This window comes from Pseudomonas sp. CFBP 13727, assembly GCF_014841915.1.
In the GTDB taxonomy this organism is placed as follows: Bacteria; Pseudomonadota; Gammaproteobacteria; order Pseudomonadales; family Pseudomonadaceae; genus Aquipseudomonas; species Aquipseudomonas baltica.
Map to the genome: position 1 here is coordinate 112050 of NZ_JACYUT010000003.1, position 54851 is coordinate 166900.

57 protein-coding genes (2 of these 57 cut by a window edge) are annotated in these 54851 nt (G+C 64.7%); 31 read left to right on the forward strand and 26 right to left on the reverse strand.

Annotated elements, in window-relative coordinates; all coding sequences use genetic code 11:
* The 3 genes in view from IFT76_RS11125 to IFT76_RS11135 are tightly spaced (at most 3 nt apart) and all read right to left on the reverse strand, a layout consistent with a single transcriptional unit that may run on beyond the window.
* Nucleotides 1-754: the 5' portion of an ABC transporter permease gene (locus IFT76_RS11125; RefSeq protein ID WP_122475617.1), read on the reverse strand. 512 nt of this gene lie to the left of the window's left edge; only the first 754 of its 1266 coding nucleotides appear in the window; it begins with the start codon at nucleotides 752-754; its stop codon lies off the left edge, out of view.
* Entirely contained in the window at nucleotides 754-1473 is a 720-nt protein-coding gene (locus IFT76_RS11130; RefSeq protein ID WP_192058405.1) for an ABC transporter ATP-binding protein, read from the reverse strand. Before IFT76_RS11130 ends, IFT76_RS11125 begins: the two co-directional genes overlap by 1 nt.
* Nucleotides 1474-1476: 3 nt before the next feature.
* On the reverse strand, nucleotides 1477-2064 hold the full coding sequence (locus tag IFT76_RS11135; RefSeq protein ID WP_192058407.1) for a DUF2796 domain-containing protein: 588 nt from the start codon (nucleotides 2062-2064) through the stop codon (nucleotides 1477-1479).
* 183 nt (nucleotides 2065-2247) lie between these two features.
* Here IFT76_RS11135 and IFT76_RS11140 point away from each other — a divergent pair, with 183 nt between their 5' ends.
* A complete protein-coding gene (locus IFT76_RS11140; protein ID WP_185795435.1) occupies nucleotides 2248-2604 on the forward strand; it encodes a hypothetical protein in 357 nt (118 codons plus the stop codon).
* Between the two features lie 28 nt (nucleotides 2605-2632).
* Here the strand turns inward: IFT76_RS11140 and trxA are convergent, their stop codons facing one another.
* Together trxA and IFT76_RS11150 are read right to left on the reverse strand one after the other, a co-directional pair.
* Nucleotides 2633-3505 carry a thioredoxin gene (gene trxA / locus IFT76_RS11145; RefSeq protein ID WP_192058409.1) on the reverse strand — a complete coding sequence of 291 codons (873 nt, stop codon included), beginning with the start codon at nucleotides 3503-3505 and terminating at the stop codon, nucleotides 2633-2635.
* A 100-nt stretch (nucleotides 3506-3605) separates the two neighbouring features.
* Nucleotides 3606-4064, reverse strand: a complete 459-nt coding sequence (locus IFT76_RS11150; RefSeq protein WP_192054895.1) for a YbaY family lipoprotein — start codon at nucleotides 4062-4064, stop codon at nucleotides 3606-3608.
* Between the two features lie 107 nt (nucleotides 4065-4171).
* On the opposite strand from IFT76_RS11150, the gene nrdR reads away from it, so the two are divergent.
* The 10 genes from nrdR to ribA all read left to right on the forward strand — a co-directional run bounded on the left by nrdR (nucleotide 4172) and on the right by ribA (nucleotide 11753).
* Nucleotides 4172-4636 (forward strand): transcriptional regulator NrdR, encoded by a 465-nt coding sequence (nrdR, locus tag IFT76_RS11155; protein ID WP_161804299.1) that lies wholly within the window; start codon nucleotides 4172-4174, stop codon nucleotides 4634-4636.
* A 5-nt stretch (nucleotides 4637-4641) separates the two neighbouring features.
* Nucleotides 4642-5799 carry a bifunctional diaminohydroxyphosphoribosylaminopyrimidine deaminase/5-amino-6-(5-phosphoribosylamino)uracil reductase RibD gene (gene ribD, locus IFT76_RS11160; protein WP_192058411.1) on the forward strand — a complete coding sequence of 386 codons (1158 nt, stop codon included), beginning with the start codon at nucleotides 4642-4644 and terminating at the stop codon, nucleotides 5797-5799.
* Nucleotides 5800-5844: 45 nt separating this feature from the next.
* Entirely contained in the window at nucleotides 5845-6507 is a 663-nt protein-coding gene (locus IFT76_RS11165) for a riboflavin synthase (RefSeq protein ID WP_122475606.1), read from the forward strand.
* Nucleotides 6508-6541: 34 nt separating this feature from the next.
* Nucleotides 6542-7633, forward strand: coding sequence for a bifunctional 3,4-dihydroxy-2-butanone-4-phosphate synthase/GTP cyclohydrolase II (ribBA, locus tag IFT76_RS11170; protein WP_185795431.1), 1092 nt, complete (start codon nucleotides 6542-6544; stop codon nucleotides 7631-7633).
* A gap of 132 nt (nucleotides 7634-7765) precedes the next feature.
* The gene (gene ribH, locus IFT76_RS11175; protein WP_122475602.1) at nucleotides 7766-8242 is read left to right on the forward strand and encodes a 6,7-dimethyl-8-ribityllumazine synthase; all 477 of its coding nucleotides are present in this window, start codon (nucleotides 7766-7768) and stop codon (nucleotides 8240-8242) included.
* The gene (gene nusB, locus IFT76_RS11180; protein ID WP_122475600.1) at nucleotides 8239-8739 is read left to right on the forward strand and encodes a transcription antitermination factor NusB; all 501 of its coding nucleotides are present in this window, start codon (nucleotides 8239-8241) and stop codon (nucleotides 8737-8739) included. Before ribH ends, nusB begins: the two co-directional genes overlap by 4 nt.
* A gap of 17 nt (nucleotides 8740-8756) precedes the next feature.
* Nucleotides 8757-9722, forward strand: a complete 966-nt coding sequence (gene thiL, locus IFT76_RS11185) for a thiamine-phosphate kinase (protein ID WP_122475731.1) — start codon at nucleotides 8757-8759, stop codon at nucleotides 9720-9722.
* Nucleotides 9719-10228 carry a phosphatidylglycerophosphatase A family protein gene (locus IFT76_RS11190; RefSeq protein WP_049860803.1) on the forward strand — a complete coding sequence of 170 codons (510 nt, stop codon included), beginning with the start codon at nucleotides 9719-9721 and terminating at the stop codon, nucleotides 10226-10228. Before thiL ends, IFT76_RS11190 begins: the two co-directional genes overlap by 4 nt.
* Nucleotides 10229-10262: 34 nt before the next feature.
* Nucleotides 10263-11009: a substrate-binding periplasmic protein gene (locus IFT76_RS11195; RefSeq protein ID WP_122475598.1), complete on the forward strand. Its 747-nt coding sequence runs from the start codon at nucleotides 10263-10265 to the stop codon at nucleotides 11007-11009.
* Nucleotides 11010-11111: 102 nt separating this feature from the next.
* Complete coding sequence (gene ribA / locus IFT76_RS11200; RefSeq protein ID WP_122475596.1) at nucleotides 11112-11753, forward strand: GTP cyclohydrolase II; 642 nt, start codon at nucleotides 11112-11114, stop codon at nucleotides 11751-11753.
* 43 nt (nucleotides 11754-11796) lie between these two features.
* Here ribA and dxs read toward each other — a convergent pair whose 3' ends face one another.
* The 6 genes from dxs to IFT76_RS11230 all read right to left on the reverse strand — a co-directional run bounded on the left by dxs (nucleotide 11797) and on the right by IFT76_RS11230 (nucleotide 21031).
* Nucleotides 11797-13695, reverse strand: a complete 1899-nt coding sequence (dxs, locus tag IFT76_RS11205; RefSeq protein ID WP_192058413.1) for a 1-deoxy-D-xylulose-5-phosphate synthase — start codon at nucleotides 13693-13695, stop codon at nucleotides 11797-11799.
* A 70-nt stretch (nucleotides 13696-13765) separates the two neighbouring features.
* Nucleotides 13766-14653: a (2E,6E)-farnesyl diphosphate synthase gene (gene ispA / locus IFT76_RS11210; RefSeq protein ID WP_192058415.1), complete on the reverse strand. Its 888-nt coding sequence runs from the start codon at nucleotides 14651-14653 to the stop codon at nucleotides 13766-13768.
* Nucleotides 14650-14892, reverse strand: coding sequence for an exodeoxyribonuclease VII small subunit (locus IFT76_RS11215; protein WP_090360636.1), 243 nt, complete (start codon nucleotides 14890-14892; stop codon nucleotides 14650-14652). Before IFT76_RS11215 ends, ispA begins: the two co-directional genes overlap by 4 nt.
* Before the next feature lie 90 nt (nucleotides 14893-14982).
* A complete protein-coding gene (locus tag IFT76_RS11220) occupies nucleotides 14983-16008 on the reverse strand; it encodes an NAD(P)-dependent alcohol dehydrogenase (protein WP_192058417.1) in 1026 nt (341 codons plus the stop codon).
* A gap of 8 nt (nucleotides 16009-16016) precedes the next feature.
* On the reverse strand, nucleotides 16017-20102 hold the full coding sequence (locus IFT76_RS11225; RefSeq protein ID WP_192058419.1) for an SDR family oxidoreductase: 4086 nt from the start codon (nucleotides 20100-20102) through the stop codon (nucleotides 16017-16019).
* Between the two features lie 14 nt (nucleotides 20103-20116).
* Nucleotides 20117-21031, reverse strand: coding sequence for a DMT family transporter (locus IFT76_RS11230; protein ID WP_192058421.1), 915 nt, complete (start codon nucleotides 21029-21031; stop codon nucleotides 20117-20119).
* Between the two features lie 93 nt (nucleotides 21032-21124).
* Between IFT76_RS11230 and IFT76_RS11235 the strand changes: the two genes are divergently transcribed.
* A complete protein-coding gene (locus tag IFT76_RS11235) occupies nucleotides 21125-22051 on the forward strand; it encodes a LysR substrate-binding domain-containing protein (RefSeq protein ID WP_163007393.1) in 927 nt (308 codons plus the stop codon).
* Between the two features lie 3 nt (nucleotides 22052-22054).
* Here the strand turns inward: IFT76_RS11235 and cysC are convergent, their stop codons facing one another.
* From cysC to IFT76_RS11265, 6 genes are read right to left on the reverse strand one after another with little or no spacing between them, the layout of a single operon-like run.
* Nucleotides 22055-22639 carry an adenylyl-sulfate kinase gene (gene cysC / locus IFT76_RS11240; protein ID WP_244647941.1) on the reverse strand — a complete coding sequence of 195 codons (585 nt, stop codon included), beginning with the start codon at nucleotides 22637-22639 and terminating at the stop codon, nucleotides 22055-22057.
* Nucleotides 22632-23786, reverse strand: a complete 1155-nt coding sequence (locus IFT76_RS11245) for an aromatic ring-hydroxylating oxygenase subunit alpha (protein WP_192058425.1) — start codon at nucleotides 23784-23786, stop codon at nucleotides 22632-22634. Before IFT76_RS11245 ends, cysC begins: the two co-directional genes overlap by 8 nt.
* On the reverse strand, nucleotides 23779-24882 hold the full coding sequence (locus IFT76_RS11250; protein WP_192054861.1) for a mandelate racemase/muconate lactonizing enzyme family protein: 1104 nt from the start codon (nucleotides 24880-24882) through the stop codon (nucleotides 23779-23781). Before IFT76_RS11250 ends, IFT76_RS11245 begins: the two co-directional genes overlap by 8 nt.
* Nucleotides 24879-26192 (reverse strand): NAD(P)-dependent oxidoreductase, encoded by a 1314-nt coding sequence (locus tag IFT76_RS11255; protein WP_192058427.1) that lies wholly within the window; start codon nucleotides 26190-26192, stop codon nucleotides 24879-24881. The genes IFT76_RS11250 and IFT76_RS11255 overlap by 4 nt, the downstream gene beginning before the upstream one ends.
* A 19-nt stretch (nucleotides 26193-26211) precedes the next feature.
* Nucleotides 26212-27135, reverse strand: coding sequence for an isopenicillin N synthase family dioxygenase (locus tag IFT76_RS11260; protein ID WP_192058429.1), 924 nt, complete (start codon nucleotides 27133-27135; stop codon nucleotides 26212-26214).
* Nucleotides 27136-27149: 14 nt separating this feature from the next.
* Nucleotides 27150-27827 carry a class I SAM-dependent DNA methyltransferase gene (locus tag IFT76_RS11265; protein ID WP_192058430.1) on the reverse strand — a complete coding sequence of 226 codons (678 nt, stop codon included), beginning with the start codon at nucleotides 27825-27827 and terminating at the stop codon, nucleotides 27150-27152.
* 502 nt (nucleotides 27828-28329) lie between these two features.
* Here IFT76_RS11265 and IFT76_RS11270 point away from each other — a divergent pair.
* Nucleotides 28330-28857 carry a glyoxalase superfamily protein gene (locus IFT76_RS11270; RefSeq protein ID WP_192058432.1) on the forward strand — a complete coding sequence of 176 codons (528 nt, stop codon included), beginning with the start codon at nucleotides 28330-28332 and terminating at the stop codon, nucleotides 28855-28857.
* A 346-nt stretch (nucleotides 28858-29203) separates the two neighbouring features.
* Here IFT76_RS11270 and ppa read toward each other — a convergent pair whose 3' ends face one another.
* The 4 genes from ppa to exaC all read right to left on the reverse strand — a co-directional run bounded on the left by ppa (nucleotide 29204) and on the right by exaC (nucleotide 33147).
* A complete protein-coding gene (ppa, locus tag IFT76_RS11275; protein ID WP_122475569.1) occupies nucleotides 29204-29731 on the reverse strand; it encodes an inorganic diphosphatase in 528 nt (175 codons plus the stop codon).
* Nucleotides 29732-29999: 268 nt separating this feature from the next.
* Nucleotides 30000-30791, reverse strand: a complete 792-nt coding sequence (locus IFT76_RS11280) for a M90 family metallopeptidase (protein ID WP_192058434.1) — start codon at nucleotides 30789-30791, stop codon at nucleotides 30000-30002.
* A gap of 4 nt (nucleotides 30792-30795) precedes the next feature.
* The gene (locus tag IFT76_RS11285) at nucleotides 30796-31443 is read right to left on the reverse strand and encodes a DedA family protein (RefSeq protein WP_122475565.1); all 648 of its coding nucleotides are present in this window, start codon (nucleotides 31441-31443) and stop codon (nucleotides 30796-30798) included.
* 183 nt (nucleotides 31444-31626) lie between these two features.
* A complete protein-coding gene (exaC, locus tag IFT76_RS11290) occupies nucleotides 31627-33147 on the reverse strand; it encodes an acetaldehyde dehydrogenase ExaC (RefSeq protein WP_122475563.1) in 1521 nt (506 codons plus the stop codon).
* A gap of 186 nt (nucleotides 33148-33333) precedes the next feature.
* Between exaC and mpl the strand changes: the two genes are divergently transcribed.
* Both mpl and ubiX read left to right on the forward strand, forming a co-directional pair.
* Nucleotides 33334-34683, forward strand: a complete 1350-nt coding sequence (gene mpl / locus IFT76_RS11295; RefSeq protein ID WP_192054848.1) for a UDP-N-acetylmuramate:L-alanyl-gamma-D-glutamyl-meso-diaminopimelate ligase — start codon at nucleotides 33334-33336, stop codon at nucleotides 34681-34683.
* Complete coding sequence (ubiX, locus tag IFT76_RS11300; RefSeq protein ID WP_122795472.1) at nucleotides 34680-35309, forward strand: flavin prenyltransferase UbiX; 630 nt, start codon at nucleotides 34680-34682, stop codon at nucleotides 35307-35309. Before mpl ends, ubiX begins: the two co-directional genes overlap by 4 nt.
* 15 nt (nucleotides 35310-35324) lie before the next feature.
* On the opposite strand, the gene IFT76_RS11305 is transcribed toward ubiX, so the two are convergent.
* Together IFT76_RS11305 and IFT76_RS11310 are read right to left on the reverse strand one after the other, a co-directional pair.
* On the reverse strand, nucleotides 35325-35966 hold the full coding sequence (locus tag IFT76_RS11305) for an oxidoreductase (RefSeq protein ID WP_122475557.1): 642 nt from the start codon (nucleotides 35964-35966) through the stop codon (nucleotides 35325-35327).
* 40 nt (nucleotides 35967-36006) lie between these two features.
* Nucleotides 36007-37716 carry a C13 family peptidase gene (locus tag IFT76_RS11310; protein ID WP_192058436.1) on the reverse strand — a complete coding sequence of 570 codons (1710 nt, stop codon included), beginning with the start codon at nucleotides 37714-37716 and terminating at the stop codon, nucleotides 36007-36009.
* A 203-nt stretch (nucleotides 37717-37919) separates the two neighbouring features.
* Here IFT76_RS11310 and IFT76_RS11315 point away from each other — a divergent pair, with 203 nt between their 5' ends.
* From IFT76_RS11315 to IFT76_RS11325, 3 genes are read left to right on the forward strand one after another with little or no spacing between them, the layout of a single operon-like run.
* Nucleotides 37920-38285, forward strand: coding sequence for a CidA/LrgA family protein (locus IFT76_RS11315; RefSeq protein WP_122475553.1), 366 nt, complete (start codon nucleotides 37920-37922; stop codon nucleotides 38283-38285).
* Nucleotides 38282-38998 (forward strand): LrgB family protein, encoded by a 717-nt coding sequence (locus IFT76_RS11320; protein ID WP_122475551.1) that lies wholly within the window; start codon nucleotides 38282-38284, stop codon nucleotides 38996-38998. The genes IFT76_RS11315 and IFT76_RS11320 overlap by 4 nt, the downstream gene beginning before the upstream one ends.
* Nucleotides 38999-39009: 11 nt before the next feature.
* A complete protein-coding gene (locus IFT76_RS11325; RefSeq protein ID WP_192058438.1) occupies nucleotides 39010-39600 on the forward strand; it encodes an LON peptidase substrate-binding domain-containing protein in 591 nt (196 codons plus the stop codon).
* A gap of 48 nt (nucleotides 39601-39648) precedes the next feature.
* On the opposite strand, the gene IFT76_RS11330 is transcribed toward IFT76_RS11325, so the two are convergent.
* Nucleotides 39649-40968: a bifunctional DedA family/phosphatase PAP2 family protein gene (locus tag IFT76_RS11330; RefSeq protein ID WP_185795132.1), complete on the reverse strand. Its 1320-nt coding sequence runs from the start codon at nucleotides 40966-40968 to the stop codon at nucleotides 39649-39651.
* Nucleotides 40969-40971: 3 nt separating this feature from the next.
* Complete coding sequence (locus IFT76_RS11335; RefSeq protein WP_122475545.1) at nucleotides 40972-41643, reverse strand: DNA-3-methyladenine glycosylase; 672 nt, start codon at nucleotides 41641-41643, stop codon at nucleotides 40972-40974.
* A gap of 168 nt (nucleotides 41644-41811) precedes the next feature.
* On the opposite strand from IFT76_RS11335, the gene IFT76_RS11340 reads away from it, so the two are divergent.
* The 13 genes from IFT76_RS11340 to IFT76_RS11400 all read left to right on the forward strand — a co-directional run bounded on the left by IFT76_RS11340 (nucleotide 41812) and on the right by IFT76_RS11400 (nucleotide 54101).
* Nucleotides 41812-43083, forward strand: coding sequence for a glutamate-5-semialdehyde dehydrogenase (locus IFT76_RS11340; RefSeq protein WP_185795134.1), 1272 nt, complete (start codon nucleotides 41812-41814; stop codon nucleotides 43081-43083).
* Nucleotides 43052-43774 (forward strand): nicotinate-nucleotide adenylyltransferase, encoded by a 723-nt coding sequence (gene nadD, locus IFT76_RS11345; protein ID WP_122475541.1) that lies wholly within the window; start codon nucleotides 43052-43054, stop codon nucleotides 43772-43774. Before IFT76_RS11340 ends, nadD begins: the two co-directional genes overlap by 32 nt.
* 17 nt (nucleotides 43775-43791) lie before the next feature.
* Nucleotides 43792-44181, forward strand: a complete 390-nt coding sequence (rsfS, locus tag IFT76_RS11350; protein WP_122475539.1) for a ribosome silencing factor — start codon at nucleotides 43792-43794, stop codon at nucleotides 44179-44181.
* Nucleotides 44182-44190: 9 nt separating this feature from the next.
* Nucleotides 44191-44658, forward strand: coding sequence for a 23S rRNA (pseudouridine(1915)-N(3))-methyltransferase RlmH (gene rlmH, locus IFT76_RS11355; protein WP_043192648.1), 468 nt, complete (start codon nucleotides 44191-44193; stop codon nucleotides 44656-44658).
* Between the two features lie 15 nt (nucleotides 44659-44673).
* Complete coding sequence (gene mrdA / locus IFT76_RS11360; protein ID WP_122795465.1) at nucleotides 44674-46569, forward strand: penicillin-binding protein 2; 1896 nt, start codon at nucleotides 44674-44676, stop codon at nucleotides 46567-46569.
* A 31-nt stretch (nucleotides 46570-46600) separates the two neighbouring features.
* On the forward strand, nucleotides 46601-47704 hold the full coding sequence (gene rodA / locus IFT76_RS11365) for a rod shape-determining protein RodA (protein ID WP_163007397.1): 1104 nt from the start codon (nucleotides 46601-46603) through the stop codon (nucleotides 47702-47704).
* Between the two features lie 17 nt (nucleotides 47705-47721).
* A complete protein-coding gene (mltB, locus tag IFT76_RS11370) occupies nucleotides 47722-48732 on the forward strand; it encodes a lytic murein transglycosylase B (RefSeq protein ID WP_122475533.1) in 1011 nt (336 codons plus the stop codon).
* Nucleotides 48732-49751: a septal ring lytic transglycosylase RlpA family protein gene (locus IFT76_RS11375; protein WP_122475531.1), complete on the forward strand. Its 1020-nt coding sequence runs from the start codon at nucleotides 48732-48734 to the stop codon at nucleotides 49749-49751. Before mltB ends, IFT76_RS11375 begins: the two co-directional genes overlap by 1 nt.
* Before the next feature lie 121 nt (nucleotides 49752-49872).
* Complete coding sequence (locus IFT76_RS11380) at nucleotides 49873-51033, forward strand: D-alanyl-D-alanine carboxypeptidase family protein (RefSeq protein WP_122475529.1); 1161 nt, start codon at nucleotides 49873-49875, stop codon at nucleotides 51031-51033.
* A gap of 79 nt (nucleotides 51034-51112) precedes the next feature.
* The gene (locus IFT76_RS11385) at nucleotides 51113-51388 is read left to right on the forward strand and encodes a DUF493 domain-containing protein (RefSeq protein ID WP_122475527.1); all 276 of its coding nucleotides are present in this window, start codon (nucleotides 51113-51115) and stop codon (nucleotides 51386-51388) included.
* Nucleotides 51388-52035 (forward strand): lipoyl(octanoyl) transferase LipB, encoded by a 648-nt coding sequence (lipB, locus tag IFT76_RS11390; RefSeq protein WP_192058440.1) that lies wholly within the window; start codon nucleotides 51388-51390, stop codon nucleotides 52033-52035. The genes IFT76_RS11385 and lipB overlap by 1 nt, the downstream gene beginning before the upstream one ends.
* A 1-nt stretch (nucleotide 52036) precedes the next feature.
* Nucleotides 52037-53068 carry a lipoyl synthase gene (gene lipA / locus IFT76_RS11395; protein ID WP_122475523.1) on the forward strand — a complete coding sequence of 344 codons (1032 nt, stop codon included), beginning with the start codon at nucleotides 52037-52039 and terminating at the stop codon, nucleotides 53066-53068.
* Nucleotides 53069-53189: 121 nt separating this feature from the next.
* Nucleotides 53190-54101 carry a S66 peptidase family protein gene (locus IFT76_RS11400; RefSeq protein WP_192058442.1) on the forward strand — a complete coding sequence of 304 codons (912 nt, stop codon included), beginning with the start codon at nucleotides 53190-53192 and terminating at the stop codon, nucleotides 54099-54101.
* Between the two features lie 34 nt (nucleotides 54102-54135).
* Here IFT76_RS11400 and IFT76_RS11405 read toward each other — a convergent pair whose 3' ends face one another.
* On the reverse strand, nucleotides 54136-54851 hold the 3' portion of the coding sequence (locus tag IFT76_RS11405) for a lytic murein transglycosylase (RefSeq protein WP_192058444.1). 604 nt of this gene lie beyond the right edge of the window; 716 of the gene's 1320 nt are visible here — the last part of the coding sequence; its start codon lies beyond the right edge, outside the window — the gene reads right to left on this strand; it ends in the stop codon at nucleotides 54136-54138.

Sequence of the window (54851 nt, forward strand, 5' to 3'; positions counted from 1 at the left end):
TCTTGCTGTTCAGGCCGACCATGAACGCGGTGATGGCGCTGGGTGTGAGGTCCATGTTGCGCGCCTGGTCGGCGCTGATGCGTCCGGCGCCGCGCGCCGGGACGCCATTCTTCCAGTCGACATGGATCGCTTCCATGCCGCCCAGGCTGATGTGCAGCGTGCGATCGACCGGCGTACCGGTGCGGGCGAGGATGCCGACGACGGTGAACGGCTTGTCGTCGTGCTTGACCAGGCTGATTGCCGCCACGCCGTGGGCCAGCACCAGTTTGTCGCCGAGCTTGTAATGCAGGGCATCGGCGACCTGCGCGCCAAGCACCACCTCGAACGGGTCGGTCTGGAAGGCACGGCCCTGGACCACCTGCAGCGACTGTCGGCGGCCGTACTGATAGTGTTCGAAATAGCTCTGGTTGGTGCCCATGACCCGGTAGCCGCGGTGCGAGTCACCCAGCGAGATGGGGATGGCCCACTTGACCTGAGGGTTGTTGGCGTAATGCTCGAAACTGTCCCAGCGGATGTTGTTGGTGGCGTTGCCGATGCGGAACACCGAGTAAAGCAGCAGGTTGACCGAGCCGGAGCGGGCGCCGACGATCAGGTCGGTACCGCTGACCGTGCTGGCGAAGCTGGCACGGGCTTCGTGGCGCACACGTTCCACGGCCAGCAGCAGGCACACCGACAGGGCAATGGCGAAGGCGGTCAGGAACGCGGTGAAGCGGCGGTTGGCCAGGCTGGCCAGGGCAAGACGAAGCAGGTACATCAAGACACCTCGGGTGAGGCAGGGCGTGCTGCGTGATTGAGTTCGGCCAGGGACAGGTGGCGGTCGAACAGAGGCGCCAGGCTTTGATCGTGACTGACGAACAGCAGGCTCGAGCCAGCGGCGCGACATTCGGCGAACAGCAGTTGGATGAAGGCTTCACGGGCGTCGCTGTCCAACGCCGAGGTCGGCTCGTCGGCGATCACCAGTTCGGGCTGGCCGATCAGCGCGCGCGCAGCCGCCACGCGTTGCTGCTGACCGATGGAGAGGGTGTCGGCACGGCGTTGGAGCAGGGCCGGATCGGTCAGGCCAAGGTGTGCCAGCAGTTGCGTGGCCGCCTGGGCAACACTGCCATGGCGCTGCACGGCGCGAGCGGTGCGGCGGCGGGAGAAGCGGCAGGGCAGCTCCACGTTCTCACGCACCGACAGGAACGGCAGCAGGTTGAATTGCTGGAAGATGTAGCCCGTGTGTTCGACGCGAAACCGGTCACGGGCGGCAAAGCTCAACTCGCTCAGGTTCTGCCCGAGCAAGTGAACGCTGCCACGCTGCGGCGTGTGCACGCCGCCGAGCAGGCCCAGCAGGGTGGTCTTGCCACTGCCGCTGGGGCCCTTCAGGAACAGGGTTTCCCCACGCTCCAGACGGAACGCGGGAATGTCCAGCAACATCGCTTGGCAAGGCCAGGCAAAGCCCAGTTCGGCCAGCTCGATCAATGCATCGCTCATGGGTCAGAATTTCAGGCTGCTTTGCTTGGGGGTGAGGTCCGTACCCTGCTGGCCGGACGGGCCGATCAGTTGTACCTGAATTTTCTGGGTGGCGGGGAAGGTGCTGAACAAGCGCGCCAGGTCCAGGTGTTCCAGGGCCTGTGGCGACGCGCAGGTGAAGTGGTAGTGCGCATGAATCTCGCTGTGCTCGTGGTGATGCTCTTCACCTTGCTTGGTTTCTGCGGCGTCGTGCTCGTGGGCAGGCTTGTCGCCGAACAACGGGCTTTCCAGCTTCTGCTCGGCGACTTTGCAGTTGGCTGCGGCGGGCAGGCCGAACAGGGCCAGGGGTTGCTCGAGGGTCTTGCGTGCCGCGGCGACCTTGGCCTTGTCGGCATCGCTGCTGGCGGCATGCTCGAAGCCCACCAGGTTCATGGCCGGGCTTTGCAGTTCCAGTTCGAGGGATTGGCCATCCAGGGCGGCGTCCAATCGTGCCACGCCGTGTTCGTGGGCGCCGAGGCTGCCGTGCTCATGCTCATGCTCGTGGCCCTCCTCGTGGGCATGGGCGACGAAGGGCAGCAGAGCGAAGGGCAGGGCAAGCATGAGACGGCGCATTGGGGAATCTCGTGAGCGATATGGAAACGCAATGTTATAACAAATTTACATTGGGTTGCCATGTGTCTGTAAAGATTCATGTTCGGTTCAGGCAATGCGTGCAGAGGGCTTGAAGTCGAAGCCGGGATTGCTTCACCCGCGAGGCGCTGCTACAACGAGGCCTCGTTATGGAAGGGCATCCGCATGATCAGAATCAAAGGCACCGTAGGCAACCTGCCGGTGGACCTGGCCATAGACATGGACGCTGAGGACTGGGCGCACCTGACCGGTCCCTTCGCGACAGCATCCGAAAACGCGACAACGGCGGCAACGCCGCCTGCGCAGAGCAAGGCCAGGGCCGAGGACAACGGCGTGTGGCGCAGCGTGCTGTTGCTGCTGGAACAGGCAGGAAGGATAGAGGGCCCGGCGTTGCTGGATCAGGTTCAGGGACTGGTGGGGGACGTGGCGGCTGGCAAGCGAATGCTGGTGCGCTTGCGCCATTGTCCGCAGGTGAAGGTAGAAGCCGGCGCGGATGCGCCGGTCTATTGCTGGGTAGGCTAGCCAAAAGCACGGCGTGCCCGGCAGTTCGTCAGTACAGCGCGGCGAACAGCTTGCGGCGGTAGCTGGTCACCAGCGGGTGATCGTTGCCGAGCAGTTCGAACACCTGCAGCAACGTCTTGTGCGGCAGCCCTTCGCTGTAACTGCGATTGCGCATGAACAGCTGTAGCAGTCCGTCCAGCGCTGCTTCGTAATGCTGCCGTGACAGCTGCTGGATGCACAGTTGGTACGCTGCTTCGTCGTCGCTAGGGTCACGGGCCAGGCGTGCCTTGAGGTCGGCTGCATCGGGCAAGGCCGCCGCCTGACGCAGGAAGGTCAGTTGCGCCTTGGCCCCGGCCAACGCAGCCTTGTGCTCGTCACCACTGACGGCATCGAGTACCTGTTGCGCTTCGTCCAGCTCGCCGCGCTCGGCCAGGCAGCGGGCGAACAGGATCAGCGCGCCAGGGTTGGCATTGTCTTCGGCCAGCAGCCCCTTCAAGGTCTGCTCGGCTTCGCCGAAGCGGCTCTCGCTGAACAGGGCCTGCGCCAGTTCCAGTGGGTCGGCGGCCGCCGGCGGTGGCATCTGCACATGGGGCTCGAGCAGGGCGCGGATGGCCGATTCCGGCTGCGCACCGGCGAAGCCGTCGACAGGCTGACCATCCTTGAACAACACCACGGTGGGCAGGCTGCGAATGCCGAAGCGGCCGACGATGTCGGGTTCGGCGTCGCAGTCGACCTTGGCCAGAATCAGCTCGCCTGCGTAGCCCTCGGCAATCTGTTGCAGCAAAGGCATCAGCACTTTGCAGGGGGCGCACCACTCGGCCCAGAAATCCACCAGCACGGGTTTGATGTAGGAGTTCTGGATGACGGCCTGATCGAAATCGGCTGTGGTCACGTCGAAGATATACGGGGTTTCTTGACTCATGTGAATCTCGCGGATCTGCGGTTCGGTGGACTATAAGGGATTCGAATCGGGCCCACCACCGCCGCTCGTTTGGCCGGATGGTGGGCGTTGCCCGAGCGTTTCAGGGGGCCTTGATCATTTCCAGGTTGCCCAGCAGCTGAGTGGCGGGCTGGTTGATCTGCACGGCAGGCAGGTGCAGGATCAACTGCCCCGACTGACTGGCGCGGGCGCGCAGCTCGACCCGCGAACCGGCCGGGAAGGCTTCGGCGGCAAAGCGCAGCTGGAAGGGCAGGGGTTGGCCGGTGCCCCGCTGCTTGGCGCTGGCCAGCAGTTTCTGCGGACGCGCCCGGGAATCGATCACCAGCAGGGCCATCTCGACTTCGGCGCCGGCGGGTACGCCGAGCAGGTTGCCGCTGAGCTGGCGCTGGTAGGCCGGCAACGGCCCCAGTTCCACGGGCGCCTTGATGACGGGCGCTGCCGTCGGCGGCGGGGTAGCGCTGGCCACGGGCTTGGGCGCATCGCTGCTGCAGGCGGCGAGCAGGCTGAAGAGAGCGAGCAGAACGAGCGACTTGGACGGCATTTCGAAACCCAACGAAAGTAGAGCCGTCTGTATACCGCAAAGCCCCGGGCTTGTCTTGCCAGTGGGATGCGCTACCATGGCCCTCCCTTTTTTTGTTGCCTGCCACCATGCACTGTCCCTTCTGCGGTGCCAACGACACCAAGGTCATCGACTCACGACTGGTCGCCGAGGGCGAGCAAGTACGCCGGCGCCGTGAGTGCCTGGCTTGCGGTGAGCGTTTCACCACCTTCGAAACCGCCGAACTGGTGCTCCCGCGACTGATCAAGCAAGACGGCAGCCGCCAGCCTTTCGACGAAGAAAAACTGCGCGCGGGCATGCAGCGAGCGCTGGAAAAACGCCCTGTCAGTGTCGAGCGCCTCGAGGCGGCGCTGGTGCACATCAAGCATCAGTTGCGCGCCACGGGCGAACGCGAGGTCAAGTCGCTGGTCGTCGGCGAGTGGGTCATGACCGAGCTGCAAAAGCTCGATGAAGTGGCCTACATCCGTTTTGCTTCGGTGTACCGGCGCTTCCAGGACCTGGACGAGTTTCGCGAGGAAATCGACCGCCTGGCGCGCGAGCCGGCCAAGGAATGATGAGCATGCCCGACCCGACGGCCAGTGATACCCGGCACATGGCCCGCGCGTTGGAGTTGGCGCGCAAAGGCGTGTATTCCACTCATCCCAACCCGCGCGTGGGTTGCGTGATCGTGCGTGACGGTGAAACGGTCGGCGAAGGTTGGCACGTCCAGGCCGGCGGCCCCCATGCCGAGGTGCACGCTCTGCGCCAGGCCGGCACCCGCGCGCGGGGCGCCACGGCCTATGTAACACTCGAGCCGTGCAGCCACTACGGGCGTACGCCGCCATGCGCCGAGGCGTTGGTCGAAGCCGGCGTGGCGCGGGTGGTGGTGGCCATGCAGGACCCCAATCCGCAGGTGGCCGGGCAGGGCCTGGAGCGCCTGCGACAAGCGGGCATCGCCGTTACGTGCCCGCTGCTTGCCGCCGAGGCCCGGGCGCTGAACCCCGGATTTCTCAAACGCATGGAACACGGCCAGCCCTACGTTCGGGTAAAACTGGCCATGAGTTTGGACGGGCGCACGGCCATGGCCAGCGGCGAGAGCCAGTGGATCACCGGGCCTGCCGCGCGTTCGGCAGTGCAGCGCCTGCGGGCGCAATCCAGCGCCGTACTGACCGGCGCCGACAGCGTGATTGCCGACGGTGCGCGGATGACCGTGCGCGCCTCCGAGTTGGGGCTGGATGCCGAGGATACCGAGCTGGCAACGCGCCGCGTGCCATTGCGCATTCTGATCGACGGCCGCCTGCGGGTGCCGCTGGATGCGCCGTTCTTCCAGGCCGGGCCGGCGCTGGTCGTGACCTGCGCAGACGCAACGGATCACCCCGAATACGTTCAGGCCGGTCACGAACTGCTGAGCCTGCCGGGCAGGGATGGGCGAGTCGATCTGCCGGCTCTGTGCGGCGAGTTGGCGCGCCGAGGCCTCAACGAAGTCCTGGTGGAAGCTGGAGCGAGCCTGGCAGGGGCCTTCGCCCGCCAAGGCCTGGTGGACGAGTATCAGATATTCATTGCCGCCAAGTTCATGGGCTCCACGGCGCGGCCGTTGCTCGACTGGCCACTGACGCACATGAGCGAATCGCCGCAGTTGCAGATCATCGACATGACGGCGGTGGGCGACGACTGGCGCGTGATCGCCGTCCCGACCCTTGCGCCACAGCCCGCTACGGCCCCGGCAAAGCGCGTATAATTTCCGGCTTGCGCCTCGCGCCAGCCTTGTTCTCGAGGAGGACTCATGTTCACCGGCATCATCGAATCCATCGGCAGCATCCGTGCGTTGACCCCCAAGGGCGGTGACGTGCGCGTACACGTTGACACCGGCAAGCTCGACCTGGGCGATGTCAAACTCGGCGACAGCATTGCCATCAATGGCGTCTGCCTCACGGCCGTCGAACTGCCGGGCAACGGCTTCGTCGCCGACGTCAGCCGCGAAACCCTGGACTGCACCGCTTTCCACCAGCTCAAGAACGGCAGCCGGGTCAACCTGGAAAAGGCCCTGACCCCCACCACGCGTCTGGGTGGGCACCTGGTCAGCGGCCATGTCGATGGCGTCGGCGAGGTGGTTTCACGCCAGGAAAACGCCCGCGCCGTGGAATTCCGTATCCGCGCGCCGAAAGAGTTGGCCAAGTACATCGCCCACAAGGGTTCGATCACCGTCGACGGCACCAGCCTGACGGTGAACGCCGTGGATGGCGCCGAGTTCGCACTGACGATCATTCCGCACACGCTGAGCGAAACCATCATGGACGACTACCGTCCAGGTCGCCTGGTCAACCTCGAGGTCGATCTGCTGGCGCGCTACCTGGAGCGTCTGCTGCTGGGCGACAAGGCCAGCGAGCCGAGCCAGGGCGCGATCAGCGAAAGCTTCCTGGCGGCCAATGGCTACCTGAAATCCTGAACAGCGCGCTGTTCTGAACACAAGGGGGTGCCGCGTGGCGCTCAACACGATCGAAGAGCTGGTGGAAGATATCCGCCAGGGCAAGATGGTCATCCTGATGGATGACGAAGACCGCGAAAACGAAGGCGACCTGATCATGGCCGCCGAATGCTGCAAGGCCGAGCACATCAACTTCATGGCCCGCCACGCGCGTGGCCTGATCTGCATGCCGATGACCCGCGAGCGCTGCGAGACGCTCAAGCTGCCGCTGATGGCGCCGCGCAACGGGTCGGGCTTCGGTACCAAGTTCACCGTGTCCATCGAAGCGGCCACCGGCGTGACCACCGGCATCTCCGCCGCCGACCGCGCCCGCACGGTGCAGGCCGCGGCTGCGGCCGATGCGCGCGCCGAGGACATCGTCAGCCCTGGGCACATCTTCCCGTTGATGGCCCAGGCGGGCGGCACGCTGGCCCGCGCGGGCCACACCGAGGCTGCGTGCGACCTGGCGCGGATGGCCGGCTTCGAGCCCAGCGGGGTGATCTGCGAGGTGATGAACGACGACGGCACCATGTCGCGCCGTGCCGAACTGGAAGTGTTCGCGGCCCAGCATGACATCAAGATCGGCACCATTGCCGATCTGATCCACTATCGGATGATCCATGAACGTACCGTTCAGCGGATTGCCGAGCAGCCGCTGGACAGCGAACTGGGCCAGTTCAACCTGGTGACCTATCGTGATTCGGTGGAAGGCGACGTGCACATGGCGCTGACCCTGGGCACAGTGGTGGCGGACCAGCCGACCCTGGTGCGGGTGCATAACATGGACCCGCTGCGCGACCTGTTGATGGTCAAGCAACCGGGCCGCTGGAGCCTGCGCGCGGCGATGAGCGCGGTTGCCGAGGCCGGCAGCGGTGTGGTGCTGTTGCTCGGCCACCAGCAGGACGGCGACGTACTGCTGGCGCACCTGCGTGAAAGTGCCGGGCAGGCCGTGGCAAAAACCCCGACCACCTACAGTATCGTCGGCGCCGGTTCGCAGATCCTGCGCGACCTGGGCGTGCGCAAGATGCGCCTGCTCAGCTCGCCAATGAAGTTCAATGCGATATCCGGATTCGATCTGGAAGTTGTAGAATACGTGCCCTCCGAATAAAGACAGGCTGCAAGGGTGGCGGCGGTGCCGATGCATCGGCCTGCCCGTGACCTGCAGTCTCGATGTTCGTGATCCATTATCCGCAGAGGCCGCCTGCAGGCGGCCTGGCTCTTTAAGATGAGACAGACCCGAATGACCCTGAAGACCATCGAAGGTAACTTCATCGCCCCCAAAGGCCGCTACGCCCTGGTGGTTGGCCGCTTCAACAGCTTCGTCGTCGAAAGCCTGGTGAGCGGCGCCGTCGATGCCCTGGTTCGCCACGGCGTCAGCGAAAGCGACATCACCCTGATTCGCGCCCCGGGTGCGTTCGAGATCCCGCTGGTCGCGCAGAAGGTTGCGCAGCAAAGCGAATACGCCGCGATCATCGCGCTGGGCGCGGTGATTCGAGGCGGCACGCCGCACTTCGAATACGTTGCCGGCGAATGCACCAAGGGTCTGTCCCAGGTGTCGATGGAGTTCGGTGTGCCGGTCGCCTTCGGCGTCCTGACCGTGGACACCATCGAGCAGGCCATCGAGCGCTCCGGCACCAAGGCTGGCAACAAGGGTGCGGAAGCTGCGCTTTCTGCCCTGGAAATGGTCAGCCTGCTGGCGCAGTTGGAGGCCAAGTGATCAACGACGAAAGCGATCGCTTCAATCCACGCGATCCCAAGCCTGCGGACGCCGGCAAGCCTTCACGCAGCGCCAAGCGCCGCGAGGCGCGTCAATTGGCAACCCAGGCCCTGTACCAATGGCACATGGCCAAGCATTCGCTGAACGAGATCGAAGCGCAGTTCCGCGTCGACAACGATTTCGGTGACGTCGACGGCGCCTATTTCCGCGAAATCCTGCACGGTGTGCCGGCCAGCCGCGATGAAATCGACAGCGCCCTGGCGCCGTGCCTGGACATCACCATCGACGAGCTCGATCCGGTCGAGTTGGCCGTGCTGCGCTTGTCCACCTGGGAACTGCTCAAGCGGGTCGACGTGCCTTACCGTGTGGTGATCAACGAAGGCATCGAGCTGGCCAAGGTGTTCGGTTCCACCGACGGCCACAAGTTCGTCAACGGCGTGCTCGACAAGCTGGCGCCGAGCTTGCGTGGCCCGGAAGTGGCAGCGCACAAGCGCTGATCGCGGACATGCAGCCCATGGGCGAATTCGAGCTGATCCGACACTATTTCGCCGCCGCGTCCTGTGCGCGGGCCGGCGATGGTGTGGCCTTGGGCATCGGCGACGATTGTGCCCTGCTGGCGCTGGCACCGGGCGAGCAGATGGCGGTTTCCACCGACACCCTGGTTGCCGGCGTGCATTTTCCCCAGGGTGCCGACCCCCTCCTGCTGGGCCAGCGCGCCCTGGCCGTCGCGGCCAGCGACCTGGCTGCCATGGGGGCCAGCCCTCTGGGATTCACCCTGGCCCTGACCCTGCCCAGCTTTTCGGCGCAGTGGCTGCAAGGGTTCGCCACCGGCCTGGATACCATGGCCGAGCGCTGCGGCCTGCGCCTGGTCGGGGGTGACACCACGCGTGGCCCGTTGAGCCTGACCCTGACTGTGTTCGGCCGTCTGCCCCATGGCTTGGCGCTGACGCGTAGCGGTGCCCGACCGGGTGATCTGCTGTGCGTCGGCGGCAGGCTGGGCGACGCTGCGGGCGCGCTGCCGCTGGTGCTTGGCCAGCGACATGCCGAGCCTGCGGTGGCCGGGCCTTTGCTGGCTCACTACTGGTCACCGCTGCCGCAATTCGCGCTGGGCCAGGCCTTGCGGGGCAGGGCCAGCGCGGCGCTGGATATCTCCGACGGCCTGTTGGCCGACTGTGGCCACATTGCCAGGGCGTCGAAAGTCGCCTTGCGGGTGGAACGCGAGCGACTGCCGGTGTCCAATGCCCTGCAGTCGCTGCTTGGCCTGGAACAGGCCTGGTCAGCGGCGCTGAGCGGGGGGGACGACTATGTACTGGCCTTCACCCTGCCTCCTGAAGAAGAAACCACCCTGCGCGCTCAGGGCGCGGTGTTTTTCGTCATCGGCCAAGCGAGTGTTGGCGAAGGCGTCACGCTGGTCGACCGTCACGGCCAGGACATCACCCCGACCATTCGGGGCTACCAACATTTTGCGGAGACACCGTGACAGACCATCCCAACCAGGTTCCAGCGGAGTTCGTGCCCCCTTCGGTGTGGCGTAATCCATGGCATTTCCTGGCCTTCGGTTTTGGCTCCGGAACCTTGCCCAAGGCGCCGGGCACCTGGGGATCGATGGTCGCCGTGCCGTTCATTCCGCTGTGGCAGATGTTGCCCGACTGGGGCTACTGGCTGATGCTGGGCGTAAGCATGCTGTTCGGCATCTGGCTGTGCGGCAAGGTCGCCGACGACCTGCGCGTGCATGACCACGAAGGCATCGTCTGGGACGAGATGGTCGGCATGTGGATCACCCTGTGGCTGGTGCCCGAAGGTTGGGTCTGGCTGTTGGTGGGGTTTCTGGTGTTCCGCTTCTTCGACATTCTCAAGCCATGGCCGATTCGCTGGATAGATCGCCACGTGCATGGCGGTGTGGGTATCATGTTCGATGATGTGCTGGCCGGGGTCTTTGCCTGGTTGGCCATGCAGCTGCTGGTGTGGGGCTGGAGCTTCGTGTGAATCGGCGTGCAGGCCGGCTTTGAGGGCGCAACGGATGGCTGGGTGGCGAGGGTTGCTGGGAGCGGCGATGCTGTTGGTGTGCTGGGCAGCCAGTGCAGAGGTATCGCTGCCGCCTGCGCGCATCGATCTGGTCAGCGAAGCCTGGGAAGACTACACCAACGCTGACGGCAGTGGCCTGGCCTGGGACGTGCTGCGCGAGGTCTTCCAGCCGGCAGGCATCGCCGTGGTCACACGCAGCGAGCCCTACATTCGGTCGGTCGGGCTGGTACAGCAGGGGCAGGCCGATGCCTGGGTCGGTTCTTACCAGAACGAGGCACATGCCCTGTACCCGCGCTGGCATTACGACACCGATCATATCTTCGCCTTGAGCCTGGCCGACAAGCCTCAGGTCGATTTCGCCAGCCTGGGCGGCTATCGACTGGCCTGGGTACGCGGCTACCAATTCCAGAAATACCTGCCTAACGTGCGAACCTACAATGAGGTCCAGCGCCGCACCGGCATCCTGTCCATGCTCGAACACGATCGTGCCGACTATTACGTCGACGCCCTGACCGAAATCGAAGTGATCCTGCGCCAGGCCGCCGAGCCCGAGCGTTTCAAACGCGTGCACGTGGCCGAGTTGCCGCTGTACCTGGGCTTCAGCGACAGTGCGCGTGGCCGGGCATTGCTTGCCGTCTACGATCAGCGCATGGAACAGTTGGTCAAGACCGGCCAGCTGCGCGGGATCTACCAGCGCTGGGGCCAACCCTATCCGTTCGACCCCGCGTTGCCAGCCCCTTGATCGAGCCGCGGCACAGGCGCGACGATCATCCACTGAGCAGGTGCGCAGAGCTGCTGTTACAATACTGCCCTTGTCAAGTTCATCAAGAATCAGGAGCACCCGGTGCCCGTCGTTTTTGTCGCTGCTTCTCAGCTTCCCACGCCTTTCGCTTTGTTCACCATGCATGGTTTTCTCGATGAGGCCACGGGCCGCGAGCATGTCGTGCTCAGCCTGGGCGATGTGGCTGACGGCGCGCCCGTACTGGGGCGCCTGCATTCGGAATGTCTGACCGGGGACGCGCTGTTCAGCCAGCGCTGCGACTGCGGCTCGCAACTCGAGGCCGCATTGCAGGCCATTGCCCGGGAAGGGCGCGGCGTCTTGCTGTACCTGCGCCAGGAAGGCCGGGGTATTGGCTTGCTGAACAAGATCCGTGCCTATGAATTGCAGGACGGCGGTGCCGATACGGTCGAGGCCAACGAGCGCCTGGGCTTCGCTGCCGACCAGCGCGACTACGGCATGTGCGAACCGATGCTCGAGCACTTGGGGGTCAAGGCCTTGCGCTTGATGACCAACAATCCGCGCAAGGTCAAGGCGTTGACCGACATGGGCATCAGCGTGGCCGAGCGGGTACCGCTGCACACCGGGCACAACCCACACAACAAATACTACCTGGCCACCAAGGCCGGCAAGCTTGGCCATATGATGGGCAGCGAGCATCAGGGGGAAGTGGTCGGCACGATCCGCAAGGGTAGTGAAGGGGTGTAGCGCGCTGCAGGGCTGACGGTGTGAGCCCTGCAGCGAAGTGACGTCAGCGTTGCAGCAGGCGCTGGCGCAGGGTAATGGCCGCTTCGATACCCACCGCATCCAGGCCACATTCGGCCAGCATCTGCGCAGGCTTCGCGTGTTCAACATAGGCATCCGGCAAGCCGAGGTGCAACACGGGCTTGAGCACGCCTTCGCGGGCCAGGAATTCACTGACCGCTGAACCTGCGCCACCCATGATGGCATTCTCTTCGAGCGTGACCAGCAGATCGTGGCTGTCGGCCAGCTCACGGACCAGTTGCTCGTCGAGCGGCTTGACGAAGCGCATGTCGGCAACGGTGGCGTCGAGCTTTTGCGCCACTGTCAGCGCCTCGGTCAGCTGCACACCGAACACCAGAATGGCGATGCCACGACCCTTGCGACGCACCACGCCCTTGCCAATCTCGATGCTGTCCAGGCCGGCGCCGATCACTGCGCCCGGGCCATTGCCGCGTGGATAGCGTACGGCCGCCGGCCCCGGGTAGTGGTGGCCGGTGCTGAGCATCAGGCGCAGCTCGTTTTCGTCGCTGGGCGTCATCACCAGCATGCCGGGGATACAGCGCAGGTACGACAGGTCGTAGCTGCCGGCATGGGTCGGACCGTCTTCGCCGACCAGGCCTGCCCGGTCGATCGCGAACAGGACGTCGAGGTTCTGCACCGCCACGTCGTGGATCAGTTGATCGTAGCCGCGCTGCAGGAATGTCGAATAAATCGCCACCACCGGCTTGGCGCCTTCGCAGGCCATGCCGGCCGCCAGGGTCACCGCATGCTGTTCGGCAATGGCGACGTCGAAGTAACGCTCGGGGAAGCGTTCGCTGAAAGCGACCAGGTCCGAGCCTTCCTTCATGGCCGGGGTAATCCCGACCAGACGTTGGTCGGCTTCCGCCATGTCGCACAGCCACTGCCCGAACACGCCCGAGTACTTCGGCCCGCTGGCCTTGGCTGGAGCCACGACCGGAGCGTCGAGCGGGTCGAGCTTGGTGATGGCGTGGTAGCCGATCGGGTCGACCTCGGCCGGGGCGAAGCCCTTGCCCTTCTTGGTGACGACGTGCAGGAACTGCGGCCCCTTGAGGTCGCGCATGTTGCGCAGGGTGGCCACCAGGGTTGGCAGGTCATGGCCGTCGATCGGCCCGATGTAGTTCCAGCCCAGTTCTTCGAACAGGGTGCCGGGAACCAGCATGCCCTTGGCGTACTCCTCGGTGCGGCGAGCGATTTCCCAGGCACCGGGCAGGCGCGATAGCACCTTCTTGCTGCCCTCGCGCATGCTGGTGTAGGTACGGCTGGAGAGAATCTTGGCCAGGTAATTGGACAACCCACCGACGTTGCGCGAAATCGACATGTCGTTGTCGTTGAGGATCACCAGCATGTCGGCATTGACTTCAGGCGCATGGTTCAGCGCTTCGAAGGCCATGCCTGCGGTCAGCGCGCCATCGCCGATCACGGCAATGGCCTTGCGCCCGCTGTTCTGCAGGCGCGCGCCGATGGCCATGCCCAATGCGGCACTGATGGACGTGCTGGAGTGGCCGACGCCGAAGGTGTCGTATTCGCTTTCGCTGCGCCGCGGAAAGGCGGCGATGCCGTCCTTCTGGCGCAGGCTGGCCATGCGCTCGCGGCGGCCGGTGAGGATCTTGTGAGGGTAGGCCTGGTGGCCGACGTCCCACACCAGACGATCGTCGGGCGTGTCGAAAACGTAGTGCAGGGCGATGGTCAGCTCTATGACGCCCAGGCCGGCACCGAAATGCCCGCCGGTCTGGCCGACCGTATAGAGCAGCTCCTGGCGCAGTTCGTCTGCCAGTGTTTCGAGCTCGGCTTCGCCCAGACGGCGCAGGCCGGCAGGAGTGTCAGCACGGTCGAGCAGAGGCGTCGCCGGGCGTTCGCGGGGGATCTCTTGAAACGTCGTGGGCATCAGGCGAATCGTTATGAGTTCTAGGAATGGATCAGTTTACCTGATGCGGCGTCGGGTGCGCACGCGCTCGTCAGTTGCGTCGCGCCACAATGTAGCGCGCCAGTTCGCGCAACGGCTCGGCAGCGGCGTCGAACGGACGCAATGCATGCAACGCCTGATCGCGCAGATCCAGCGCGTACGCCTTGGCCGCATCGAGCCCGAGCAGCGCCGGGTAGGTCGGTTTGTTCAAGGCGATATCGGCACCCTGGCGCTTGCCCAGGGTGGCGGTATCGCTTTCGACGTCGAGGATGTCGTCCTGCACCTGGAAAGCCAACCCAACCGCTTGCGCATAAGTCTGCAGGCACTCGAGCTGCGACGGGTGTGCCCGCGCGCTGGCCAGCGCGCCGAGGCGTACGCTCGCCTCGATCAGGGCGCCGGTCTTGTGCCGGTGCATGAATTCGAGCGCCTGCTGGTTCAACTGCAGGCCCACCGAGCCCAGGTCGATGGCCTGGCCACCGACCATTCCCGCCGGGCCAGCAGCCTGGGCCAGCACCTGGACCATGCTCAGTCGTATGGCATCGCTTTGCGGGCTCAGGGTTGGGTCGAGCAGCGCGGTGAAGGCCAGGCTTTGCAGGCCATCACCGGCCAGGATCGCGCAGGCTTCGTCGAACGCCTTGTGCGTGGTGGGCTGGCCACGGCGCAGGTCGTCGTCGTCCATGGCCGGAAGGTCGTCGTGCACCAGCGAGTAGGCGTGGATCAGCTCCACCGCACAGGCGGCGCCATTGGCTTGGGTAGCATCGGCGCCCAATGCCTCGCAGGCGGCGTAGGCGAGCAGCGGACGAACCCGCTTGCCGCCGTTCATGACGCTGTAGCGCATGGCCTGGTACAACCGGGTCAGCTCGGCCGAGGGCGGCACGAACAGGTCTTGCAGGGCGCCGTCCACGCGCTGTTGGCAGAGAGCCTGGTAGGCGGCGATCATTCAGGCTGTTCCGTATCGAAGGGCTCTTCGGTGAGCTCGCCGTCCTTTTCCAGCAGGACCTGCACTTTCTGCTCGGCCTGGGCCAGCGCGCTCTGGCAGTCACGGGTAAGGCGGATGCCGTTCTCGAAAGCGCTCAGCGAGTCTTCCAGCGACAGCTCGCCGTTCTCCAGGCGTTCGACCAGCGTCTGCAGGTCGGCCAGGGATTGTTCGAAATCCAGGGATGCTTTTTTGCGGGCCATGGCAGCGGTCTCGGCGAGAAGGATTGAAACCGGGCGACGTTAGCAGACGGGCGGCTGCGGGGCAAATGGAGCGCCGCGCCCAAGCCGCGCTTAAAGAGCCTGGACCGGCTCTTCGCCGACCTGCATCACCGCTCGATAGTGGACTCGTCCTTTGCGCAATTGCCGTATGGCGTGGTTGACATCTTCCAGCGGCCACGACTGCACCCAGGGCCGCACTTGGCGCGCCGCCGCGAAAGCCAGGGTGTCTCGGATATCCTGACGCCCACCGACGTTGGCGGTGGTGATGCTCAGGGTCTTGTACATCATGGACGCGATATCGAACGTCACCGGCGGTGGCATGCCGGCAAAACACAGCACGCCGAAGGGGCGGAGCATGTCGACGATGGTTGACCAGTCGCACGCGACCGCGCTGGTCACCAGAATGTAGTCCAGGGCATTGCGGACCTGATTGCACTCCACCGGTTTGCTCAGGTCGATGAAACGGTTGGCGCCCAGGGTCAGGGCATCGCGCTGCTTGTGCGGGCTGCTCGAGAGGGCGGTGACCCGGCAGCCGCGCTTGGCTGCGAACTGGATGGCAAGATGGCCCAGGCCACCGATGCCGACGATGCCGACGGCCATGCCGGGCCAGGTGGCGCGCTTGAGCGCCGTGTGCACTGTCACGCCGGCGCACAGCAGGGGCGCGGCGTGTTCGCTGCTCAGCTCGTCGGGGATGGGGAACACGAAACGGCTGTCGCAGTACAGGTAGTCGGCCAGCCCGCCGTGCTCTCCGTGGGTGCAGGTAGCGATCAGGCAGGGGCAGTGCTGCTCCTCGCCACGCAGGCAGAATTCACAGGCCAGGCAGGCGCTGCGGTACCAGCCCACGCCGACGCGTTGTCCCAGGCGCACCCCGGCTACTTTGTCACCCACGGCGCTGACGCGGCCGACCACTTCGTGCCCGCACACCTGAGGGAAGACACTGGCCTCGCCCCAGTGCCCATCTATCAGGTGCAGATCGCTGCTGCACAAACCGCAATGAGTGACCTGGATCTCCACCTCCATCGGCTTCAGGGGTGGGCTGTGGTAGCTGAGCGTCTTCAGTTCACGCTGGCGTTGTGCTGCCGCCCAGGCGGTGACCATTCGCCCATTCATCGACAGGCCTGCCCGATGTAATGCAGCAGTTGTCGAGTCAGTCGGGCGGCCCATTGCGGGCTGAGGCGAATCGGAGAAGTGGCGGGAAACTCGAAATCATTGTGCGGCGCTGCGGCGGCCAGGTCGTCGAGAATCATCGGCAGGATCAGGCGGGTCTTGGCAATGATCGGGTGCTGACGCTGGTCGTTGTCCAGGCGCAGCCGCCAGCGCGCCAGGGGCAGCGGTGCGAAACTGCCCGGTGCGAGGTTGTCGGCCACCCAGCCGCAAAGGGTTCGCCAGGACAGCGCGCCGTGTGGGTGGCACAGGTTCGAGGCCCGACCCAGTTTGCTGGCGGGTGCCTGGATGGCCAGGCTTGCCATGATCTGTGCGGCAACGTCGACCGGCGTCAGATTGACGCCCCCTTCCAGGTCGGCCGGCCAGCACCCCAGCAACAGGCAGGCGCCCAGCAGCAGGCACACGTAGTCGTTGTCATTGATCGTACTGTGCTCGACTTCGAGCGGCGCGGCCAGGTCGCCACAGCGGGCGATGATGACCGGCAGGCCATGTTCGCGTGCAGCGTTCAGTGCCAAGGCTTCGGCCACATGCTTGCTTTCCTCGTAGCCTGTACGCGCGCTGCCGCCTGCGGCCAGGGTCGACACCATGATCAGCGGCATCGCACCGTTGAGGGCCAGTTGGACGATCTGGGCGGTGCCTTCGACATTGCCCCGCACCAGGTTGGCGTAAGGCTTGACCCAGTTGACTTCGGCCCCGGCGTGAACCACGCAGTCGACGGTCTGCGTGAGGCTCTGGTAGGCAGCGGGCGACAGCCCCAGGTGCGCAGCCGCCAGGTCGCCGCATTCCATCTGCAACTTGCCGAGCCAGTCCAGGGGCACGCCGGGCGGTACCAGGCCATGACGCTGCAGGTTGCCCAGGCAGCGCCGACGCGCGTCACTCAGGTTCTGGGCGCGCACCAGGCAAATGACCTGCTCGACCTCGGGCTGGCGGGCCAGGGCGGCGAGCAGGAAGGCGCCGAAAAAGCCCGTGGCGCCGGTCAGCAGGATGCGCTTGCCCGGTTTGGTCCGATAGGCGTGAAGAATGTCTTCCCCGCGCTGCGGTCCGGGGATGAATGCGTAGCGCGCCGCCTCCACGGCGACTTCGCGCAGGATCGCTGCGGCGGGCAGCCCGGCCCGAGTGCGGTCGACGGCCAGTGCCATGCCTTGCAGGCGGGTGTCTTCGAGCAGCGCGGCCAGGGAAAGCTGCACGTCGAAGCTGTGGTTGAGTTCGAGCAGCAATTCGCTCAGTTGCAGGCTACCGCCGCGGTCGAAGAAATCATCGTCCGGGTGCAATGCGGGGATATCGTTGCCCAACACGGCCTGCCACACCGTGGAAACCTGGGCCTGGGTGGCGGTCAGCGAAACCTCATCCTCGGGCAGTGGCACGGCCTGGCTCGAGTGCGCGTCGCTCAGCGGCTCACGCTTCTGATTGTGACCGGCACCCAGGCTGGCCACGGCATAGTAGGCGCTGGGCACGGCGAAGAACGGCAGGTGCAGGCTGGCCCAGGCGCGCAGGGCCGTGGCCGTGGGCAGATGCTCCGGGCTTGCGGGGACGATGTAGGCCAGCAACTGGCGTGCGGCGCCCTCATGCCTGCTGCCGATGTAGCTCTGCACCACCAGCGGGTGGCTGTTCAAGACCTGCTCGACGTGTTCCGGATGCACCTTGTAGCCACGTATCTTGAGGTGGGCACTGTCGCGCCCGAGCAACCGCAGGCGGCCGTTGCCCAGCCAGACCACACGGTCCCCGGTGTCGAACAGCCCGCCGTTGGGTAGCGGCACGCCGCTGGGCTGGCCGAGGTAGCCGCGCAACAGCCCCGGCGTGCGCAGGTGCAGGTGGCCCGCAGCGCCGCGGGGCACGGTCTGGCCTTGCCGGTCGAGCACGCGTGCCTCCACGCCCTTGATCAACTGCAAGGTGCCGTCTTCGTGCTTGAGCGCAACGTCGCCGGCTTCGTTGGAACCGTACAGGTCGATCAGGCAACAGTCGGGCAGCAGCGCCTGCACCCGTGAGCGCAGGGCCGCCGACAGGTGCTCGCCGCTGCTCCAGAGTACCCGCAGCCCGGTACAGCAGGCCACGAAGCGAATCTCTTCGCGGACCAACCCCTGCAACAACGAGGGGGTGATCATGATCTGCTGCAAGTGGTTGTCGGCGATGAAGTGCATCAGGCGCAGCGGATCCAGCACCACCTCATCGGCAATGACCACCGTGGTGCATCGGCTGAGCAGCGGGTAATACAGGTAGCCGGTGAGCCAGGCATTCAGGCCTATGCGCTGCCCCGGTTGCAGGTAGCTCTGCCACAGGCTCAGGGAGTCGAGCATGGCCGGCGCTGGCATCAGTGCCACCTTGGCCGGGCCGCTGGTGCCCGAGGTCAACAGACCGTAGGCGATCGACGAACGCGTGCGCGCCCACTGCGGGCAATCGGCAGGCGCCTGGCGGGCAAACTGGCTCTCCAGCACATGGGGTTGTGCAGCCGGTAGCTGCCGTGCGCTGTCGGTGTCGCACAGCACCAGGCACTCGCCCAGACGCTCCAGCAACTGCCGGCAATGGTCGGCGCTGTACCAGGCAGGTACCTCGAGATACGGGCGGCCGGCCAGGGCGCAGGCCGTCATGGCAACGGCGGTGTGAATGTTCTTGCGCTTGAACAGCACCGCCCATGCATCGGGCGCCAGGCGGGCTTGCAGAACGTTGGCCAACTGCTGGGCGCGGTCGTGCAACTGCTGCAGGGTCAGGCTGTCGCGTCCATCGCTGACGGCAATGTGATCCGGGTCGGCAGCCACGACGGCGCTGAACGTGGCCAGCCAATCGGCAACGGCTTCTGTGCCTTGGTTGTAATGGTTGAACGTGGCCCAGTCATCGAGGCTGCGCTCGCGCAAGCGCTGCAGGTGCAGCGTGCAGGCTTGGGGCGCGGGCAATGGCGAAGGCCCGGTCCGGCCCTGGGCATCGAGCAGATGGAAGCCGGTTTCGGTCAGCAGGCCGATCACGCACGCCTGCGCCGCCAGCCGGTCGAGCAACTGCTGCTGACCGGCAGCGCCTGCTTCGCTGCAGGCGAGCAGCAATGGCTGGCCGACCAGATCATGCTGCTCTGGCAGTTTCCCTGCGTCCGTGGACATGAGTGCCAACGTGTCGAGGGCGTGGCAGTTCACTTCGGGGAACTGGGCAATGCTCCAGAGCAGATGGCTGAGATCTTCCTCGCCACGGTGCAACAGGACGATATCCAGCTGCGCCGACGGCGCGCGATGCAGGCTGCGCAGCAGGCCCGCTGGACTGCCCGGCCGATGTCGACCAGCCAGCAGGGCGAAGAAGCGCCAGGTGGGTTGCGCACCGACTGCGCATTCGTCGACCACCGCAGGGTAGGGCTGGTCGGGATGGTGCACTGCGGCGAAACCGGTCGAGCGCTGTGCCTCTTCGTGCCAGCCCTTGAAAAACTGCCAGGCGGGCACTTCTCGCGCTTGCCATTGCAGCATGGCCGCGTTGAAGGGTATGCCCATGAAGTCGCACAGGGTGCTCAAGCCGCCCGGGCCGTCTTGCATCAAGTCGTGATCGCTTTCCAGGGCCAGCAGACTCTGGGCCGGGCACGCCCGCTGCACGCGCCAATACAGCGCCAGCAGCTCCTCGAACCCTGACTCGTCGGGATCGAACCAGGTATTTTCGCCCTGCGTGCCGACGCGATACAGCGAGCGCATGACCGCCAGTGGCTCGCGCACCAGGAAGACGTGCTTGAACTGCTGCAGCCAGCCATCGTCGATCTGGGCGAAGTCGCAGAACCAGGCGATTTCCTTGCTCAGCAACACCGACTTGCCCGCAGGCAGCGGGCCGTGGGCGAGTGCCTCCAGGGTCTGGCCGTAGGTCGGGACAGGCTCCCGGTTGCCGGTCTTGCGGCGAGTGTCGAGCACGCTGCGGTACTTGTGGGGCCAGTGCTGCATCAGGAAGGGTTCACTCAGCCGCTCGTGCAGCACGTGCACGGCGGGGTGTTCCATCACGCAGCGTTCGAGTGCGGTAGAGCGGCTTCTGGACACAGCCCAGATGATCACTCGCAGCGGTCGCATCAACATGTCCAGCTCCTTGGTCAACTGCGCATTACCCAGACCCCGGATGCGGCAATCAGGCCCATGCCCAGGGCCATGCCTGCATCGGGGACTTCCTTGAAAAGGACAAAACCCCAGAACATCGCGAACAGCAGATAACTGTAATCGAAGGCGCCCACCACCGCGCTCGGACCGATCTGATAGGCCCTCGCCACGCCGGCGCTCATCAGCACCATGAGGACCGCGAGCACGCCCATCAATAACCACTGCACAGGCCCCAGAACCACCCAGTGCAGAGCCAAAAAGTCGCTGGGCAGTGGCGGATGGGGCGAACTGAACAGTTGGTGGCCCAGCAGCATCGTCGCGCCGACCAGGCACAGGCACAGGTTCAGGTTGAGCGCCAGTGCCAGCGCCGAGTGATCGCCGCAGCGGGCGCGGGTCAGTACGGCGGCCACGGCATAGAGCAGGGCGGCCAGTACCGGCAGCAGGGTCATGCTGGAAAAGTCCGCAGCCGTCGGGCGCAGAATGATCAGCACACCGACGAAACCCAGGGCGATGGCCAGCCAGCGGCTGGGGCTCACCTTTTCGCGCAGCACCAGCGCCGACAGCAGCGCAATGAACAGCGGCGCGGTGTAGAGCGCCAGAGCGGCCAGGCTCAGGCTCATGTGCGGCAGCGCCGCGTAGAAGGCGATCCACATCAGGGTCAAGGCGGTGCTGCGCATGAGTATCCAGCGATCGCAGGCCAGGTTGCGCCACACGCTGGCACTTCGCGAAGCGCCCAGCCACAGCAGCAGCAGGACAATGGCGATCGAAGAACGCACCACGTACAGCTGCCATACCGTGAAGTCGGCGCTGCCCAGCTTGATCAGCGCATCGGAAGCAGACACCAGGAACACCGACGCGATGATCAGTGCCACGCTCGAGCGTGTGTCGTGGAGGTGCGGTCGCTGTTCCATGCGGTGAACCCCCGGCGGTCAGTCTTTGCATGATGCGTCAAAAGATGACATCGTTTGAAACGACCATTTCGCAGGACAGGGCAACTTCAGGTTATGGAAAACCTCCGGCGCAAACTGCCGCCTTTATCAAGTCTGATTCCCTTCGAAGCTGCTGCCCGGCTGCAGAGTTTTTCTCGCGCAGCAGAGGAACTGCACCTCACCCAAACGGCGATCAGCCGACAGATTCGCTCCCTCGAAGAGAACCTGGGCGTGCAGTTGTTCGATCGAAAAAGCCGCGGGGTTTTTCTCACCGAGGCGGGCGAAAGCTTTCGCCAGACGGTTGCAGCCGCCTTGTTCGATATCGCTCGGCAAACCGAAAAGCTGCGTCAGCAGCAGTCGTCGACCGGCACCGTGGTGCTGTCGTCGCAGTTGGTGGAAGCGTTCTACCTGTTCATGCCGGCGCTGGCCGGCTTTCATCAGAAACATCCGCACATCGAGCTCAAGCTGCATTCCACGCTGGCGGCCATAGGCGAGGAGCGCGAGCGTTTCGACGTGGCGGTGCAGACCATGGGCCGGGCCAGTGCCGATCACGTGCTGCTGTTCAGCGCGCCCGATGAAGTGTTCCCGGTCTGCAGCCCCGACTACTTCAAGAGCATCGCCCCGTGGCTGAGCCTGGACAATCTGCCCAAGTGCCGACTGTTGCATTACGAACCCCGTGCGCAGGACTTCGTGATCTGGGATCAATGGCTGGAAAGCGTCGGTGCATCGTTTCGCGTTGGCAGCCAAGGCATGGGCTTCAACAGTTTCCCGGTCATGATGCAGGCAGCCCTGGAAGGTCACGGTGTGGCCTTGGGCTGGGGAATGACCACGCGCCAGATGCTGGCCGACGGCAGGCTGGTGCGCCTGTTCGACAAGCAGTGGTCCATGGGCGATGCGTTGGGAGTCTACAAGTGGCATGCCAACCCGCTGTCGCCGGCAGCCCGACTGCTGGTGCAATGGCTGCAGGAGCTGTTGCTCGATCCTCGGCCCGTATTGGCCTGATCTTCAGTCTATGGCGGCGCGTTGCTGCAGGCAGTCGAGCAGGGCCTGCACCGAGCATGCGCAACTCATGCTGGCGGTGGCTAGCCTGAGGTGGGGCGCCGACGGCGCTTCGTAGGTGGCATCGATCCCGGTGAAACCGTTCAGCGCGCCGGCGCGCGCCTGCCGATACAGCCCCTTGGGATCGCGTGCCTCGGCGAGCGCCAGCGGTGTATCGACGAAGACCTCGACGAAGGCTTCGTCGCCGACGATCTGCCGCGCCAGGGCCCGGTGCGCAATACGCGGTGAAATCAGCGCAACCAGCACCAGGCTGCCGTCGGCACACAGCAGGCGTGCGACCTCGGCGGTGCGGCGCACGTGTTCCAGCCGGTCGTCGTCGCTCAGGCCCAGGTCCCGGCAGAGTCCGCGGCGCAGTTCGTCGCCATCGAGCACCAGGCAGTGATAGCCGAGGGCGGCAAGTGCCACCTGGGTAGCCTTGGCGATGGTGGTCTTGCCGGCAGCCGGCAGGCCCGTCAGCCACAAGACCGTGGGCCGGCTGCCCAGGCGCCGCCAGGTTGGCGGTCGGGAGATGTCGGAAGAAGGGCTATCCATCGCGTGCTCCATGGCCGGCGAGTGCTTCCAGCACCCGCTTCTGAATATCATGCACGGCATGTTCGCTGAAACCGCTGCGAGCCGTGTCCACCACCAACCGGCCACCGCTGTAGCCGTAGCTATGCAGACCTTTCTGGACACTTTCGCACAAGGGCAGGTCCTCTTCACGCACCACCGCCACGAAATCGATCACTGCCTGTTCCAGAGGGTCGGGGTGTGGGCTCTGGGTGAACCACTGCACACGCTGCTCACAGCGCTGCGCGCCCGTTGGCACGTGGTGCAACAGGTTCATGTAGCCGCCCGGATAGACCTCGATGCACAGGTTCGGCCAGACGTACCAGGCACCGAATTCGCCGCTGCGGGGTGCGTCAGGGTTGGTTGCGTAGCCTTGCCGTGCACCCTGATCGTTGCTCAGGTGGGCGTGGAAGCCCGGGTGGATGTCGATCCGGTAGCTGCTTAGATCCAGGGTCTGGTGCGACAGACTGGGGTGGCAGCCGGGACAGTGATAGCACTCCGAATAGTTTTCCACCGAGACCTTCCAGTTCGCCCGCAGCGCATAGGTATGGCTGTAGCTGTGGTGCAGCGACTCGGGCGCGGGCGCGAAACTGCGCAGTTGCGCTTCGAGCCCGGCGAGCTGGCTGGCCAGGGGTGGGGCGTGCGCGTCCAGATTGACGAAGACCAGGCCACACATCACTTCCAGGCGCACGCCGGCGAGGTGCGCGCGGGCGGGTTCGAAGCCTGCCACGTCACAACTGTGCCTCGCGCTCTGCAATCTGCCGGCGTGATCGTAGCGCCATGCATGGTAGGGGCAGGTGATCGCGCCACGCAGCTGTCCGCAGCCTTCGAGCAGGCGATGCGCACGGTGCTGGCAAACGTTGTGGAACGCCCTGAGCTGGCCGTCCTGGCCGTGCAGCACCAGCACGCTTTGCTCGCCGATCTCGCACACCAGATAGGCACCCTCCACGGCCAGCCTGGAGACATGACAGGCGTACTGCCAGGTGCGGTAGAAAATATGCTGCAGTTCCTGCCCGTAGTGATTCGGGTCGAAGTAGAAAGCGCCCGGCAGGTTGTGCGAGCGTCCTGCATCGGGGTGGAAGTCACCGCTGTCCAGGGGCATGGTTGCAGGCCTTGGCAATGAGTCATTCATGAATGGCCACCGCCTCGCCCAGTGCGTTCGGGCACAGGGTCAGCCCAAGCCCCGGCGTGTCGTCCAGGCGGGCGATGCCGCGGCTCACGTGGACGCCGCCCAGGGCCGTGACGATGCTGTGATGGCGGCAGGCATTCCAGCTGGCGCGCAGGTATTGATTGGGGGTGGCCAGGGCCAGGTGCATGGCCGCGGTGTCGGCGATCTGGCTGCCGCCGACGTCTTCGATGTTCAGCTGGATACCCTGCTGGATGCAGTAGTCGCGCAGCTGCCGAGCCTTGGTTAGCCCGCCGACACGGGCGATCTTCAGGCCGATGGCCTGGGCCGTATTCGCGGCGCTGGCGCGGTACAGGTCGCCAGCGCCGTGAATGCACTCGTCCAGGATCAGCGGCTGCCGCGTCAGGCTGCGGACATGCTGGCACTGTTCCAGGGTTTCGCAGGGCTGCTCGAAATGCACATCGCACTCCCTGACGGCGTTCATCACGGCCACCGCCTGTGCCGGCAGCCAGGCACGATTGGCGTCGAAGGTCAGCTGATCGCCGTTCATGCGCTCGGCGAGCAGGCTCTGGATTCGCGCCAGATCCGCCACCACGCCCGATCCGACCTTGCATGAATGGGTCCGATAGCCTTCGGCATGCGCCAGGTGCATGTCGGCGACCATTTGCCGGGGCGTGGCGGTGGGGATGCTGCTCTGCAGGGTCAGCTCGGCGTTCAGGCGCCCCCCCAGCAGGGCGTGTACCGGCAGGTTGCTGTGGCGCCCGAGAATGTCCCAGCAGGCCATGTCGATCGCTGTCTTGACGTAGGGGTGGCCAGGCAGTGCCTGGTCCATGACCTGGTTGATCGCATTCAGGTTGAGCGGGTTGCAGCCCAGCAGGTGAGGTGCCAGTTCGGCCAGCCCGGCACGCACGCCGAGGGCGAACGCCGGCAGGTACGAGGCGCCCCACGGGCAGCTTTCGCCGATTCCGAACAGCCCCTGGTCGGTTTCGATCACCACGATGGTGCTGTCCAGCGCGCTGTAGTGCAGGCGCCCGCCGGACAGCGCGTAGGGTTTGTCCAGCGGCAGGTCGACCTGGTAGATACGCAGGCGGGTGATCTTCATGATGCATGCCTCACGGGGTCGACGACGGTGGCGAGGTTCAGCTGATGCAGCATGGGCAGGTGCAGCGAGCCCATCAGTTCGGGGAGGTCACGCAGCAGCGCAAGGTTCGGCCTGTAGTGGTCGCGGTGATCATCCACCCAGCTGGCGCCGCAACTGCGGCTGACCACCTGCTCGAGCAGCGACGGCTCCAGGCCCATGGCGCGCCCCAGTTGCAATGCCTCCTGCCGGAGGTTGTGGTTGATCCAGGCCATGACCTCCAGCAGGCACTGGGCGTAGCGACCGCAGGCGGGATGGCTGAGCGGGTAGCGAAAGCGTTCCGGCAAGCTGGGCTTGCGCCGCCCGCGCGCGTCGATGACAAAGGTGCCGGGATGGCGATAGGTGCGGTCGGCGCCATAGGGGGAGGGCGCGGTGAAACCGTCGATCAGCAGGCGGCGCTGGTTTTCCGTTTCCATCAGCGCCACCACCTTGAGGTGGTTGGCATGGGCCGGATAACGTTTGCCGGCCTGGCGATAGCGCGTCTCGATCCAGCGACCCAGCCGCAGCTCGACATCGAGTTCGTCGGCCAGGGCCACGGTCAGGGCCATGTCCTTGACGGTGATCTCCAGGGTGCAGGAGTGGTCATAGCTGCCGTCGAGGAGCATCGGTGTGACCTGGTCGACGACGAAGCAATCGGCTCGCGAGTCCTTCGCCACGTTCCACAGCCAGCGCAGGTCCAGGCCCTGGTTCTGTGCCACCAGCAACAGCTCGCCCCACGCCAGCGTGGCGCCGTAGAACAACAGGTTGGTCAGTAGCTTGACCGACTGGCCGTGACCAATGGCGCCGACGTGAAGCGTGTGTTGGCCCATCGCGTCCAGCACCGGGCGCGCGATGTCGCACGCCGCTTGCTCGCCGCCGACATAGAAGCAGACGTTGTTGAAGTCCACGCCCATGTGCGAGAGGTTGCTGACCGGTGCTTCCAGGCTCATGACCCCGCGCTGCCCGGCCAGTCGGGCGATATCCAGCGTGTTGTGGTAGTCGGTGGTCGAGGTGTCAATCCATACCGCGCCACTGCCCAGAGCAGCCAGGGCGCCGCTGTGACCGAGCATCGTTTCGCGTACGTGCCTGGGCAGCGGCAGGCAGGTGATCAGCACGGCGGCGCCTTCGGCCGCAGCGGCGGGGGTCGCTGCCCAGTGCGCACCTTGGCTGCGTACCCAGCGCTCGCAACCGGGGTCATGGTCGTGGACGGTCACTGTGAAGCCGTTGTCGAGCAATGCGCGAACGAATGGGCGGCCCATGTTGCCTGCGCCGATAAAACCGATAGAGGGGGTCATCGAACCAATCCTTGTGTGTTCAAACCAGTTGGCGGGCCCTTCCAGCGCCCTGCTTGCGTACCCAGATCGAATCGAAGTTCTCCAGCATCACCTCGGCCGTGGAGAAGCTTGGCCCGCCGCCGATGGGTGCGATGATCGCGTCGATATCCGGGTAGATGAAAAACGCCAGTGACACCCGTGGGCTCGGCTGACGATGCAGGACCTGATGCGCGGTGCTGACCAGGCGCTCGTTGGTCCAGCGCTGCAGCATGTCGCCCAGATTGACCAGTACCGCGCCCTCCAGGCACGGCACGTCGACCCACTGGCCACGGCTGTAGATGCGCAGTGAAGGCTGCGGCAGGGGTTGCTGGATCAGCAGGGTGAGAAAGCCGTTGTCGGTATGTTTGCCGGCCGTTCCCGCCCCGGCTGGATAATATGAAGCGCGCTGGATCAGGGTTGGCTGACGGAAGTGCGCATCGAACGCCTGCGCTGGCAGCTGCAAGGCGCTGGTGATGGCTCGGCGCAGCTGGGGAAACACCTGTTCCATGACGTTGTCCTGCAGGGCGTAGGCGCAAGCGTTCAGACCAGGCGCGAGCTCGTCGTCGGGCAGCAGGCTCGGGCCGCTGAACGGCGCGCCACCGGGCCGGTCGATGCCCCAGTCCAGGTGCTGCTTGTTGTCCGGGCCTGCATCGGGATGCAGCGTTTCGCCATAGGCCCCGACGTAACCCCGTGCAGTGTGCGGGTAGCCGGGCTGGTGAGCATGGCCGAAGGGCTGCTTGACCGGCTCTGGCAGCGCGAAGAACGCCTCGGCGGCACTCAGGTAGCGCTCGATCAACGCGGCCGGAAGCCCGTGATCCACCAGATAGAAGAAGCCGTCGTCGGCGCACGCTGCGCTCAGTTGCGCAATTGCCCCAGGCTCACCTGCCGCCAGTTGCGCCAGGGAGATGACAGGAAGAACCGGCATGTCGTAGACCCCGTTCATGCGACGTACAAGGCCAGGTAGTGGGCGCGCGCATTTTGCAGGTAGCGGGCCGACATCCGGGCTTCGAGCACGACAAGTCCCTGCTCGCGCCCCAGGCTTTGCAACAAAGGCTCGAAGCCGGCGGTGTCGAAGTAAGTCTCGCGAACACTCAGCACCACCACGCCGCCAGACCGGGTCATGGCGACCAGGCCACGCAGTGCGGAGGCAGGCAGGTGCCCGGGAATGAAGGCGCCGCAGCAGACTACCGCGTCGAAGTGCCGAAGCAGGGCCGGTGGCAACGGCTGGGTCAGGTCTATCTGGCTGTGCAGATGCTGGTAGGCCCGGGAAGCCTGAGCCTGGTCGAGCATGGGCCGGGACAGGTCGCAGCCGCTGATCTGCCGATAGCCGCGCTCCTGCAGGGTGCGTCCGACCAGGCCGGTGCCGCAGCAGGCATCGAGCACGCGACTGTTGTGACCGAGGTTGCCTCGCTGAGCCACGGCATCGAGCAAGTCGACGACCATCGTCGGCCCGCAATAGGCTTCGGCCTCGACATCGGCGTCATAGTGACGAGCCCAGTGATCGTAATAGCGCTCCAGGTTGTGAATGCTCTGGTGCGACAGCGCAGCGGCGATCGAGCGGGTGCTCGAAGCCTCTGGCGGCAAGGCCGGGGGTAGGGCGGTCGTGGCTGTATTCATGGATAGCGCCTCGAAGGAAAACTGACGGTCGGTGTCGCTGTCCTAAGAGTTAGCAGCGCGCCAAGGCACGGTCAATCGAGGCGCAACAGGCTTGGTTTGAAAGGATATTTACACTCGGGTTCCCACGGTCCGCACTCACCGGCCTGTGCTCGAAGCCCTTGCCGATCGATAGCGACAAGCGCCCGATGAATGCGGGTGGGCAGGCGTGAAAATTCCTGTACAGGCGTTTTCCCGGGCCGGTTGTGCACGTCCTACCCACGATATTTTCGAGGGCCATGCCGACCTTTTAATCGTGTCTGGCAAACGGGATTTTCCAGCTGCGGGAGTGTCCCGTGGTGACCCCTTCGACGCTTTGCGCTAACATCGGCGGCGGCCCATGCTGCCCGCCGCTCGCTCCGCAAGGAAAGGTGAAAGCATTTTTGCATCCTCACGCCTTCATACCTCTCTTGATGGTCGAGGCCTGGCAACGCGAGCACCAGCATGCATCGACTCGGGAGCTGTCATGTTTTCAATCGAGCACGCCAAGCAGATGGCCAAGACGCTGCGCGTCGCGCTGCAGGCGCAGGGTCACGACGTATCGCATTCCACCGCTCTGGAAATGGTTGCCCGGCAGATGGGGCACAAGGACTGGAACACCGCTTCGGCCAGCCTGGCGCCGACTGCCTCAGTGGTGATCGGTTTCGACAAGGCTATCCCCATCCTGCGGATTTTCGACGAAGCCAAGGCGCGCGAGTTCTATCTGGACTTCCTGGGTTTCACGGTCGAGTTCGAGCACCGCTTCGAGGCCGACCTGCCGCTGTACCTGGGTGTCGAGCGGGGGAATCTGCAGCTGCATCTTTCCGAACACCACGGCGATTGCTCACCGGGCTCGACCGTGTTCGTGCCGATGCACGGTGTCGAAGCGTTGCGTGATGAGCTGCTGGCCAAGCGTTATGGCTACGGCCGTCCGCAGATCGTCGAGCAGGGCTGGGGGCGGCTGTTGGAGGTGTATGACCCCTTCGGTAACCGGATTCGATTCTGCGAGGGGTGATGAGGGCAGGGTCGGGGCGGCCGCGGTGGAGTCTTCGTGGCCGATGACCGCTTTCACAGGGAGCGTGTTTCCGCTGCTGTTCGGTAGGAGCGGTCCGTGGCCGCGAAACAGGCGCTGCGGACTTTTCTCGGGGCATTAAAAAGCCGGCTTATGGCCGGCTTCTCGTCGACGATCTTGCCTTACTTTTGGTAAGCCGCAACCGCCTGCAACTGATGACCAGCCTGGGCTGGTGAGGGCCAAAGAATACGCAGGGCCGCTCGCCTGTGCAAATCTCTTTTCGCCCGATACCTTTGCAGCGCCCATGAAAAACCCCGGCCATGGCCGGGGTTTTTCGTACAACGACGGCTCAGCCCTTGAACGCGGCGACCGACTTGGTGATTTCGGCGCGGGCGGCGTCTGCGTTGCCCCAGCCTTCGATCTTCACCCATTTGCCTTTTTCGAGATCCTTGTAGTTCTCGAAGAAGTGCTTGATCTGTTCCAGCAGCAGCGGCGGCAGATCGGTGTATTCCTTGACGTCGACATACAGCTGCGACAGCTTGTCGTGCGGTACGGCGATGACTTTGGCGTCGCCGCCGCCGTCGTCGGTCATGTGCAGGATGCCGACCGGACGGGCGCGGATGACCGCACCAGGCGTGACCGGGTAAGGCGTGACGACCAGCACGTCGAGGGGGTCGCCGTCGTCGGCCAGGGTGTTGGGGATGAAGCCGTAGTTGGCCGGGTAGAACATCGGCGTGGCCATGAAACGGTCGACGAACAGCGTGTCGCTGTCCTTGTCGATTTCGTATTTGATCGGCGCGTGGTTGGCCGGAATCTCGATGGCGACGTAGATGTCGTTCGGCAGGTCTTTGCCAGCCGGAATCTTGCTGTAGCTCATTGGGCGTTGCCCCCGTGGTTTGGGCCAGTCTGAAGGCCATGCAGGCCGAAAATGTGGGCGCGATTATAGGCACATTGCAGGGGCGCATGCCATATGCGCCGTGGGCCGCGTCACATCAGGCGGTGACCGCCGACGCGGCTTGCGCCGCTGCTACAGGGAATGGTTTTGCCATCAAGCACGGCGTTGGGGAATGGGATTGGATGTCGACGGCCGACGCGGCGTGGATGAACGCGGTCCCTGTAGCAGCGGCGCCAGCCGCGTCACGGCGTTACGCAGGTCGGGGGAGGGCCGAGAGCCGTTCGAGCGGATCCTGGCGGTAGAACAGGCGCAACTGCTCGTAGACCTGTGGGTAGGCCTGGTGCAGCAAATCCGGCGCGGTGAAGAAATACTCGCTGGTGACGGCGAAGAATTCCGCCGGGTTTTCCGCGGCATAGGGGTCGATGGCGGTTTGCGCATCAGGATTGGCATCGAGCTGGCGATCGAGGTCGTCGTAGGCGTCCTGCATGGTGCGGGCCCAGTCGCTCACGCGCATGTCGCCATGCAGTGGCGGCAGCCCATTGGCGTCGCCATTGAGCATGTCGAGCTTGTGCGCCAGTTCGTGGATGACCAGGTTGTAGCCGTCCCAGCCGCCGCTGGCTGCCACACCGGACCAGGCGAGAATCACCGGCCCCTGCTGCCAGGCCTCGCCACTGTGCTCGCCGTCCCATTGATGCTCCACGCCGCTGGGGTCGCGGTAGCGCTGCGGGCTGACGAAATCGTCGGCGTACAGGACGATCTCGTGGAAACCCTGGTACCAGTCTAGATCGCCCAGCTGCAGCAACGGCAGTTGCGCCTGTGCCGCCAGGTGCAGGCGCGCCCGGTCGTCGAGTTCGACGCCGGGCAGGCAGGTCAAGGTCTTGGCCTGCAGGAACAGCACGCAGGCCTCGCGCAAACGGAGGTCCTGCTGCGCATCGAGGCCGTCGAGGATCGGCAGGTCGGCACGCACCGCCTGCCACAGCGATTCATCGATACGGTGGCGGTCCAGGGTTCGCTGTCGCCGCCAGGCCTTGTACGACCACATGGGCTCAGCGCGTCGGTGCGGTGCGGGCCGTGCGGCTGCGCAGCAAGCCGACGATCATCGGCAGCAGCGAAATCAGAATGATCGCGACGATCAGCAGGGTCAGGTTCTGCTTGATGAACGGCATGTTGCCGAAGAAGTAACCCAGGGTCACCAGACCACCGACCCACAACACCGTGCCCAGCACACTGAAGCCCAGGAAGCGCGGGTAGTGCATCTTGCCAACGCCAGCCACGAACGGGGCGAAGGTGCGCAGGATCGGCAGGAACCGCGCCAGGGTTACCGTCTTGCCGCCGTGGCGGGCATAGAAGGCGTGAGTCTGGTCCAGGTAATCGCGGCGGAAGATCTTCGAGTCCGGGTTGCTGAACAGCTTGTCGCCCACGGTACGCCCGACGATGTAGTTGGTGCTGTCGCCAAGGATGGCGGCGGTCATCAACAGGCCAGCGAGCAGAAACGGGTCCATGCCGCCACCTGCCGCCACCGCGCCGGCGATGAACAGCAGCGAGTCGCCAGGCAGGAAAGGCATCACCACCAGGCCGGTTTCGCAGAAGATCACCAGGAACAGGATCGCGTAGACCCAGGTGCCGTACTGGGTCACCAGCATGTTGAGGTACACATCCAGGTGCAGGATGAGGTCGATGAAGCTGAATTCCATGGGAGGTACCTGTGCGGATCCGGTCGTGAAGAATCCGCGCAGTATACCGATGGGTGAGGCAGGTTTGTTGGGCAGGCTCGTCACGCCGGGCAAACCGACGAACGGTCGCGCGCCGGACGTGCGCAACATCCCGTGTTCGCAGCGGCAGGCGACGGACGCCGGAGCGTCCCTGCGCCCTTTGGGTCAGAAAAAGCCCAGTGGGTTGATGTCGTAGCTGACCAGCAGGTTCTTGGTCTGCTGGTAGTGGTCGAGCATCATCTTGTGCGTCTCGCGGCCCACACCGGATTTCTTGTAGCCACCGAACGCGGCGTGCGCCGGGTACAGGTGGTAGCAGTTGGTCCAGACACGCCCGGCCTTGATGCCGCGGCCCATGCGCCAGGCACGGTTGATGTCGCGGGTCCAGACGCCGGCGCCCAGGCCGAACTCGGTGTCATTGGCGATGGCCAGCGCTTCGGCTTCGTCCTTGAAGGTGGTGATGCTGACCACCGGGCCGAAGATTTCTTCCTGGAAGACACGCATCTTGTTGGTGCCCTTGAGCAGGGTCGGCTGGATGTAATAGCCGGTCGACAGGGCACCTTCGAGCTTCTGCACCTGGCCACCGGTCAGCAGCTCGGCGCCTTCGCTCTTGGCGATTTCCAGGTAGGACAGAATCTTGTCGAACTGTTGCTCCGACGCCTGGGCGCCGACCATGGTGTCGGTGTCCAGCGGGTCGCCGCGCTTGATCTGCTCGACTTTCTTCATGACTTCTTTCATGAAGGCCGGGTAGATGGATTCCTGCACCAGTGCGCGGGAAGGGCAGGTGCACACTTCGCCCTGGTTGAAAAAGGCCAGCACCAACCCTTCGGCGGCCTTTTCGATGAAGGTCTGCTCGGCCTGCATGATGTCTTCGAAAAAGATGTTCGGCGATTTGCCGCCCAGTTCCACGGTCGAGGGAATGATGTTCTCGGCGGCGCACTTCATGATGTGCGAGCCCACTGGCGTCGAACCGGTGAAGGCGATCTTGGCGATGCGCTTGCTGGTGGCCAGGGCCTCGCCCGCCTCCTTGCCGAATCCTTGGACCACGTTGAGTACGCCCGGCGGCAGCAGGTCACCGATCAGCTCCATCAGCACGGTGATGCCCAAGGGGGTCTGCTCGGCCGGCTTGAGCACCACGCAGTTGCCGGCGGCCAGGGCCGGGGCGAGCTTCCAGGCCGCCATCAGGATCGGGAAGTTCCACGGGATGATCTGCCCGACCACGCCCAGCGGTTCGTGGATATGGTAGGCCACGGTGTTGCCGTCGATCTCGGCAGCGCTGCCTTCCTGGGCACGCAGACAGCCGGCGAAGTAGCGGAAATGATCGGCCGCCAGCGGGATGTCGGCGTTCAGGGTTTCACGGATGGCCTTGCCGTTGTCCCAGGTTTCGGTGATGGCCAGGGTTTCCAGGTTTTGTTCGATACGGTCGGCGATCTTCAGCAGGACCAGCGAGCGGGCCTGCACCGAGGTCGCGCCCCAGGCATCGGCGGCGGCATGGGCGGCGTCCAGCGCCTTGTCTATATCCTTGGCGTTGGAGCGGGGGAATTCGGCGATGGGCTGGCCGTTCACCGGCGAGGTGGTGGTGAAGTAGTTGCCGTCCACCGGCGCGACGAATTCACCGCCGATATAGTTGCCGTATTTGGTCTTGAATTCGACCTTGGCGCCTTCGGTGCCCGGGTGTGCGTAACGCATGGGGTGTCTCCTGCTGTTGTGGTTCTGTGGAGGACGCGCCGTGGCGCCTGGTAAGCGTAGAACAAAGGCGAGCACGGCGCCTTGAAACACCTGTAAACAGCAGGCCGAAGAGGAGGGATCACCAATCAAAGGATGCGATTTTTCCTACCCTACGCTACCCTGCCTCGACGTTTTACGAGGCCAATCATGCACATTCACATTCTCGGTATCTGCGGCACCTTCATGGGCTCCCTGGCAGTGCTCGCCAAGGAACTGGGGCACCGTGTCACCGGTTCGGACGCCAATGTCTATCCGCCCATGAGTACCCAGCTGCAGGCTCAGGGCATCGAGCTGACCCAGGGTTACGACGCTGCCCAGCTGGAACCTGCGCCTGACCTGGTGGTGATCGGCAATGCCCTGTCGCGCGGCAACCCGGCGGTCGAGCATGTCCTGAACAAGGGCTTGCCCTATGTATCGGGGCCGCAGTGGCTGGCCGACCACGTGCTGCAGGGACGCTGGGTGCTGGCCGTGGCCGGTACCCACGGCAAGACCACCACCAGCAGCATGCTGGCCTGGGTGCTGGAGCATGCGGGCATGGCGCCCGGCTTCCTGATCGGCGGCGTGCCGCAGAATTTCGCGGTGTCGGCGCGCCTGGGGCAGACGCCGTTCTTCGTGGTCGAGGCAGACGAGTACGACAGTGCGTTCTTCGACAAGCGTTCCAAGTTCGTCCACTACCGTCCGCGCACGGCGATTCTCAACAACCTCGAATTCGATCATGCCGACATCTTCCCCGACCTGGCCGCCATCGAGCGCCAGTTCCACCACCTGATTCGAACCGTGCCCAGCGAGGGCCTGGTGATCCACCCCACCACCGAGCCGGCACTGGGCCGAGTGATCGAGATGGGTTGCTGGACACCGGTACAGACCACGGGGGAGAACGGCCAGTGGCAGGCAAACCTGCTCAGTGCGGATGGGTCGCGCTTCGAGGTTTCCTTCGAAGGTGTCGTGCAGGGCACCGTGGAGTGGCCGCTGACCGGCCAGCATAACGTGGCCAACGCCTTGGCAACGCTGGCTGCTGCCCGCCACGTGGGCGTGGTCGCGCCGTTGGGTATCGAGGCGCTGTGCGCGTTCAAGAGCGTCAAGCGGCGCATGGAGTGGGTGGCCGAAGTGCAGGGCGTTACCCTCTATGACGACTTTGCCCACCACCCCACGGCTATCGCCACTACCCTGGACGGCTTGCGCAAGCGCATTGGCGATGCAGCGTTGATCGCCGTGATCGAGCCGCGCTCCAACTCCATGAAGCTGGGCGCGCACCGCGACGGCCTGCCCGAGAGTGTCCGCGATGCCGATCAGGTCATCTGGTATGCGCCGCCCAACCTGGGCTGGGATCTGGCCGCCACGGCTGCCCAGTGCCCGGTTCCGGCCATCGTCGCCGATTCGCTGGAAGCCATCATCGAGCGGGTCAAGAGCCAGGCACGGCCAGGCACCCACGTGGTGATCATGAGCAACGGCGGTTTCGGCGGCCTGCATCTGAAACTGGCGGAGGCCCTCAAGTGAGCGGCCCGCAGCGGATCACCCTGGCCATGACCGGCGCGTCGGGCGCGCAGTACGGCTTGCGCCTGCTCGACTGCCTGGTGCGCGAAGACCGCGAGGTGCATTTCCTCATCTCCAAGGCCGCGCAACTGGTGCTGGCCACGGAAACGGACGTCAGCTTGCCGGCCAAGCCCCAGGCCATGCAGGCCTTTCTCAACGAGTACACCGGGGCGTCCGCCGGACAGATCCGCGTGTATGGCAAAGAAGACTGGATGTCGCCGGTGGCATCGGGCTCCGGCGCGCCCAGCGCCATGGTGGTGGTGCCGTGCTCGACCGGCACCCTGTCGGCCATCGCCAGCGGCGCCTGCAACAACCTCATCGAGCGCGCTGCCGATGTAACGCTCAAGGAACGTCGGCAGTTGATCCTGGTGCCGCGCGAGGCACCGTTCTCGACCATCCATCTGGAGAACATGCTCAAGCTGTCGCAGATGGGCGCGGTGATCCTGCCGGCAGCGCCGGGCTTCTATCACCAGCCGCAGACCATCGACGACCTGATCGACTTCGTCGTCGCACGGGTGCTCAACCTGCTGGATATTCCTCAGGACATGCTGCCGCGCTGGGGCGAGCACCACCACGGCAGCGACGACTGACGCGCCGGCTGCGGGCTATTTGCCCAGGCGCCGCAGCTCGTCCGATTCCACCACGCGCACGCCGTCCTGCTCTTCGAGCGCCAGGCGCCACAGGGCGCGCGCCAGTTGCAGCGCTTCGATGCCGTGGTACTTGCCCGGAATCAGCTTCGACAGAGGTCCGGCAATACGCTCGGCCAGGCGTGCTTCGACGCGGTCGCCGATCAGCACCGACGGCCGGGCGATGGTCAGTTGCGGCCAGCCCTGGGCACGCAGCGCCTGCTCGGTCTCACCCTTGACGCGGTTGTAGAACACCGAGGATTGCGGGTCGGCATCGATGGCGCTGATCAGCAGGAAGTGGCGTGCGCCCAGTTCGCGGGCGCGCTGGGCATAGGCGACGATGAGCTGGTGGTCGACTTCGCGAAACGCTTCTTGCGAACCGGCCTGCTTGATGGTCGTGCCCAGGCACGAGAAGGCGATGTCCACCGGGCCCTGCAGATCCGCCAGCAAGGCCAGCAGTGGCCCCACCGGGTTGTCCAGGTGCGCGTGCTCGGCCAGAGGGCGCCGGGTGGGAGCCAGGACCCGTTGCACGGTCGGCTCGGCGAGCAGGCGGTCGAGCAAATGCTCGCCGGTCAGGCCGGTGGCGCCGGCCAGAAGGATGTGCTGCGGCGTCAAGTACATGCAATGTCTCCCTTGATACAGGCAGCGTGAAGCAGATGCCCTATTGCTTGTTGTCAGGCGCGGCGGCGTCGAGCAGCGCCCGCTTGGCCTGTTGTTGGCGCAATCGCTGCCAATGCGCGAGGACCCCTTTGGGCGCCCAGATCTGCGGCTGCGAGGCTTCGTAATTATCGGCGATCTCCCGTTCGGCAACGTGCCGGCTGGCAAGTTCGAAAGCCTGCTGCAGGTCGTCCGTCTGGTTGAAGGCCTGGGCGAACAAGGCGTCGCCGAAATAGGTGAAGTCGGCTTCTTCGGAGCAGCCGAAAGACACCCGGTCGGCCCGCGAAGCGGTCATGACCAGGGTTTTCTCGTCCCTGAGCGCGGGGATGAATCCGCCCGAATAGCAAGCCGAGATGACCACCACCTTGTCGCGGCCCTTGAGCGGCGCCAGCACTGCGGCGAGTTCATCGGCCGGCAGGTCGCCCAACTGCAGGCGTGGCTGATCGAGCACCAGTTCATGTTCGCTGGTGCCGTGACTGGTCAGGTAGATGAACACCAGGTCTTCCGGGCCGCTGCGCGCGGCCAGCGTCTGCACGCTGCGGCTGAGGGTCTCGCGGCTGGCCATCAGCCGATCGGCCAGATGATCGCGGTGGTTGGCCAGGGTGATCTGTCCGACCGCGCCAAAACGACTGGCCAGCATGCCGGTGACGTAGTCGGCTTCGCGCATGAACACGCTTTGCTTGCCGTCGCCGGCCAGCGCCAGGCTGTAAAACTCGATCGCTGCAGTGGACTGCGGGATTGCCGCGAGCGCTTGTTCCAGCAGTTGCCCCTGATTGAGCAGCCCCAGTTCCAGCGGATCGGGCAACAGATGACCTTGTGCATCACGGATACGCTGGCCATTGAGCCAATAGCCGACCTGGCTGCTGCCGTCCTTCAGGGTCAGGCTGCCCTGGCCCTGGTAGGTGTCGTTCTCGAAGGTGCCGCTGTAGATGCTGCCGTCGGCCAGCGCCAGCCAGCCCTTGCCACTGAAGCGCCAATCGGCGAACTCGCCCTTGTAGTGGCTGCCGTCGCTGGCGAACATCTCGCCCTTGCCGCTGAGTACGCCTTCCTTGAACGTGCCGATCCACACATCGCCTGCGGCGTTTTCGTAGCGGCCGCGACCATGCAGCTGGTTGAGGTGGAAGTTGCCGATGTACTGATCGCCGTCGGCATTGCTGAACGTGCCGTGCCCTTCGAGCAGGCCATTGACGAAGGTGCCGCTGAACTGGTTGCCTGCGGCATCGCTGCGGGTGCCTTCGCCATTGGGCTTGCCGTGGGCGAACCAGCCCTGGTACTGGCTGCCGTCGTCGAGTTCGATGTGCCCGGCGCCCGAATACTGGTCTTCCTTGAACCCGCCGCGGTACGCCACGCCGGCTTCCTTGAAGGTCCCTTCGCCCTGGCGCCGACCCTTGACGAAGCCGCCGGTGTAGGTGGTGCCGCGAGCGATCAGGGTGCCTTGGCCATGGAACAGGCCATGATCGAAGCCGCCGGTGTAGACCTCGCCGTTGCGCCCATGCCACTGGCCCTGACCCTGCCACTGGCCGTCCTTGAACTGCCCGGCGTAGCCGCTGCCATTGGGATAGTCGACACGCCCCTGACCCTGCAATAGCCCATTGACCACCTCTCCGCGGTAGCGACCGCCATCGGGCAGTCGCGCGTCGGGCGGCGACAGTGGCTCGCCATCTCCGCAAGCGGCGATCAACAACGAAAGGGCGAGGGGGGCGAGAGGGCGCATGACGGGGTCCGGGCGATTGAGGCGCCGAGTATGCCGCAGATGCAAGGGTGCACAACAGATGCAGGGCGCTTTTAAGGCCAGAGCCGGATGACTGTCGGATGGGTGTACCGTTACCGGGTCCGATCATGGGGGTGCGCCATCTTGCATCACCCTGGGGCATGCCTTGGGGGCTTATAATGCCTGGCTTGCGAAGGAGACCTGCAATGTTGCTACGCGGTTTGACCTGGCTGGTCCTGTTCCAGCTGCTGGGCACTGCCCTCAATCATCTGTTGCTGCCCGTGTTGCCCGGTCCGATCATCGGCCTGGTGCTGCTGCTCATCTACCTCATGGTACGTGGCGAGGTCGGCGAGCCCTTGGGCCTGGCGGCCAACAGCCTGCTGCGCTACCTGCCGCTGCTGCTGGTGCCACCTGCGGTGGGCGTGATGGTCTATGCCCAGCAGATCGCCGATGACTTCTGGGCCATCGTCGGCTCGCTGGTGATTTCCGTCACGGTCTCTACCGTGTTCGTCGGTTGGTTGATGCAGCGGTTGATTCGCAGGCGTCGGCATGATCACCCGGTGCAACCATGATGCTGGACTGGCAAGGCACCCTGCAGGCGGTCATCCACCATCCGCTGTTCGGCATCGGCATCACCCTGGGCGCCTACCAGTTGGTGCTCGCCGGCTACGAAAAAACCCGCTGGATCTTTCTGCAACCGGTGCTGCTGTCCATGTTGCTGCTGGTTGCGGTGCTGGTAGGCTGCGGGATCAGCTATGCCGAGTACCGCAAGAGCACCGAGATTCTCGGCATCCTGCTCGGCCCGGCGACCGTGGCCCTGGCGGTGCCACTGTTTCTCAACCTGCGGCGCATTCGCCAACTGCTTTGGCCTACCCTGATCACCTTGGGCCTGGGCGGGCTGTTCGCGACCGTGCTGTGCCTGTTGCTGGGTTGGGGTTTGGGCGCAGACCACATGATTCTGATGACCATGGCGCCCAAGTCGGTCACCTCGCCGATCGCCATGCTGGTGGCGGAGCAGATCGGCGGCGTCGCGGCGCTGGCGGCCGTGTTCGTGCTGATCACCGGCGTCATCGGCGGAATCTTCGGCCCCGGCCTGCTGTCTTTGCTGGGCATCGACCACCCGGCGGCGCGGGGCATGGCATTGGGCCTCAACGCGCATGCCGTGGGTACATCGCTGGCGTTGCAGGAAAGTGAGGAAACCGGTGCCTTCGCGGCGCTGGCCATGAGTCTGATGGGGGTGGGTACCGCCGTTTTCCTGCCACTGGCCATCAGCGTATTCGCGTGAGGACACAAGCCATGACATTGCCACTCTTTCCCCTCAATACCGTGCTGTTCCCCGGTTGCGTGCTGGATCTGCAGATTTTCGAAGCCCGCTACCTGGACATGATCGGTCGCTGCATGAAGCAGGGCGCCGGCTTTGGCGTGGTCGGCATCATGGCAGGACGCGAAGTGGGCCAGGCACCCAGCGAACACGCCGCAGTCGGCTGCGAAGCGCTGATCACCGATTTCCAGCAGCAAGACAACGGTCTGTTGGGTATCCGCGTGCAGGGCGCTCGGCGTTTCCGTGTCGAGGCCACCCATGTGCAACGCGATCAATTGCTGACAGCAGACGTGCAGTGGCTGGAAGATCAGGCCGAGCAGCCGCTGGCCGATACCCACGCCGACCTGCAGGCACTGTTGCTGGCCTTGGCCGAGCACCCGATGGTGGCGGCGCTGGGCATGACCGCCGGCGCTCAGGGCCAGCAGTCGCTGGGCAACCAGTTGGCCTATCTGCTGCCGTTCACCGAGCAGGAGAAAGAACAGCTGCTCGCCGAAAGCGACCCAGGCCTGCGCCTGGTGGCGATCCAGGCCCTGCTCGACAGCCTGCAGGGCGACGCCCTGGTCTGAGACGAACAGGCCTGGGACGAACAGGCCCAGCGCGCCGGGTGCGCCTGGTTACATGTAGCGATACCCTTCGAGTGCCGACGGCAGCCCGTGCACCGCAAAAAAGCCCAGCAGCAACGCGCACGCCGGTACCACCAGCCACCAGACACGCAACGGCATCGCCGGCAGCGGCTGGCGATATTCCACGGCCGCCAGGCACGAAGCGCAGACGAAGCAGGCCAGCATGCTGCCGGCAATGATGTCGGTCGGCCAATGCGCGCCCAGGTACACCCGCGACAACGCAATCGACAGCGCCGGAATGCTTGCCAGGATGACCCACACCAGGCGCATGCGCGGTGTCTGCCGACGCCCGGCGAGTATGGCCAGGCTCAGAAAGAAGGCAAAGGCTGCCGAGCTATGCCCGCTGGGCATGCTGAACGTGGTCAGCGGTTCGAGCAGCACGTCGGGCCGCTGCCGGGCGACCAGGTGTTTCAACGAGCCGTTGAGCAGCGCCGTGATCAGCATGGTCGCGCAGGCGAACAGCGCCTGACGCCATTGCCGGGTGATCAGCAGCAGCGCGGTGAGCAGTCCGGCCACCATGAACTGGGTGCGGAAATCACCGATGCGCGTGACCAGCACCACGAAGGTTTCCGCCGCCTCACTGCGATGCTCCTGGACCAGCGCCTTGAGGCCGTTGTCCAGCGCGCTCAGGTGCGGGAAGCCGAAGAACAGGGCAATCAGCATGATCAGCGAGGCGAGGGCAATGAGCAGCGTGCCGCGTCTGCGATCGCGCCAGGTGGCATGCAGGCTCAGGCCCATCAGCAGGGCGATGCAGGCCGCAACGATACCGGCCTGTGGCCAGAAGTCCTCGGGCAGCGGCAGGCGGAAAGCGGCGCCCGTCGCCCAGCCCGGCAGCAGATAGGCCACCGACCAACCGGCGGCCGCCACCAGGCTGACCAGGATGAAGCGCGGCAACGGCATTTCCAGCATGCCGGCGACCATGGGCAGCATCGGCCGCAGCGGGCCGATGAAGCGCCCGATCAGAAGGCTCGCCACGCCATAGCGATGGAAGTAGCCTTCTGCGGTTTCCAGCCATTGCGGGTGCGTGCGCAGCAGCGGCAGGCCACGGATGCTCTGTTGAAACCGTCGACCCAGGGCGTACGAGATGGCGTCGCCGAGAAGGCCGCCGGCATAGCCCAGCATCAGTGTCTCACTGAGCGACAACGCACCGTTGCCGGCCAGTACGGCCACAGCGAACAACACCACGGTGCCGGGTACGACGATGCCGGCGATCGCCAGGCATTCGATGCAGGCGATGGCGAAGATTGCCACCCCCAGCCACTGTGGATGCAGCGTCAGCCAGCCTGTCAGACTGTCCAGCCATTCGCCCATGAGTCAGGTTCCTTGAAAGATCGAGAAGTAATCGCGGCCGTCTGTCTGGCCGCGACGCAGGGGGTTGCGTGTGCAGAAACGGGCGTAGCCGGCATCCACGAAGCGGTACGGCAAGTGTTCGTCGCGACCCAGGGGAATACCCAGGCGGGTGGTCTGCAGGATGTGCGGGACATCGGCACCGACGTCGTCGACGAACAGTTGTTCAGTGTCGAAGCGCTGGGCGTCCCACACCGGTACCTTCAGCCCCAGGGCCTTGCACAGCAGGGTCTGCCCGGCGCACAGGCGCTGGGCCGGGCGCGGCAGGCCGCTGGCGTCGGGGTTGTTGAGCTGCATCCGGGCGAAGGCATCGTCGCCGGTGTGCGCGTCGAGCCAGGGGTAGGCGGACTTGATCAGTACCGCATTGCCCGGACCTTGCGCGCTGAAGTTCAGCGAGTCGCCGCCACGGGCGTAGTACATATAGATGTGCCCGCCTTCGAGGAACAGCGCGCGGCGTTTGTGGGTATAACCCAGCGATGCATGGCTGCCGCGATCCGTGACGTAATACGCCTCGGTTTCGATGATGCGCGCCGACAACCAGTACGGACCCTGACGGTGGCGGATCACCTTGCCCAGCAATGCACGGGCGAGGGATTGCGCGTCGGTGTCGAAAAAGGCATCGGGCAACGGGTTGAACATAACGGGGTCCATTCGGTGTCGCGGTGGATGATAGCAATTGCACATCGGTGAGGCCCGCGGACATATGTTTAAAGAGGTGTTTTCGACCATCCGCCCGTCACCGCTGTTAGTGGGCGTACGTGACAGCTATAATCAGCCGCTTTCCTCTTTGCCAAGACCACAGAGACCATGACCGAGTCCGTTCTTGACTACATGACCCGCCTGGGTCGCGCTGCCCGTGAAGCCTCGCGGGTCATTGGCCGTGCCAGCACCGCGCAGAAGAATCGCGCCCTGCAGGCGGCGGCCAGTGCCTTGGACAGCGCCCGTGCCGAACTGGTTGCCGCCAACGAGCAGGATTTGGCAGCCGGTCGCGCCAATGGCCTGGACGCGGCCATGCTCGAGCGCCTGGCGCTGACCCCTGCGCGCATCGACGGCATGATCGTCGGCCTGCGCCAGGTGGCCAGCCTGCCGGATCCGGTCGGGGCGATCCGCGACATGAGCTACCGGCCCTCGGGCATCCAGGTCGGCAAGATGCGCGTGCCGCTGGGTGTGGTCGGCATCATCTACGAGTCGCGGCCCAACGTGACCATCGACGCGGCCAGCCTGTGCCTGAAGTCGGGTAACGCCACCATTTTGCGTGGCGGCTCCGAGGCCATCCACTCCAATCGTGCCATCGCCACCTGCATCCAGCGCGGCCTCGCCGAAGCCGGCTTGCCCGCCGCCGTGGTACAGGTCGTGGACACCACCGACCGCGCCGCGGTCGGCGCGCTGATCAGCATGCCCGAGTACGTCGATATCATCGTGCCAAGGGGCGGGCGAGGGCTGATCGAGCGCGTCAGTCGTGATGCCAAGGTGCCGGTGATCAAGCACCTGGACGGCATCTGCCACGTGTTCGTCGACGCTGGCGCCGACCTGGCCAAGGCGCAACGCATCGCTTTCAACGCCAAGACCTATCGTTACGGCATCTGCGGCGCCATGGAAACGCTGCTGGTCGACCAGTCGGTGGCGGCGAGTTTCCTGCCGCCGATGGCGGCGCAGTTCCGCGAGAAAGGCGTCGAGCTGCGCGGTTGCCCGCGCACCCGCGACCTGATCGAAGCCGTACCGGCCAGCGAAGAAGACTGGAACACCGAGTACCTGGCCGCCATCCTGTCCATTCGGGTGGTCGACGGCCTGGACGAGGCCATCGAACACATCAACCAGCATGGCTCCCATCACACCGATGCGATCGTCACCGAGCAGCAGGGCCATGCCCGTCGCTTCGTTGCCGAAGTCGACTCCGCGTCCGTGATGGTCAACGCGCCGACCTGTTTCGCCGATGGTTTCGAATATGGCCTGGGTGCCGAGATCGGCATTTCCACCGACAAGATCCACGCCCGCGGCCCGGTGGGCCTCGAAGGCCTGACCTGCGAGAAGTACGTGGTGATCGGCGATGGCCAGTTGCGCGGCCAGGAGCCGGTCTGAGTTGACCGCACCGAACCGGCCCGGTCCCTACGCTGTACAATCGCGCACTGCACGTCGAATCGGCGTGCTGGGCGGTACCTTCGACCCGGTGCACATCGGTCATCTACGCGGCGCCGTGGAAGTGGTCGAGGCCCTGGGCCTGGACGATCTGCGATTGGTGCCCAGCGCCCGGCCGCCGCATCGCGACCAGCCGCAGGTATCGGCCGAGCAGCGTCTGGCCATGGTGCGGGCCGCAGTAGAGGGGCTGGCGCCCCTGACCGTGGATGACCGTGAACTGGCGCGCGACAAACCGTCGTACACCCTCGACACGCTGGTGTCGATGCGTGCCGAGCTCGACCCGCAGGACCAGTTGCTCCTGCTGCTGGGGTGGGATGCCTTTTGTGGCTTGCCCTCCTGGTACCGCTGGGAAGAACTGCTGCAACACTGCCACATCGTCGTGTTGCAGCGACCTGATGCGGACACCGAGCTGCCGGATGCCCTGCGCAACCTGGTGGCGGCGCGTTCCATCAGCGACCCGCAAGCCCTCAAGGGAGCCTGCGGACAGATTACTTTCGTCTGGCAGGCACCGCTCGCGGTGTCGGCCACCCAGATCCGTCAACTGCTGGCCAGCGGCAAGTCGGTACGTTTCCTGGTGCCCGACGCAGTATTGGCCTACATCGAGGCGCACGGGCTGTACCGTGCGTCCAATTGAACTGAACGAGTTTTTTTATGAGCAATAAGCAAGCAATCCCCGCTGAAGAAATCGTCGAGCTGACCCAGCTCGCCCTCGAAGACGTCAAGGCTCAGGACATCCTGGTCATCGACGTGCGTGACAAGAACAGCATCACCGACTTCATGGTGATCGCCACCGGTACCTCCAACCGCCAGATCAGCGCCATGCGCGAAAAGGTGCGCGAGCTGGTCAAGGCCAAGGGCGTCAAGCCACTGGGCGAAGAAGGCGCGGGCGACAGCGACTGGGTGCTGCTGGACCTGGACACCGTCGTGGTGCACATGATGACCGCTGCCGCGCGCCAGTTCTACGACCTAGAACGCCTGTGGCAGGGTGCCGAGCAGAGCCGTGCCGCCAGCGCCGCGCATCACACCCCTGGCAACGAATAAGCCTGGGCCATGCGTCTGCGTCTGATCGCGGTGGGTTCGCGCATGCCCAAGTGGGTGGAAGAAGGCTGGCATGAATATGCCAAGCGTCTGCCCGCCGAGCTGGCACTGGACCTGGTCGAAATCCCGCTCAATACCCGCGGCAAGAATGCCGACGTGGCCCGCTTTATCCGCCAGGAAGGCGAAGCGATGCTGGCCAAGGTCGGTCCGGGGGAGCGCATCGTTACCCTGGAAGTGCACGGCAAGCCCTGGAGCACCGAGCAGTTGGCGGTGGAACTGGATCGCTGGCGCCTGGACTCGCGCACGGTGAACTTCATGGTCGGTGGCCCCGAGGGGCTGGCGCCGGAAGTCTGCGCCCGTGCCGAGCAGCGCTGGTCGCTGTCGCCGCTGACCTTGCCTCACCCGCTGGTACGGATACTTATCGGTGAACAGCTGTATCGCGCCTGGACCGTGCTGTCCGGGCACCCTTATCACAAATAGGCCGTAAACCAGCCGATGTCCCAGCCGATTCGCCTCAAGGACCATGAGAAAGACGCGCGCACCGTGCGCAGCCGCGTCGTGGTCGGTGCAGCGGCCATCCTGGTTCTCATCTGCGTGCTGATCGCGCGCCTGTATTTCCTGCAGGTGATCCAGTACGAATATCACTCCACGCTTTCGGAGAACAATCGGGTGCATGTGCAGCCGATACCCCCCACCCGTGGGCTGATCTTCGACCGCAACGGCGTGGTCGTGGCCGACAACCGCCCCAGCTTCAGCCTGAGCATGACCCGCGAACGCTCCGGTGACTGGCGTCAGGTGCTCGATACCATCGTCGAAGTGCTGGAGCTCAGCGACGAAGACCGGCAACTGTTCGAACGTCGCATGAAGCAGGGACGTCGACCGTTCGAGCCGGTACCGATCCTGTTCGAGCTCAACGAAGAGCAGATCGCCCGGGTCGCGGTGAACCAGTTTCGCCTGCCGGGTGTGGAGGTGGTCGCGCAGTTGGTACGGCACTACCCGCAGGGGGCGCATTTCGCGCACTCGGTGGGCTATGTCGGACGCATCAACGAGAAGGAACTCAAGACCCTGGATCCGGTGGACTACAGCGGCACGCACCATATCGGCAAGACCGGCATCGAGCGCTTCTACGAGCCGGAACTGCACGGCACGGTGGGCTACGAGGAAGTCGAGACCAACGCTCGCGGTCGTGTGCTGCGGGTGCTCAAGCGCACCGATCCGAAACCGGGCAAGGACATCGTCCTGAGCCTGGACATCAAGTTGCAGGAAGCCGCCGAAGAGGCGCTGGGCGGCCGTCGCGGCGCGATCGTGGCGATGGACCCGCGCACCGGGGAGGTGCTGGCAATGGTCAGCCAGCCCAGCTTCGATCCCAACCTGTTCGTCACCGGCATCGGTTTCCAGGCCTATGCCGACCTGCGCGATTCCATCGATCGACCGCTGTTCAACCGTGTGTTGCGCGGCCTGTATCCGCCCGGTTCGACGATCAAGCCTGCGGTGGCGATCGCCGGGCTGGACTCAGGCGTGATCAACGCCGGGTCGCGGGTGTTCGACCCAGGCTTCTATCAACTGCCCAACTACGACCATAAATACCGCAACTGGAACCGCACAGGCGATGGCTGGGTAGACCTGGACACCGCCATCATGCGTTCCAACGACACCTATTTCTATGACCTGGCGCACAAGCTGGGCATCGACAAGCTGGACAACTACATGGGCCAGTTCGGCATCGGCCAGAAGGTCTCGCTGGACATGTTCGAAGAGTCGCCGGGCCTGATGCCCTCGCGCGAATGGAAACGCAAGACCCGCCGGCAAGCCTGGTTCCCCGGCGAAACGCTCATTCTGGGCATTGGCCAGGGCTACATGCAGGCCACGCCGCTGCAACTGGCCCAGGCCACCGCCCTGGTCGCCAACAAGGGCAAGTGGAACCGCCCGCGGCTGGCGCGCACCATCGAAGGCGTGCCGCCGGTGGACGAGAACCCGGTGCCCGACATTGTGCTGCGCAATCCGTCCGACTGGGCCAAGGTCACCCACGGCATGGAGCAGGTCATGCAGGGTGCCCGCGGTACCGCGCGCAAGGCTGCCATCGGTGCCAAGTACCGAATCGCCGGCAAGTCCGGTACGGCCCAGGTCGTCGCCATTCGCCAAGGCGAGAAGTACGACCGCAGCAAGGTCCAGGAGCGCCATCGCGACCATGCCTTGTTCGTCGGCTTCGCGCCTGCGGACAACCCGCGCATCGTGGTCTCGGTCATGGTCGAGAACGGCGAGTCCGGCTCGGGCGTGGCGGCGCCGGTGGTGCGCCAGATCATGGACGCCTGGCTGCTCGGCCCCGACGGCCAGTTGAAACCCGAATACGCCAGCGCCACGGGCGCGGAGATCACCGCCCTTGAAGAGTAATTTCGACCGCATCCTCTCCAGTGAGGATGTGATGCGCCGCCGCGCAACATTTTTGCAGCGCATTCACATCGACGGCCCGTTGCTGATCCTGCTGCTGACCCTGGCGGCGGGCAGCCTGTTCGTCCTCTATTCGGCCAGCGGCAAGAACTGGGACCTGCTGATCAAGCAGGCCACGTCCTTCGGCCTGGGCCTGGTGTCGATGTTCGTCATCGCCCAGCTCGAACCGCGTTTCATGGCGCGCTGGGTGCCCCTGGCCTACGTGACCGGGGTGATACTGCTGGTGGTAGTGGACGTCATGGGCCACAACGCCATGGGCGCCACGCGCTGGATCAACATCCCCGGGGTCATCCGCTTCCAGCCCTCGGAGTTCATGAAGATCATCATGCCGGCGACCATCGCCTGGTACCTGGCCAAGCGGACCCTGCCGCCGACCCTCAAGCACGTGGTGGTGAGCCTGGCCCTGATCGGCATTCCCTTTGCGCTGATCGTGCGCCAGCCAGACCTCGGCACGTCACTGCTGATCCTGGCTTCCGGCTCCTTCGTGCTGTTCATGGCCGGGTTGCGCTGGCGCTGGATCGCCAGCGTGCTGGCGGCGGCGGTACCGGTGGCGGTCGGCATGTGGTTCTTCATCATGCACGACTACCAGAAGCAGCGGATCCTGACCTTTCTCGACCCGGAGAGCGATCCGCTGGGTACCGGCTGGAACATCATCCAGTCCAAGGCGGCGATCGGTTCGGGTGGCGTGTTCGGCAAGGGCTGGCTGCTGGGCACCCAGTCGCACCTGGACTTCCTCCCCGAAAGCCACACCGACTTCATCATCGCGGTGCTCGGCGAGGAGTTCGGCCTGGTCGGTATCTGCGCGCTGCTGTTGATCTATCTGCTGCTGATCGGCCGTGGGCTGGTGATCACCGCGCAGGCCCAGACCCTGTACGGAAAGTTGCTCGCCGGCAGCTTGACCATGACTTTTTTTGTTTACGTTTTCGTCAATATCGGTATGGTCAGTGGCCTGCTGCCGGTGGTGGGGGTGCCGTTGCCTTTCATTAGCTACGGCGGAACTTCGCTGGTGACCCTGCTGTCAGCGTTTGGCGTTTTGATGTCGATCCACACCCATCGCAAGTGGATCGCACAGGTTTGAATAAGGTGAGCAATTGCATGCAAGTAATGCGTAGCTGGGCAGCTCGGAACGTTCCCTGGATCGGCCTGATGGGCCTGTTGGGGTCGGCACAGCATGCCAGCGCCGGCGACTACGGTGGCTCGCCCCAGGTGACCCAGTTCATTGGTGAAATGACCCGCGACTATGGCTTCGCCAGCGAGCAGTTGAACGAAGTGTTCAGGGAAGTCGAGCGCAAGCAGTCGATTCTGGACGCGATCTCGCGTCCTGCCGAACGGGTCAAGCCGTGGAGCGAGTATCGGCCGATGTTCATCACCGATGCGCGCATCGCCCGCGGCGTGGATTTCTGGCGCCAGCACGAAGCGGTGCTGGCCCGTGCGGAACGCGAATACGGCGTACCGGCGCAGGTCATCGTCGCGATCATCGGTGTCGAAACCTTCTTTGGTCGCAACACCGGCAATTTTCGGGTGATCGACGCGTTGTCCACCTTGAGCTTCGATTACCCGCCACGCGCGGCATTCTTCCGCAAGGAACTGCGCGAGTTCTTCCTGCTGGCCCGCGACGAACAGCTCGACCCACTGACCCTCAAGGGTTCGTACGCCGGCGCCATGGGCCTGCCGCAGTTCATGCCCAGCAGCTTCCGCGCCTACGCGGTGGATTTCGACGGCGACGGTCACATCAACATCTGGACCAACCCCGATGACGCCATCGGCAGTGTTGCCAGCTATTTCAAGGAGCATGGCTGGGTGGCCGGTCAACCGGTGGTCAGCCGTGCCGGCGTTTCCGGCCCGCAGGTCGACGACGGCTTGAGCCCGGGCATCGACCCGGTCAAGAATGTCGCGCAGTTGCGGGCGCTGGGCTGGTCGAGTCATGATGCGCTACGCGATGACCTGCCGGTGACCGCCTTTCGCCTGCAGGGCGCCGAGGGCCCGGAATATTGGCTGGGCCTGAAGAATTTCTATGCAATCACTCGCTATAACCGCAGTGTGATGTACGCCATGGCTGTGCACCAACTGTCGGAATCGCTGGTTCAAGCACGGGGCGTCAAGTAATGCGGGCAATGCCGATACATACATCCTCCGCCATCGCGGCCTGCGCGGCCTTGGGCCTGCTGCTCGCCAGTTGCTCATCGACGCCGCCGCCGTCGCGTACCGTGAAGCAATCCGGCCCGACCGTCAAAGCCATGCCTGGCCTGAACATCAATCGGGCACACAAGGACGGCGCACCGTGGTGGGACGTCGACGTGTCGAAGATTCCCGACGCCGTGCCCACCCTGCACACCGGACCGTACAAGGCCAACCCCTACACGGTACTGGGCAAGACCTACTTTCCGATCGCCGAGTCGCGTCAGTATCAGGCGACCGGCACGGCGTCGTGGTACGGCACCAAGTTCCATGGCCAGAACACCGCCAACGGTGAGGTCTACGATCTATATGGCATGAGCGCGGCGCACAAGACCCTGCCGCTGCCCAGCTATGTACGCGTGACCAACCTGGACAACAGCCGCAGCGTGGTGCTGCGGGTCAATGATCGCGGGCCGTTCTATTCCGACCGCATCATCGACCTGTCCTATGCCGCGGCGAAAAAGCTGGGCTACGCCGAAACCGGTACGGCGCGGGTACGTGTCGAAGGTATCGACCCGCAGGAATGGTGGGCGCAGCGCGGCCGTCCGGCGCCACTGGTGCTCAACCAGGGCCCGGTGGTGGCGCAGGCCCGGCCTAACATCACGCCGTCGGCTGGTACGGTCGAGCAATACACACCGCCGCCGCAGCAACACGCGGTCGCCACGCTGCCGGTGCAGATGGACGCAAAAAAAAACGGTTCTGCACAAGCGTCTGGCCTGTATCTCCAGGTGGGAGCGTTCGCCAACCCCGACGCTGCGGAGCTGCTGCGTTCCAAGCTGAGCTCGATGGTGAGCGCGCCGGCCTTCACCAGCCAGATCGCCGTCAACCAGCAGACGTTCTATCGGGTACGCCTGGGACCGATCAATTCCCAGGGTGAAGCCCAGCAGATTCAGGACAACGTGCGCATGGCCAATCTTGGCGTGCCCAAGTTGGTGACACTGGATTGAACCGCGCCGCCTGCGGGCGGCGCTGCAATGAGCGCCCGGCAACGGGCGTGCGACACCGGGCCGCCGCCCACAACAAGACTGCCCGCAAGGGCATGTGCCCATCAGCAATTTCGAGAGACGGATGAACATCACCACACTTGCCAAACGCCTGTGCCTGCTTGTACCGCTGATCATCGCCCCTGCCGCTTGGGCGGCAGATCAGATGATGCCAGCGCCGCCGCAACTGGCTGCCAAATCCTACGTGCTGATGGAAGCTTCCAGCGGTAACGTGCTGGTTGAAAACAACGGCGACCAGCGTCTGCCGCCAGCCAGCCTGACCAAACTGATGACCGCGTACATCGCGACCCTGGAAATCCGTCGTGGCCAGATCGGCGAGAACGACCCGGTCACCGTCAGCGAAAACGCCTGGCGCACGGGCGGTTCGCGGATGTTCATCAAGGTCGGTACCCAGGTATCGGTCAGCGACCTGCTGCACGGCATCATCATCCAGTCGGGCAACGACGCTTCGGTGGCGCTCGCCGAGCACATCGCCGGCAGCGAAGACGCCTTCGCCGACATGATGAATACCACGGCTGGCAAGCTGGGCATGACCAACAGCCACTTCATGAACCCGACCGGCCTGCCGAACCCCGAGCATTACTCCACTGCCCACGACATGGCGGTACTGGCCCGTGCCATCATTCACGAAGACCCGGCTCACTATGCGATCTACTCGCAGAAGGAGTTCTTCTGGAACAACATCAAGCAGCCCAACCGCAACCTGCTGCTGTGGCGCGACAAGACCGTCGACGGCCTGAAGACCGGCCATACCGAAGAAGCCGGCTACTGCATGGTGTCCTCGGCCGTACGTGACGGCATGCGCCTGATCGCCGTGGTCTTCGGCACCAACAGCGAGCAGGCCCGCGCTGCCGAAACCCAGAAGCTGCTGACCTACGGCTTCCGCTTCTATGAAACCCAGACCTTCTACCAGAAGGGCACCGAGCTGGCCAAGGCACCGGTATGGAAGGGCGACATCCGCGAAATCAAGGCCGGCCTGGCCGAAGACCTGACCATGACCCTGCCCAAGGGCCAGTTGAAGAACCTGGCTGCGAGCATGACCATGAACCCACAGCTGACCGCGCCTATCGCCAAGGGCGACGTGATCGGCAAGGTCGAAGTGAAGAACGGTGACAAGATCGTTCAGACAACCGACCTGATCGCGCTGGACGATGTACAGGAAGGTGGTATTTTCCGCCGCGTATGGGATAGCGTTCGTCTATTCTTCTACGGCTTGTTCAACTGATATCGCGACCGCGCGCCCTCGCCTTTGCAACAGGCGAGGGCGTTGTCGTTTTCACGGTTTACCCGAGGCCGTCATCGCCATGACCGATACCGAAGTAAAAGAGCCGAAAATCGAATTTCCCTGCGCCGACTACCCGATCAAGATCATCGGCGATACCGGTGTGGGCTTTCGCGACACGGTGGTGCAGATCGTCGAAAAGCACGCAGCCGTCAATCACGACAAGAATGCCGAGCGCCAGAGCAGCAACGGTAACTACACCACGTTGCAGCTGCATATCCTGGCCACCGGCCAGGAGCAGCTCTACAACATCAACAGTGAGCTGCGCGCCACCGGCATCGTCAAAATGGTGCTGTGATGCCGCAATGCCTGGGGTTTCGCGAACTCGGCCCGTTGCCTTACGAGCCGGTATGGCACGCGATGCAGCGGTTCACCGACCAGCGCGGTGCAGAGACTGCCGATGAGGTCTGGCTGGTCCAGCACCCGGCCGTGTTCACCCAGGGCCAGGCCGGCAAGGCCGAGCATCTGCTGGTGCCCGGCGAGATCCCGGTGGTGCAGGTCGACCGCGGCGGCCAGGTGACCTACCACGGCCCCGGGCAGTTGGTCGTGTACCTGTTGCTGGACGTGCGCCGGCTGGGCTACGGGGTGCGAGAGCTGGTCACCCGCATGGAGCACACCCTGATCGATCTGCTGGCCTCCTACGGCGTGCAGGCTGCCGCCCGTGCGGATGCACCCGGAGTCTACGTGGACGGCGCGAAGATCGCTTCGCTGGGCTTGCGTATCCGCCGCGGTTGTTCGTTCCATGGGCTGGCGTTGAACGTCGACATGGACCTTGCGCCGTTCCGGCGGATAAATCCATGTGGATATGCCGGCCTGCCGATGACGCAGATGTGCGATCATGTCGCACCCCTTGAATTTGCCGAGGTCAGTGCAAGGCTGCGAGCGCAGCTGGTCAAGCACCTCGACTATGTTGAGCAGACGACCCTTACGGGCGGAATCGACTGATATGACTACCGCGACAGAAGCTGTGCAAACGCTGATCCCCCTGCAGAACCTCGCCGAGGGTGCGCCCAAGGCCAATGCGCCACGGCCCAGGGTCGAGGCGGGCGTCAAGCTGCGCGGTGCCGAAAAGGTCGCGCGCATCCCGGTAAAGATCATCCCCACCGAAGAGCTGCCGAAGAAGCCCGACTGGATCCGGGTACGCATCCCGGTGTCTCCCGAGGTCGACCGGATCAAGCAACTACTGCGCAAGCACAAGCTGCACAGTGTCTGCGAAGAAGCCTCCTGCCCCAACCTGGGTGAATGCTTCTCCGGTGGTACCGCGACTTTCATGATCATGGGTGACATCTGCACCCGCCGATGCCCGTTCTGCGACGTCGGCCACGGTCGCCCCAAGGCACTGGATGCCGACGAGCCGATGAACCTGGCCGTGGCCATCGCCGACCTGCGCCTCAAGTACGTGGTGATCACCTCGGTGGACCGTGACGACCTGCGCGACGGTGGTGCCCAGCACTTCGCCGACTGCCTGCGGGAAATCCGCAAGCTGTCGCCGGGCGTGCAGCTGGAAACCCTGGTCCCCGACTACCGTGGGCGCATGGACGTGGCCCTGGCCATCACCGCGCAGGAGCCGCCGGATGTGTTCAACCACAACCTGGAAACCGTGCCGCGCCTGTACAAGGCCGCGCGCCCTGGTTCTGACTACCAGTGGTCGCTGACCCTGCTGCAGAAGTTCAAGGAGCTGGTGCCTCATGTGCCGACCAAGTCGGGCCTGATGCTGGGTCTGGGCGAGACCGACGAGGAAGTGATCGAGGTGATGCAGCGCATGCGCGAGCACAACATCGACATGCTGACCCTGGGCCAGTACCTCCAGCCTTCGCGCAGTCACCTGCCGGTACAGCGCTTCGTGCATCCGGACATCTTTGCCTGGTTCGCCGAAGAGGGCCACAAGATGGGCTTCAAGAACGTCGCCTCCGGGCCGTTGGTGCGTTCCTCGTACCACGCCGATCAGCAGGCGCACGAAGCCAAGATCAAGCTCTGATCGACTAGATCATGTGGGCGCGGGGCGAGTGGCGAGCCATTCGCCGTGAAGCGCGCCCACGCGCTGATAGCCTGAGGGCAGGGCGCGCCGCTCGTTCCTGCCTGGATTGAGAATTTCGACCATGCGATTACCCCCACGCCTGCCCGACCACGGCACGATCGCCTTGATCGCGCCCGCCGGTCCCATCGAGCTGGACGTAGAGGCAGCCTGTGCCTGGGTCCGCGCGCGTGGCTACACGCTGCGCATCTACCCCGGTGTCGCGCTGGCCCAGGGTTACCTGGCCGGCAGCGATGAAGCCCGTGTGCAAGACCTTCACGACGCTTTCGCCGACCCCGAGGTAGACGCCGTTCTTTGCCTGCGCGGTGGCTATGGCACCCCCCGCCTGCTGGACAAGATCGACTTCGCGCTGCTGGCGCGAAACCCCAAGCCATTGGTTGGCTACAGCGATATCACCGCGCTGCATCTGGCCATCGCTCGCCACGTCGGGTTCGTCACCTTCCATGGGCCACTGTTCAAGGCCGATCTGCTGACGCAGAAGCGGGCGCCTACCGAATCTTCGCTGTGGCAGGCGCTGCGTGGCGAGATCGGCGCAGGTGACCTGCTGCGTCATCCGCCCGAGTGGCCGTTGACCACGGTAGTGCCGGGGCAGGCCCAGGGTTGCTTGATGGGCGGTAACCTGGCCATGATCAGTGCCACGCTCGGCACGCCGTACGAGCTTCCCGGTGATGGCATCGTGCTGTTCATTGAAGACGTCAACGAGCCCTTGTACCGCGTGGATCGCTTTCTGACTCACCTGCGTCTGGCAGGCAAACTGAAGGGCGTGCAGGGCGTGATCGTTGGCGACTTCGCCGGAATCGCTGTCGAGCAGATGACCCCGTTGCTGCTCGAGACGTTCCAGGCCGAGGGTATCCCGGTCCTGGCTGGCTGGCGCAGTGGCCACTGCGACCCGAACCTGACCTTGCCGTTGGGCGTGCAGGTCAGGCTGGATGCCACTGCGCAGCAGGTCTGGCTGGAGCAGGATGTGGTGGCCTAGGCGAGGCCTGGGCCACCCGTGCAGGTCAGCGCGCTCACTGTTGCGTACGCAGCGCCTCGAGCAGCTTGTGGGTCGGGTACCCGTCGGCTGGCCAGCCCATGGCTTGCTGGGCACTGCGGATGGCCTTGCGGGTATTGGCACCGATAATGCCGTCCGCAGCGCCAGCATCGTGGTTGCGTGCGCTCAACAGGCTCTGCAGCTCGATGCGTTCGGTGCGCGTGAGTGGCATGTCATCCTTGGGCCAGGTGCCTTGGATGTAGCCCGACCCCTGCAGGCGCAGGGCCAGGAGGCTTACGCCCAATGCGTAGGACGAGGAATTGTTGTACTTGAGGATCGCACGGAAATTGTCGAAGACCAGGAAGGCCGGGCCCCGGTAGCCCGCCGGCAGAAGCAGCGCTGCTGCGGCATTTTCGCTGCCCGCCGGGACTGTACCGCCTGGCATCGCCGCAACGCCCAGGCGCTGCCATTCGCTGACCGGCCTGCGGCTGTTGCCGTCGGCCAGGGCGTAGTCGAAGCCCTCGGGCAGGCGCACTTCCAGCCCCCACGTCTGGCCACTCTGCCAGCCCGAACTCTGCAGGTAGTGGGCGGTGGAGGCGAGGGCATCGGCGGCGCTGTTCCAGATGTCGCGCCGGCCATCGCCGTCGAAGTCCACGGCATGGGAATTGTAGGTGGTGGGAATGAACTGGGTCTGGCCCATGGCACCGGCCCACGAACCCAGCATGCGGTCGGGCTGGATGTCGCCGTTCTGCA

Bases quoted from the DNA above. Each gene is read 5' to 3' on its own strand.
- exaC (WP_122475563.1), bottom strand. From the start codon at position 33,147: ATGCGTTACGCACACCCGGGCACCGAAGGCGCCAAGGTCGAATTCAAG.
- IFT76_RS11225 (WP_192058419.1), bottom strand. From the start codon at position 20,102: ATGTTGATGCGACCGCTGCGAGTGATCATCTGGGCTGTGTCCAGAAGC.
- nadD (WP_122475541.1), top strand. From the start codon at position 43,052: ATGGCCAGTTGCGCGGCCAGGAGCCGGTCTGAGTTGACCGCACCGAAC.
- trxA (WP_192058409.1), bottom strand. From the start codon at position 3,505: ATGAGTCAAGAAACCCCGTATATCTTCGACGTGACCACAGCCGATTTC.
- IFT76_RS11230 (WP_192058421.1), bottom strand. From the start codon at position 21,031: ATGGAACAGCGACCGCACCTCCACGACACACGCTCGAGCGTGGCACTG.
- rlmH (WP_043192648.1), top strand. From the start codon at position 44,191: ATGCGTCTGCGTCTGATCGCGGTGGGTTCGCGCATGCCCAAGTGGGTG.
- IFT76_RS11330 (WP_185795132.1), bottom strand. From the start codon at position 40,968: ATGGGCGAATGGCTGGACAGTCTGACAGGCTGGCTGACGCTGCATCCA.
- IFT76_RS11195 (WP_122475598.1), top strand. From the start codon at position 10,263: ATGGCTGGGTGGCGAGGGTTGCTGGGAGCGGCGATGCTGTTGGTGTGC.
- IFT76_RS11305 (WP_122475557.1), bottom strand. From the start codon at position 35,966: ATGTACTTGACGCCGCAGCACATCCTTCTGGCCGGCGCCACCGGCCTG.
- mrdA (WP_122795465.1), top strand. From the start codon at position 44,674: ATGTCCCAGCCGATTCGCCTCAAGGACCATGAGAAAGACGCGCGCACC.
- IFT76_RS11260 (WP_192058429.1), bottom strand. From the start codon at position 27,135: ATGCCGGTTCTTCCTGTCATCTCCCTGGCGCAACTGGCGGCAGGTGAG.
- IFT76_RS11335 (WP_122475545.1), bottom strand. From the start codon at position 41,643: ATGTTCAACCCGTTGCCCGATGCCTTTTTCGACACCGACGCGCAATCC.
- IFT76_RS11375 (WP_122475531.1), top strand. From the start codon at position 48,732: ATGCGGGCAATGCCGATACATACATCCTCCGCCATCGCGGCCTGCGCG.
- IFT76_RS11270 (WP_192058432.1), top strand. From the start codon at position 28,330: ATGTTTTCAATCGAGCACGCCAAGCAGATGGCCAAGACGCTGCGCGTC.
- ispA (WP_192058415.1), bottom strand. From the start codon at position 14,653: ATGATCGCCGCCTACCAGGCTCTCTGCCAACAGCGCGTGGACGGCGCC.
- IFT76_RS11150 (WP_192054895.1), bottom strand. From the start codon at position 4,064: ATGCCGTCCAAGTCGCTCGTTCTGCTCGCTCTCTTCAGCCTGCTCGCC.
- lipA (WP_122475523.1), top strand. From the start codon at position 52,037: ATGACTACCGCGACAGAAGCTGTGCAAACGCTGATCCCCCTGCAGAAC.
- rodA (WP_163007397.1), top strand. From the start codon at position 46,601: ATGCGCCGCCGCGCAACATTTTTGCAGCGCATTCACATCGACGGCCCG.
- ribH (WP_122475602.1), top strand. From the start codon at position 7,766: ATGACCCTGAAGACCATCGAAGGTAACTTCATCGCCCCCAAAGGCCGC.
- thiL (WP_122475731.1), top strand. From the start codon at position 8,757: ATGGGCGAATTCGAGCTGATCCGACACTATTTCGCCGCCGCGTCCTGT.
- IFT76_RS11280 (WP_192058434.1), bottom strand. From the start codon at position 30,791: ATGTGGTCGTACAAGGCCTGGCGGCGACAGCGAACCCTGGACCGCCAC.
- cysC (WP_244647941.1), bottom strand. From the start codon at position 22,639: ATGGATAGCCCTTCTTCCGACATCTCCCGACCGCCAACCTGGCGGCGC.
- IFT76_RS11310 (WP_192058436.1), bottom strand. From the start codon at position 37,716: ATGCGCCCTCTCGCCCCCCTCGCCCTTTCGTTGTTGATCGCCGCTTGC.
- IFT76_RS11285 (WP_122475565.1), bottom strand. From the start codon at position 31,443: ATGGAATTCAGCTTCATCGACCTCATCCTGCACCTGGATGTGTACCTC.
- rsfS (WP_122475539.1), top strand. From the start codon at position 43,792: ATGAGCAATAAGCAAGCAATCCCCGCTGAAGAAATCGTCGAGCTGACC.
- ribD (WP_192058411.1), top strand. From the start codon at position 4,642: ATGCCCGACCCGACGGCCAGTGATACCCGGCACATGGCCCGCGCGTTG.
- IFT76_RS11245 (WP_192058425.1), bottom strand. From the start codon at position 23,786: ATGAATGACTCATTGCCAAGGCCTGCAACCATGCCCCTGGACAGCGGT.
- IFT76_RS11340 (WP_185795134.1), top strand. From the start codon at position 41,812: ATGACCGAGTCCGTTCTTGACTACATGACCCGCCTGGGTCGCGCTGCC.
- IFT76_RS11235 (WP_163007393.1), top strand. From the start codon at position 21,125: ATGGAAAACCTCCGGCGCAAACTGCCGCCTTTATCAAGTCTGATTCCC.
- IFT76_RS11400 (WP_192058442.1), top strand. From the start codon at position 53,190: ATGCGATTACCCCCACGCCTGCCCGACCACGGCACGATCGCCTTGATC.
- IFT76_RS11215 (WP_090360636.1), bottom strand. From the start codon at position 14,892: ATGGCCCGCAAAAAAGCATCCCTGGATTTCGAACAATCCCTGGCCGAC.
- mltB (WP_122475533.1), top strand. From the start codon at position 47,722: ATGCAAGTAATGCGTAGCTGGGCAGCTCGGAACGTTCCCTGGATCGGC.
- IFT76_RS11220 (WP_192058417.1), bottom strand. From the start codon at position 16,008: ATGGTCACCGCCTGGGCGGCAGCACAACGCCAGCGTGAACTGAAGACG.
- IFT76_RS11385 (WP_122475527.1), top strand. From the start codon at position 51,113: ATGACCGATACCGAAGTAAAAGAGCCGAAAATCGAATTTCCCTGCGCC.
- nrdR (WP_161804299.1), top strand. From the start codon at position 4,172: ATGCACTGTCCCTTCTGCGGTGCCAACGACACCAAGGTCATCGACTCA.
- dxs (WP_192058413.1), bottom strand. From the start codon at position 13,695: ATGCCCACGACGTTTCAAGAGATCCCCCGCGAACGCCCGGCGACGCCT.
- IFT76_RS11250 (WP_192054861.1), bottom strand. From the start codon at position 24,882: ATGAAGATCACCCGCCTGCGTATCTACCAGGTCGACCTGCCGCTGGAC.
- IFT76_RS11265 (WP_192058430.1), bottom strand. From the start codon at position 27,827: ATGAATACAGCCACGACCGCCCTACCCCCGGCCTTGCCGCCAGAGGCT.
- ppa (WP_122475569.1), bottom strand. From the start codon at position 29,731: ATGAGCTACAGCAAGATTCCGGCTGGCAAAGACCTGCCGAACGACATC.
- IFT76_RS11315 (WP_122475553.1), top strand. From the start codon at position 37,920: ATGTTGCTACGCGGTTTGACCTGGCTGGTCCTGTTCCAGCTGCTGGGC.
- IFT76_RS11165 (WP_122475606.1), top strand. From the start codon at position 5,845: ATGTTCACCGGCATCATCGAATCCATCGGCAGCATCCGTGCGTTGACC.
- lipB (WP_192058440.1), top strand. From the start codon at position 51,388: ATGCCGCAATGCCTGGGGTTTCGCGAACTCGGCCCGTTGCCTTACGAG.
- IFT76_RS11130 (WP_192058405.1), bottom strand. From the start codon at position 1,473: ATGAGCGATGCATTGATCGAGCTGGCCGAACTGGGCTTTGCCTGGCCT.
- IFT76_RS11140 (WP_185795435.1), top strand. From the start codon at position 2,248: ATGATCAGAATCAAAGGCACCGTAGGCAACCTGCCGGTGGACCTGGCC.
- IFT76_RS11320 (WP_122475551.1), top strand. From the start codon at position 38,282: ATGATGCTGGACTGGCAAGGCACCCTGCAGGCGGTCATCCACCATCCG.
- IFT76_RS11380 (WP_122475529.1), top strand. From the start codon at position 49,873: ATGAACATCACCACACTTGCCAAACGCCTGTGCCTGCTTGTACCGCTG.
- IFT76_RS11255 (WP_192058427.1), bottom strand. From the start codon at position 26,192: ATGACCCCCTCTATCGGTTTTATCGGCGCAGGCAACATGGGCCGCCCA.
- IFT76_RS11325 (WP_192058438.1), top strand. From the start codon at position 39,010: ATGACATTGCCACTCTTTCCCCTCAATACCGTGCTGTTCCCCGGTTGC.
- IFT76_RS11135 (WP_192058407.1), bottom strand. From the start codon at position 2,064: ATGCGCCGTCTCATGCTTGCCCTGCCCTTCGCTCTGCTGCCCTTCGTC.
- mpl (WP_192054848.1), top strand. From the start codon at position 33,334: ATGCACATTCACATTCTCGGTATCTGCGGCACCTTCATGGGCTCCCTG.